46 protein-coding genes and 1 tRNA gene are annotated in these 50,581 nt (G+C 46.3%); 5 read left to right on the top strand and 42 right to left on the bottom strand.

The window, feature by feature from the left end:
- Window positions 1–285: 285 nt before the first annotated feature.
- The 11 genes from lysS to tilS all read right to left on the bottom strand — a co-directional run bounded on the left by lysS (window position 286) and on the right by tilS (window position 11,583).
- The gene (gene lysS / locus Q0785_RS19520; RefSeq protein WP_298834258.1) at window positions 286–1,770 is read right to left on the bottom strand and encodes a lysine--tRNA ligase; all 1,485 of its coding nucleotides are present in this window, start codon (window positions 1,768–1,770) and stop codon (window positions 286–288) included.
- A gap of 113 nt (window positions 1,771–1,883) precedes the next feature.
- On the bottom strand, window positions 1,884–2,378 hold the full coding sequence (gene folK, locus Q0785_RS19515) for a 2-amino-4-hydroxy-6-hydroxymethyldihydropteridine diphosphokinase (protein WP_298834255.1): 495 nt from the start codon (window positions 2,376–2,378) through the stop codon (window positions 1,884–1,886).
- Window positions 2,375–2,740, bottom strand: a complete 366-nt coding sequence (gene folB, locus Q0785_RS19510; RefSeq protein WP_298834252.1) for a dihydroneopterin aldolase — start codon at window positions 2,738–2,740, stop codon at window positions 2,375–2,377. The genes folK and folB overlap by 4 nt, the downstream gene beginning before the upstream one ends.
- Complete coding sequence (gene folP, locus Q0785_RS19505) at window positions 2,740–3,552, bottom strand: dihydropteroate synthase (RefSeq protein WP_298834250.1); 813 nt, start codon at window positions 3,550–3,552, stop codon at window positions 2,740–2,742. Before folP ends, folB begins: the two co-directional genes overlap by 1 nt.
- A gap of 138 nt (window positions 3,553–3,690) precedes the next feature.
- Window positions 3,691–4,632, bottom strand: a complete 942-nt coding sequence (gene cysK, locus Q0785_RS19500) for a cysteine synthase A (RefSeq protein ID WP_298834247.1) — start codon at window positions 4,630–4,632, stop codon at window positions 3,691–3,693.
- Between the two features lie 133 nt (window positions 4,633–4,765).
- The gene (locus tag Q0785_RS19495; RefSeq protein ID WP_298834245.1) at window positions 4,766–5,707 is read right to left on the bottom strand and encodes a peptidyl-prolyl cis-trans isomerase; all 942 of its coding nucleotides are present in this window, start codon (window positions 5,705–5,707) and stop codon (window positions 4,766–4,768) included.
- Window positions 5,691–6,572 (bottom strand): Hsp33 family molecular chaperone HslO, encoded by an 882-nt coding sequence (gene hslO / locus Q0785_RS19490; RefSeq protein ID WP_298834242.1) that lies wholly within the window; start codon window positions 6,570–6,572, stop codon window positions 5,691–5,693. Before hslO ends, Q0785_RS19495 begins: the two co-directional genes overlap by 17 nt.
- Window positions 6,573–6,589: 17 nt before the next feature.
- Window positions 6,590–7,357 carry a type III pantothenate kinase gene (locus tag Q0785_RS19485; RefSeq protein ID WP_298834239.1) on the bottom strand — a complete coding sequence of 256 codons (768 nt, stop codon included), beginning with the start codon at window positions 7,355–7,357 and terminating at the stop codon, window positions 6,590–6,592.
- 113 nt (window positions 7,358–7,470) lie between these two features.
- Window positions 7,471–9,486 carry an ATP-dependent zinc metalloprotease FtsH gene (ftsH, locus tag Q0785_RS19480; protein WP_298834236.1) on the bottom strand — a complete coding sequence of 672 codons (2,016 nt, stop codon included), beginning with the start codon at window positions 9,484–9,486 and terminating at the stop codon, window positions 7,471–7,473.
- A 121-nt stretch (window positions 9,487–9,607) separates the two neighbouring features.
- The gene (gene hpt / locus Q0785_RS19475; protein ID WP_223643240.1) at window positions 9,608–10,159 is read right to left on the bottom strand and encodes a hypoxanthine phosphoribosyltransferase; all 552 of its coding nucleotides are present in this window, start codon (window positions 10,157–10,159) and stop codon (window positions 9,608–9,610) included.
- A gap of 32 nt (window positions 10,160–10,191) precedes the next feature.
- On the bottom strand, window positions 10,192–11,583 hold the full coding sequence (gene tilS, locus Q0785_RS19470) for a tRNA lysidine(34) synthetase TilS (RefSeq protein ID WP_298834232.1): 1,392 nt from the start codon (window positions 11,581–11,583) through the stop codon (window positions 10,192–10,194).
- 127 nt (window positions 11,584–11,710) lie between these two features.
- Here tilS and Q0785_RS19465 point away from each other — a divergent pair.
- Window positions 11,711–11,784, top strand: a tRNA-Met gene (locus tag Q0785_RS19465).
- 193 nt (window positions 11,785–11,977) lie between these two features.
- Here the strand turns inward: Q0785_RS19465 and Q0785_RS19460 are convergent.
- Entirely contained in the window at window positions 11,978–12,400 is a 423-nt protein-coding gene (locus Q0785_RS19460) for a S1 domain-containing RNA-binding protein (RefSeq protein WP_223643244.1), read from the bottom strand.
- A gap of 116 nt (window positions 12,401–12,516) precedes the next feature.
- The gene (locus Q0785_RS19455) at window positions 12,517–12,939 is read right to left on the bottom strand and encodes a septum formation initiator family protein (protein WP_298834225.1); all 423 of its coding nucleotides are present in this window, start codon (window positions 12,937–12,939) and stop codon (window positions 12,517–12,519) included.
- 280 nt (window positions 12,940–13,219) lie between these two features.
- Here Q0785_RS19455 and Q0785_RS19450 point away from each other — a divergent pair, with 280 nt between their 5' ends.
- From Q0785_RS19450 to argF, 3 genes are read left to right on the top strand one after another with little or no spacing between them, the layout of a single operon-like run.
- Window positions 13,220–14,290 carry a carbamoyl phosphate synthase small subunit gene (locus tag Q0785_RS19450; protein ID WP_298834222.1) on the top strand — a complete coding sequence of 357 codons (1,071 nt, stop codon included), beginning with the start codon at window positions 13,220–13,222 and terminating at the stop codon, window positions 14,288–14,290.
- Entirely contained in the window at window positions 14,283–17,381 is a 3,099-nt protein-coding gene (locus tag Q0785_RS19445; RefSeq protein ID WP_298834220.1) for a carbamoyl phosphate synthase large subunit, read from the top strand. The genes Q0785_RS19450 and Q0785_RS19445 overlap by 8 nt, the downstream gene beginning before the upstream one ends.
- On the top strand, window positions 17,378–18,331 hold the full coding sequence (argF, locus tag Q0785_RS19440) for an ornithine carbamoyltransferase (RefSeq protein WP_298834217.1): 954 nt from the start codon (window positions 17,378–17,380) through the stop codon (window positions 18,329–18,331). The genes Q0785_RS19445 and argF overlap by 4 nt, the downstream gene beginning before the upstream one ends.
- A gap of 70 nt (window positions 18,332–18,401) precedes the next feature.
- On the opposite strand, the gene Q0785_RS19435 is transcribed toward argF, so the two are convergent.
- The 18 genes from Q0785_RS19435 to metG all read right to left on the bottom strand — a co-directional run bounded on the left by Q0785_RS19435 (window position 18,402) and on the right by metG (window position 38,577).
- Window positions 18,402–18,692: an RNA-binding S4 domain-containing protein gene (locus Q0785_RS19435; RefSeq protein WP_298834214.1), complete on the bottom strand. Its 291-nt coding sequence runs from the start codon at window positions 18,690–18,692 to the stop codon at window positions 18,402–18,404.
- Window positions 18,693–18,694: 2 nt separating this feature from the next.
- Window positions 18,695–20,158 (bottom strand): nucleoside triphosphate pyrophosphohydrolase, encoded by a 1,464-nt coding sequence (gene mazG / locus Q0785_RS19430; protein WP_298834212.1) that lies wholly within the window; start codon window positions 20,156–20,158, stop codon window positions 18,695–18,697.
- Entirely contained in the window at window positions 20,155–21,759 is a 1,605-nt protein-coding gene (locus Q0785_RS19425; RefSeq protein WP_298834209.1) for a polysaccharide biosynthesis protein, read from the bottom strand. Before Q0785_RS19425 ends, mazG begins: the two co-directional genes overlap by 4 nt.
- 39 nt (window positions 21,760–21,798) lie before the next feature.
- Window positions 21,799–25,332, bottom strand: a complete 3,534-nt coding sequence (gene mfd, locus Q0785_RS19420) for a transcription-repair coupling factor (RefSeq protein WP_298834206.1) — start codon at window positions 25,330–25,332, stop codon at window positions 21,799–21,801.
- A 69-nt stretch (window positions 25,333–25,401) separates the two neighbouring features.
- Window positions 25,402–25,965 carry an aminoacyl-tRNA hydrolase gene (gene pth / locus Q0785_RS19415; RefSeq protein WP_298834203.1) on the bottom strand — a complete coding sequence of 188 codons (564 nt, stop codon included), beginning with the start codon at window positions 25,963–25,965 and terminating at the stop codon, window positions 25,402–25,404.
- A 105-nt stretch (window positions 25,966–26,070) separates the two neighbouring features.
- Window positions 26,071–26,721: a 50S ribosomal protein L25/general stress protein Ctc gene (locus Q0785_RS19410; protein ID WP_223643264.1), complete on the bottom strand. Its 651-nt coding sequence runs from the start codon at window positions 26,719–26,721 to the stop codon at window positions 26,071–26,073.
- 115 nt (window positions 26,722–26,836) lie between these two features.
- Window positions 26,837–27,799 carry a ribose-phosphate diphosphokinase gene (locus tag Q0785_RS19405; protein WP_223643266.1) on the bottom strand — a complete coding sequence of 321 codons (963 nt, stop codon included), beginning with the start codon at window positions 27,797–27,799 and terminating at the stop codon, window positions 26,837–26,839.
- A 15-nt stretch (window positions 27,800–27,814) separates the two neighbouring features.
- Window positions 27,815–29,188: a bifunctional UDP-N-acetylglucosamine diphosphorylase/glucosamine-1-phosphate N-acetyltransferase GlmU gene (gene glmU, locus Q0785_RS19400; RefSeq protein ID WP_298834199.1), complete on the bottom strand. Its 1,374-nt coding sequence runs from the start codon at window positions 29,186–29,188 to the stop codon at window positions 27,815–27,817.
- A 248-nt stretch (window positions 29,189–29,436) separates the two neighbouring features.
- Window positions 29,437–29,721 (bottom strand): septation regulator SpoVG, encoded by a 285-nt coding sequence (gene spoVG / locus Q0785_RS19395; protein ID WP_298834196.1) that lies wholly within the window; start codon window positions 29,719–29,721, stop codon window positions 29,437–29,439.
- Between the two features lie 246 nt (window positions 29,722–29,967).
- On the bottom strand, window positions 29,968–30,345 hold the full coding sequence (locus tag Q0785_RS19390) for a RidA family protein (protein ID WP_298834193.1): 378 nt from the start codon (window positions 30,343–30,345) through the stop codon (window positions 29,968–29,970).
- Window position 30,346: 1 nt separating this feature from the next.
- Window positions 30,347–31,174, bottom strand: coding sequence for a pur operon repressor (gene purR / locus Q0785_RS19385; protein ID WP_298834190.1), 828 nt, complete (start codon window positions 31,172–31,174; stop codon window positions 30,347–30,349).
- Window positions 31,175–31,231: 57 nt separating this feature from the next.
- Window positions 31,232–32,095 carry a 4-(cytidine 5'-diphospho)-2-C-methyl-D-erythritol kinase gene (gene ispE, locus Q0785_RS19380; protein ID WP_298834187.1) on the bottom strand — a complete coding sequence of 288 codons (864 nt, stop codon included), beginning with the start codon at window positions 32,093–32,095 and terminating at the stop codon, window positions 31,232–31,234.
- 147 nt (window positions 32,096–32,242) lie between these two features.
- The gene (gene veg, locus Q0785_RS19375; protein WP_006830753.1) at window positions 32,243–32,506 is read right to left on the bottom strand and encodes a biofilm formation stimulator Veg; all 264 of its coding nucleotides are present in this window, start codon (window positions 32,504–32,506) and stop codon (window positions 32,243–32,245) included.
- Window positions 32,507–32,669: 163 nt separating this feature from the next.
- A complete protein-coding gene (gene rsmA, locus Q0785_RS19370) occupies window positions 32,670–33,548 on the bottom strand; it encodes a 16S rRNA (adenine(1518)-N(6)/adenine(1519)-N(6))-dimethyltransferase RsmA (protein WP_298834161.1) in 879 nt (292 codons plus the stop codon).
- Window positions 33,545–34,105, bottom strand: a complete 561-nt coding sequence (gene rnmV / locus Q0785_RS19365; RefSeq protein ID WP_298834159.1) for a ribonuclease M5 — start codon at window positions 34,103–34,105, stop codon at window positions 33,545–33,547. The genes rsmA and rnmV overlap by 4 nt, the downstream gene beginning before the upstream one ends.
- Window positions 34,106–34,219: 114 nt before the next feature.
- On the bottom strand, window positions 34,220–35,563 hold the full coding sequence (locus Q0785_RS19360; RefSeq protein WP_298834158.1) for a G5 and 3D domain-containing protein: 1,344 nt from the start codon (window positions 35,561–35,563) through the stop codon (window positions 34,220–34,222).
- 71 nt (window positions 35,564–35,634) lie between these two features.
- Window positions 35,635–36,417 (bottom strand): TatD family hydrolase, encoded by a 783-nt coding sequence (locus tag Q0785_RS19355; protein WP_298834156.1) that lies wholly within the window; start codon window positions 36,415–36,417, stop codon window positions 35,635–35,637.
- A 201-nt stretch (window positions 36,418–36,618) separates the two neighbouring features.
- Entirely contained in the window at window positions 36,619–38,577 is a 1,959-nt protein-coding gene (gene metG, locus Q0785_RS19350; protein WP_298834154.1) for a methionine--tRNA ligase, read from the bottom strand.
- 329 nt (window positions 38,578–38,906) lie between these two features.
- On the opposite strand from metG, the gene Q0785_RS19345 reads away from it, so the two are divergent.
- Window positions 38,907–39,191 carry an AbrB/MazE/SpoVT family DNA-binding domain-containing protein gene (locus Q0785_RS19345; RefSeq protein ID WP_280525841.1) on the top strand — a complete coding sequence of 95 codons (285 nt, stop codon included), beginning with the start codon at window positions 38,907–38,909 and terminating at the stop codon, window positions 39,189–39,191.
- 455 nt (window positions 39,192–39,646) lie between these two features.
- Here the strand turns inward: Q0785_RS19345 and rsmI are convergent, their stop codons facing one another.
- From rsmI to Q0785_RS19290, 11 genes are all read right to left on the bottom strand, one after another.
- Window positions 39,647–40,516 carry a 16S rRNA (cytidine(1402)-2'-O)-methyltransferase gene (gene rsmI / locus Q0785_RS19340; RefSeq protein ID WP_298834151.1) on the bottom strand — a complete coding sequence of 290 codons (870 nt, stop codon included), beginning with the start codon at window positions 40,514–40,516 and terminating at the stop codon, window positions 39,647–39,649.
- Window positions 40,513–40,782 carry a GIY-YIG nuclease family protein gene (locus tag Q0785_RS19335; RefSeq protein WP_223643292.1) on the bottom strand — a complete coding sequence of 90 codons (270 nt, stop codon included), beginning with the start codon at window positions 40,780–40,782 and terminating at the stop codon, window positions 40,513–40,515. Before Q0785_RS19335 ends, rsmI begins: the two co-directional genes overlap by 4 nt.
- Window positions 40,769–41,506: a tRNA1(Val) (adenine(37)-N6)-methyltransferase gene (locus Q0785_RS19330; RefSeq protein ID WP_298834148.1), complete on the bottom strand. Its 738-nt coding sequence runs from the start codon at window positions 41,504–41,506 to the stop codon at window positions 40,769–40,771. The genes Q0785_RS19335 and Q0785_RS19330 overlap by 14 nt, the downstream gene beginning before the upstream one ends.
- A gap of 104 nt (window positions 41,507–41,610) precedes the next feature.
- Window positions 41,611–41,970 carry a DNA replication initiation control protein YabA gene (gene yabA, locus Q0785_RS19325; RefSeq protein WP_223643296.1) on the bottom strand — a complete coding sequence of 120 codons (360 nt, stop codon included), beginning with the start codon at window positions 41,968–41,970 and terminating at the stop codon, window positions 41,611–41,613.
- Between the two features lie 10 nt (window positions 41,971–41,980).
- Complete coding sequence (locus Q0785_RS19320; RefSeq protein ID WP_223643298.1) at window positions 41,981–42,793, bottom strand: stage 0 sporulation family protein; 813 nt, start codon at window positions 42,791–42,793, stop codon at window positions 41,981–41,983.
- A 3-nt stretch (window positions 42,794–42,796) separates the two neighbouring features.
- Window positions 42,797–43,789 (bottom strand): DNA polymerase III subunit delta', encoded by a 993-nt coding sequence (gene holB / locus Q0785_RS19315; protein WP_298834145.1) that lies wholly within the window; start codon window positions 43,787–43,789, stop codon window positions 42,797–42,799.
- Between the two features lie 125 nt (window positions 43,790–43,914).
- Entirely contained in the window at window positions 43,915–44,244 is a 330-nt protein-coding gene (locus Q0785_RS19310) for a cyclic-di-AMP receptor (protein WP_146559492.1), read from the bottom strand.
- Between the two features lie 116 nt (window positions 44,245–44,360).
- Window positions 44,361–45,011, bottom strand: coding sequence for a dTMP kinase (gene tmk / locus Q0785_RS19305; RefSeq protein ID WP_223643302.1), 651 nt, complete (start codon window positions 45,009–45,011; stop codon window positions 44,361–44,363).
- 138 nt (window positions 45,012–45,149) lie between these two features.
- Window positions 45,150–47,261: an RNA degradosome polyphosphate kinase gene (locus tag Q0785_RS19300; RefSeq protein ID WP_298834135.1), complete on the bottom strand. Its 2,112-nt coding sequence runs from the start codon at window positions 47,259–47,261 to the stop codon at window positions 45,150–45,152.
- 91 nt (window positions 47,262–47,352) lie between these two features.
- A complete protein-coding gene (gene ppx / locus Q0785_RS19295) occupies window positions 47,353–48,879 on the bottom strand; it encodes an exopolyphosphatase (RefSeq protein ID WP_298834133.1) in 1,527 nt (508 codons plus the stop codon).
- A 66-nt stretch (window positions 48,880–48,945) separates the two neighbouring features.
- Window positions 48,946–50,373, bottom strand: coding sequence for an aminotransferase class I/II-fold pyridoxal phosphate-dependent enzyme (locus Q0785_RS19290; protein WP_298834129.1), 1,428 nt, complete (start codon window positions 50,371–50,373; stop codon window positions 48,946–48,948).
- Between the last annotated feature and the right edge of the window lie 208 nt (window positions 50,374–50,581).

The following is a 50,581-nucleotide window of genomic DNA, read 5'->3' as shown; positions in this document are numbered from 1 at the left end:
GTTTTGCGCGGGCCGTTTTGCGCGGCCGTTGCTGTTTGTTGACGTTTTGCTGTTCAGTTTTCAAGGTTCAAGTTGTTCGCCGCACTCATTGGCGACTTTTCAATATTACCAGCTTCTATTGTTGAAGTCAATAACTTTTTTCATCTTGTTATTCTCCGCATCTTTTATTATGAAAAACGCGACAAGAAATAGTATAGCACCATATCAAAATAGATACAAGTACTTTTTTTAAAAATGCCGGTTTAAAGATTAAGAGCCTTTAAACCGGCGTTTTCTGAAGACTCGTTATTCTTTTGGCCGCATTTGCGGGAACAATAAAACATCTCTAATAGAGGAAGAATTTGTTAACAACATAATTAAACGATCAATACCGATCCCTAATCCACCAGTTGGAGGCAATCCATATTCCAACGCCTCTATAAAATCTTCGTCCATTTCATGAGCTTCGTCATTTCCTTCAGCTTTTTCAACCAACTGAGCTTCAAAACGCTGACGCTGATCAATCGGGTCGTTTAACTCTGTAAACGCATTAGCATGCTCCCGGCGAACAATGAACAACTCAAATCGATCGGTGAACCGCTCGTCTTCAGGGTTTTTCTTCGCTAAGGGCGAAATTTCAACTGGGTGTCCATAAATGAACGTTGGTTGAACTAATTGCTCTTCCACTCTCTGCTCAAAGAACTCATTTAAAATATGCCCTGCTTCCATAGTAGGTTTTACCTCAATATTATGTTCTTTTGCCAAATCCTGCGCTTCTTCTTTTGTCATGCGCTTCCAGAAATCAACACCTGTATATTCTTTTACTGCATCAACCATATGTAGTCGTTTCCAACCTACAGCTAGATCAATTTCATCTTCTTCATATTGAACAGTCGTTGTTCCAAGGACTTCCTGGGCAACATGTGCCACCAGATTTTCAGTAAGTGCCATGATATCGTTGTAATCTGCATACGCTTCATACAATTCAAGCATAGTGAATTCAGGATTGTGACGTGTAGATATTCCTTCGTTCCGGAAAACTCGGCCAATTTCATAAACCTTCTCAAGTCCACCTACAATTAGACGCTTCAAGTGGAGTTCGATTGCAATGCGGATATACAATTCCATATCCAAAGCGTTATGGTGTGTAACAAATGGTTTTGCAGCCGCTCCTCCTGCAATTGAGTGAAGCATCGGTGTTTCTACTTCTAAGAATCCTTCATTATCCAAGTAGCGGCGCATCGATTGAATGATCCGGCTTCTCAGTATGAATGTCTCTTTGCTGTCATCACTTGTCAGCAGATCTAAGTACCGCTGGCGGTAACGCTGTTCTATATCTTTTAAACCGTGGAACTTTTCAGGCAGCGGACGCAGTGCTTTCGTAAGAAACTCCACTTCCTTCGCTTTAATCGATAGTTCACCTACGTTTGTTTTAAAGACAGTCCCTTTAATACCCAGAATATCTCCTAAGTCGACCGTATTGTAAAATTCATAAGCTTCTTCACCGATTGCATCTTTGCGGACGTAGATTTGAATCTGGCCTTTAAGATCTTGAATGTGGGCAAAGCCCGCTTTCCCTTTTCCACGTTTGGTCATCACCCGTCCAGCGATGATTACTTCGTGCGGGGTTTCTTCAAGCTCTTCTTTAGAAAGCTCTCCGTATTGCTCGATGATTTCCTGCGATAGATGAGTACGTTCAAAGCGCCCGCCAAACGGATCCATTCCATGATCACGGAAATTCTGCATTTTTTGGCGTCTCACCAATAGTTGATCGTTTAATTCTTCTGACATGTCCTACACTCCTTTATCTATATAAACCAATCTCATTCATGTATTTCTCTATTGTACACAATTTCTTACCATACCACATAAAAAAGCTGCCACAAATTTGCGGCAACCTGTACTTAACAATGTGTATCTTGTAGAAACTCTTCTATACTGTTATAGGATTTCCATAAACGAACGCCCTCAGCTTCAAAAGTATCTACAACTTCAAACCCCGGATTCACTTCCAGCAACGGAATAAGGACAAACGCTCGCTCATGCATTCTCGGATGCGGAACAGTAAGCCTTTCTGTTTCAAAATTATCTTGGTTATACAATAAAATATCGAGATCTATTGTCCTCGGGCCCCACCTGACAAGCCGCTTGCGCTGTAAATTCTGTTCGATTTCCTGGCAGACATCCAGTAATGGCAATGCTTCTAATTCCGTTTCAAGCTCAACGACCATATTGAGGAAAGGCTCCTGATCTGTATACCCCACTGGATCTGTTTCATAAAGCGAAGAGATGCGGGTGATCCTGATAGCCGCGTGGGTCGCTAACTGCGATACGGCCTGCCTCAACATTTCAAAGCGGTTTCCCATATTGGAACCAAGCGACAAATAACTTAGGTTCATGCGAAGTTACCTCGGGTCAGTTCGATCGCCACTGATTTATAATGGCCGGGAATCGGCGGATCCGGTTTGATCAGCTGAACACGGATGCCTTGGACCAATGAAAAATCGGAAAGAATACGGGCAGCCACGTTTTCCGCTACAGCCTCCACTAATTTTTTCGGTTCGCCTTCGACGATTGACCGGCAGGCTTCATAGACTTCTCCATAATGCACAGTATGCTCCAAAGCATCAGTCTCTCCCGCCATCTGTAAATCCACAGCCAATGAAACCGTCAGGCGAAATCGCTGTCCAAGTTTCGTCTCTTCAGGGAATACCCCGTGGTAGCCATAAAACTCCATATCATTCACGTGAATAAAATCCATTATTTCTCCTCCTTGTATGGATGCTTGCCAGTTAGTGCATCCATCATACGGACCGCACGCACTGTTTCCTTTACATCATGGACACGCACAACGTGACATCCCTGATTGACACCATAGCAAACGGTTGCCAATGAACCTTCCAGGCGTTCGTCGACAGAAGCATCTAAAATTTTTCCAATGAACGATTTTCTTGAGGTACCCAGAAGAACTGGATAACCCAGTTCCACCAACTGTCCGATCATTTGCATCGCTTCAAGGTTTTGCGATACGGATTTAACGAATCCCACACCTGGATCGAGCCAGATATTCTCTTCGCTTACACCGGCATCTAATGCAATTTGAATACTTTCTCCCAGATCCCGCATGACGTCTTCCTGGAAATCTGAATATGACGTATCGTTACGGTTATGCATGAGGATAATCGGCACATTCCACTTAGCGGCTACTTCCGCAATCACCGGATCGTATTTAGCTCCCCAAATATCATTGATGATGTGGGCACCAGCAGCTATAGCTGCATCAGCTACCCGCGACTTGTAAGTATCAACGGAAATTAAAACATCAAACTGTTGCTTCAGCGCTTTGATGACAGGAACGATTCGTTCTATTTCTTCATCGTCTGTAATCTGTACATAGCCCGGACGTGTGGACTCGCCTCCAACGTCGATAATATCCACACCATCTGCAATCATCTGCTGAGCATGGGTAAGTGCCTGCTCTAATCCACTGTATTTGCCTCCATCTGAAAAAGAATCCGGCGTGACATTCAATATGCCCATGACGAGCGTCTTCTCATTAAAATTGATTTTCATTCAGCGTCACCGTCCAAACTTTAAATAGCTATCTATTTCCTGGGAAATGAAAGCGCGCCTTCATCTTACCTTACTTGAGCTGTTTTTTTCCACAAGAAAAGAGCGGCCAGAGGGCACGCTCTCCTTTACTGTTGCTGTTTAGTTGGACTCATCAAATTGATAAAGCGGTGTACTTAGGTAGCGTTCCCCGTTGGACGGAATAATCGCCAAGACTTTTTTGCCTTTACCTAAACGTTTAGCAACCTGCAGAGCAGCGTAGATCGCGGCTCCTGAAGATACGCCGCCAAGAATCCCTTCTTCGCGTGCTGCCTGGCGTGCTGTTTCATACGATTGGTCATTGGTGACTTGAATAATCTCACTATAAATCTCCGTGTTCAATACAGCAGGCACAAATCCTGCTCCAATTCCCTGGATTTTATGGGGTCCTGGCTTACCGCCTGATAGAACCGCTGAATCAGTAGGCTCCACTGCAATGATTTGAATATCAGGATACTTCTCTTTCAATACTTGGCCAGCACCTGTAATCGTTCCGCCTGTGCCGATCCCCGAAATAAAGGCATCCAATTGGTCACCCATTGTTTCAACGATCTCTGGACCTGTCGTCAACCGATGCACTTCAGGGTTTGCTTCGTTATTGAACTGCTGCGGCATGAACCAGCCGTTTTCAGCCGCTTTTTTCTCTGCAGTCTTGATGGCACCGTTCGGGCCGTTCATCCCGTCTGCTCCTGGAGTCAAAATCAATTCCGCTCCGTAAGCACGCAATAAGTTGCGGCGTTCCATACTCATCGTTTCTGGCATAACCAAAACAGACTTATAGCCTTTAGCTGCTGCAATCATCGCCAGTCCGATTCCGGTATTCCCGCTTGTCGGTTCGATGATAGTATCGCCTTCTTTTAAATCTCCGGACTTTTCAGCCGCCTCGATCATCGCCAGTGCAATACGGTCTTTGACACTGCTGCCAGGGTTGAAGTATTCCAATTTCAAATAGACTTCTGCATCCTCCGGTCCTGTTAACCGGTTTAATTTCACAATTGGTGTTTGTCCAATCAATTCAGTAATCGAATTTCCTACACGCGCCATTCTTCAACACTCCTAATCCCTAGTAATTTTGTCGACTTTAATAAAGCTAATGGTATCAATAAAACAGACAGTTTGTCAAATTGTATGAATTCATAAAAAATAGACGTTTCATAATGAAACGTCCAGTAAGAATCTATTCCCCGTAAAACCATTCCGCATCGAATTCCTGCCAGAAAGCTTCCGGAGTGACCGATTGCGGCAATTGTTCAAGCGCCAGCTCGCGGTTGATGTGGCCCGCTACATCTTCAAAAGAAAATGTCTGGCCATCCACTTTTTCTGTGACAGAAATAATGGCGGTCCTGCCGTTTTCCAACGCCAATGGAGATGACCATTCACCGACTTCCACTTTTGCGACCGTTTTGGCGATGGCGGGGTCAACACCCGGTTCGCCATTGGAAATATAACCGATGTCTCCACCCAGGTTGCCTGTCGCACTGTCGATGGAACGTTCACGTGCAGTCGCTTCGAATGAAGAGCCTTTTTCCAGCTCCGAAATTGTTTCTTCCGCTTCTGCTGCCGAGTTTAAGACAATCATGCGTGTCCGGTACGAATCTTTCACATCATATAATGATTGATTGTCATCGTAGAACTCTTTAATTTCACTTTCTTCGATGACAATATCTTTTGTCAGCACTTTTTCCAGAATCAACTGGGCTTTTATCTTTTCACGTTGGCGTGCTTCATCTGCTGTGTATAATGCAGCTTCTGTACTGTCCTGCGAAGAACGCAGCATCGCCAATTCCAAATCAATCTCTTTATCGCTTACTTCGATGCCATAATCCTTCGCTGCTGTGGCCATGACTTTTTCATTGACCAATTCGAGCAGCGCTTCGCGGCCATGCTGTTCTTCCATGGCAGCCAACCACTCTTCCCGCGTGATGTCATCTCCACTGACAGAAGCGACTTTCTCCGCCTTGCCTACGTCATTCGGAATAAGCCAGGCAATAAACCAGAGGAAGTTCGCCAGCAGTAAAATGCCGATGACCAGCAGCACCGGTTTGGTCTTCAAATGTCTTTTCGGCTTGCCTGTACCTGCCGGTGGCACAGGGCGCCGATTATTATGACTGGAGCTCATTGATAAACGACTCGAGTTCCTCTTTAGAATACTGATACGTTTCCAGACAGAAATGACATTGTGCTTCTGCCATGCCATCTTCATCGATCATGTCCTGAATTTCTTTTTCTCCAAGCCCTAAAATAGCTGTCGCAAAACGGTCTTTGGAACAATTGCAATCGAAATGTACCGGCATTTTATCAAGAATCTGGACGTTCCCTTCTCCAAGTACCACTTCAAGGATTTCTTCAGGCGACAGTCCGCGCTGAATCATTTTAGAGACAGGTTCGATAGTAGAAAGATGCTCTTCAATTTCCGTGATCGTCTCATCATCTGTATTCGGCATCAATTGAACAATAAAGCCGCCCGCCGCCAAAATTGAATTGTCGGTATCTACCAACACACCCAATCCGACTGAAGAAGGCACCTGTTCGGATACCGCAAAATAATAAGTGAAATCTTCAGCGATTTCACCTGAAACAATCGGCGTCTGCCCCGTAAAGTTGTCGCGCATGCCAAGGTCTTTGACAACCGACATCATACCGCCTGTGCCGACTGCGCGGCTGACATCCAATTTTCCTTTGTCATTAAGATCAAAATGGGTCTGCGGATTGGAAACATAGCCACGGACGCCGCCTTTTGCGTTGCTGTCCACCAGTAAAGCACCGATAGGTCCGCCGCCTTCAAATTTAATCGTTACTTTATCGTCGCCTTTCAACATAGCCCCAAGCATAACCCCACCTGTCATGGCACGCCCCAATGCTGCCGAAGCGGTCGGCCACATCATATGGCGGCGCTGCGCTTCTCCTACTGTTTTCGTACTGTCTACTGCAAATGCACGGACACTTCCATTAAATCCAAGGCCGCGAACTAAATAATCTGACACATGTATCGTTCCTTTCTTTACGCTTGGTTGCGTTTGTAAATTAAGTGCAATCCTTTTAATGTCAAAAAAGGATCTACATAATCGATGACTGTGGATTCACCGGCAATCAAAGAAGCCATGCCACCGGTTGCAATGACCGTCGGTTTTTCCTTGCTCTGCTTTTTCATGCGGGCTACGATGCCTTCCGCCTGGCCGACGTACCCATAGACAATTCCAGCCTGCATGGCGGAAATGGTATTTCTCCCGACGACTTGATCGGGTGTAGTGATTTCAATCCGCGGCAATTTGGAGGCACGGGAATAAAGTGCTTCTGTTGAAATATTGATGCCTGGAGCAATAGCTCCTCCCATGTATTGCTGCTTTTCATTAATATAACAGAAAGTATTGGCAGTGCCAAAGTCCACAATGATCAAAGGAGCACCGTATTCATGAATCGCCGCGACCGCGTTGACGATCCGATCGGCGCCCACTTCCCGGGGATTGTCGTACTTGATATTGAGCCCGGTTTTAACACCAGGGCCGACAATCATCGGTGTTACTTGAAAATACTTTTGGCACATGCGCTCAAGTGCAGACATGATCGGCGGTACCACCGAAGACATGATGATGCCGTCAATCGACGAAAAGCTTAAGTCCGCATCGTTCAGAAATGCCTTCATCTGCATCCCGTACTCATCTTCTGTTTTATGGCGCAAAGTTTCCATGCGCCAATGATGTATTAATTGATCCTGGCTGTAGACGCCCAGGACGATATTCGTATTTCCAGCGTCCAATACTAAAATCATGATTTGCCCTCACTTATTGACGAATTTCCAAAACATCATACCACAATTCGGAGAAAGCAAAAAGCTGGTTGCCTCTTCCCTTCAAAGGGAATGGGCAACCAGCTCATTTTTACTTATTTGCGTTTTTCTTCAATCGGTTCTCCGACTGGAGCCGCTTCGCCTTCTTCTGACGGCAAGTCTCCAGCTGAAGGATCAGTTGCTGCTCCTACTGCATCCGGAACATCACTGTCTTTTTTCAAATCAACTGCGTCTTCATCTCCGAAATCACCGTTCAATGATTCATATGAACGTTCAGGCAGCGTTCCATGTTCTTTCAAGTGAAGAATCTGGGCAGCATCCAACGTTTCAACTTCAAGCAACGTATTCGCAATCAATTTTAGAAGGTTCTGGTTTTCAGTCAGAATCTCTTTCGTGCGGATATACTGCTCTTTGATGATGCGTTGAACTTCCTGATCGATTTCAAAGGCAATTGCATCGGAATAGTTTTGTTCTGAGTTAAAGTCGCGGCCTAGGAAAACATTTCCACCTTGTGCCGTACCGAATTGGACAGGTCCAATCTTGTCACTCATCCCGTATTCCGTTACCATGCTGCGGGCAATAGCCGTTGCACGTTGGAAATCGTTATGGGCGCCGGTCGATACTTCACCGAATGAAAGATCTTCAGCTACACGACCACCGAGTAATCCAGCAATCTTATCAAGCAATTCCGGTTTCGTCATAAAGTAGCGATCTTCTCTCGGAAGCATGACAGCATATCCGCCAGCTTGGCCGCGAGGAACGATGGTTACTTTATGGACAATATCTGCATCGTCCAATATCAAGCCGATGACCGTATGTCCTGATTCGTGGAATGCCACGATATTTCGTTCTTTTTTCGAAATGACGCGGTTTTTCTTAGCAGGACCGGCGATAACGCGGTCTGATGCTTCGTCCAGATCGGACATGTCGATTTTGAGTTTACTGCGACGGGCTGCAACAAGTGCCGCTTCGTTCAATAAGTTCTCTAAATCGGCGCCTGAGAATCCAGGTGTACGCTGAGCGATCGCTTTCAAGTCGACATTTTCATCAAGCGGTTTATTGCGGGCGTGAACTTTAAGGACTTCTTCACGGCCTTTAACATCCGGACGACCTACAGTAATCTGACGGTCAAAACGTCCTGGACGAAGCAAAGCCGGATCCAGAATATCCGGACGGTTCGTTGCCGCAATAATGATGACGCCTTCGTTTGCTCCGAAACCATCCATCTCTACCAATAGTTGGTTCAATGTCTGTTCACGCTCATCGTGTCCACCGCCGAGGCCGGCGCCACGCTGGCGGCCGACTGCGTCAATTTCATCGATGAAAATGATACAAGGTGCATTTTTCTTAGCGTTTTCGAACAAATCACGAACTCGGGAAGCCCCGACACCGACGAACATCTCAACAAAATCAGAACCACTGATCGAGAAGAAAGGAACGCCTGCTTCTCCGGCAACAGCACGAGCCAAGAGGGTTTTACCAGTACCCGGAGGTCCGACAAGCAAAATCCCTTTTGGAATGCGGGCGCCGATATCTGCGAATCTGCGCGGATCTTTCAGGAAATCAACAACTTCTACAAGTTCCTGCTTCTCTTCATCTGCTCCAGCTACATCGCCAAAGCGGACTTTTTGTTTCTGATCATCATACAGCTTCGCTTTACTTTTACCGAAGTTCATCACACGGCCGCCTCCGCCGCCTTGTGATTGGTTAAGTAAGAAGAAGAAAAGGATGAAGATGATGATGAACGGAATGATGCCAGTGAAAAATGAAACCCAGCCACTTGTTTGTGGAGCTTTCAAGAATTCAACCTGTACATCCTGTGAGCTGGCGACTTCATCGATTTGAGTCGTCAATGCTTCATTTTCAAGCGGAATGTTCGTTACAAAAGACTGGCCTTCTTCATAGCCTTCCATGATGCCTGTAACTTCATAAACCATTGCCTCTGGCTGGATGGTGACTTCTTCAATCTGTCCATTTTCCAACGCTGCCAAAAACTCGTTATATCCTATATTTTCAGTCGGCTGGTTGCTATTGTTGAAGGTTCCCAGAATCCCGATAATAACTAGGAAAATCAGTAAATAAAATATGGTGTATCGAAATATCCGATTCATCCCGCGCCTCCTCATAAAGTTTCCCTAAAACTATACTAAATACTACCATAGGAACATTTAAGCATACAACGAAAAGACCTTATTCCCGCTGTTAAATCCAAAGACTGTGAACGAACATTGACTATTCTTCTTCTCCACTGTAAACCGAAGGCTTCAGAATGCCGATATACGGCAAATTCCGGTATTTTTCTGCGTAATCCAAACCGTAGCCTACTACAAATGCATCCGGCACGATAAAACCAACATAATCAGCTTTCAAGTCGACTTTCCGTCCCGTGGGCTTGTCCAGCAACGTAACAATCTTGATCGATTTTGCTTTCCGGTATTTGAAAAGGTCCACTAGATAGCTAAGCGTCATTCCACTGTCAATGATGTCTTCGATAATCAGGAGATCGCGCCCTTCAACACTGGCGTTCAAATCTTTGACGATCTTCACTTCGCCAGAAGAAACGGTGGCATTGCCATAACTTGAGACATCCATGAAATCCATTTCGACAAATCCGTCAATGCGTTTCATCAAATCTCCCATAAAAGGCATCGCGCCTTTTAATACACCGATAGCCAGAGGGTATTTGCCTTTATAATCCTCTGTCAATACCGCTCCTAATTCGCGGGCTTTTTCTTGCAGTTGTTCTTCACTGATCAACACTTCTTTAATATCGTTCTGTAACATGGTGGACCTCCTAGTAATCCTTCTTTTACACGCTATACATATTGTTCAATTAGTACCCAATTGTCTCCGTCGCGTTTTTGTCTGCTGACCTTGGCGGATGGGCGTAAGCCTGGCACTAATAAAAGTTCGTTTTTGTCAGTAGTGATGACAGGCCAACTTTCTCTCATAGGCACAGGGATCTTTTCATCAATCATCAAACGCGCCAATTTCTTCGGGCGATCCATTCCAGCAAGCTGAATCCGGTCACCCGGTTTTCTGCTCCTTAAAAAAAGTTGGGAATCTTCCGGAGCATGAAAATGCCAAACTGCAGAATTGTCATTTTCCCTCATTTTTTCAAAAGGCATCACCCTGTAACGGCAACCCCGATAAACCGGCGTCCAGTCGGCAGTAAGTATGATAGCCTCTGGCGCAGTCTGTTGTTCCAGTGATTGGCGATTGAGAAAAACCGTGTCATATTGGCGGGTCGCTACATAATTTTGCGGCAAATGTAAAAAAACAGTACCCGATGAACTTTGCATCATTTCCTGCATTTGTTCGACCAGCTGCCTTGTTACGGGAATTTGCTTGGGATTATATAGATAGTTTAATAGTAGTAGAACCATTCTTTTTTGTAAAGCATGCGCCTCAAGTCTGAAACTTTTGGCAGACAAAACAATTCCCTCTTCTGTCGTTTGGATCATCTGCTGTATTTTTTTCTCGGCAAGCTCCTGCAGAAACTGTTGATCCTGTTGCATATCTTCCGCCAGTTCAACGAAGTTTTGGGAGACGTTGCTGTTCTCTTGTTTAAGAAGCGGCAGAACGCCTTGCCGGATCCGATTTCGTGTATAGGCGGGCTCTGCATTACTGGAATCTTCCCGGTGAGGAATCTCGTGCACCTCTGCATATGCCTTAATCTGCTCCTTATCCACTGCCAATTGGGGCCGTATCAGTAAGCCGGTACCGAATGGCCGGCGAGCGGATATGCCGAATGAACCATCTTGAAGACTGCCTCTCAACCCTGACATAAGGATAGTCTCAAGTTGATCATCCGCGTGATGGGCTGTGGCAAATTTAGCTGCGCCTGTCTTTTCCATTATTTCGAGAAAATAAGCATACCGTTCCGTGCGGCAAAGCTGCTGCTTATTGCCTCCCTTTTCCTGCCAGATTTCAGGAATCGGAATCGCCCGGCTAAAACATTCCACTCCCCACTCACCAGCTGTCATTTCCATAAAAAGTCGATCCTGCCGCGACTCTTCGCCACGCAGCATGTGATCTACATGGACTGCCGCAACTGAAATGCCCAGTTCATCTCTCAGCGAATTCAAGAAATGGAGCAATACCATGGAATCGATGCCTCCCGAACAGCCAACCAATACCCGGTCTCCTGCCTGGAGCAATTCCTGCTTACGGATATGCCTCATCATCAGCTCCTGAAAGCTCTTCATTTTTCCACCCCACTTGCCTATGCCTTCTTTCTTAATACACTTAGAAGGACAGGATAAAAATTATTTTCAATTGGCAATTGACAGACGTACCTTTCAATAGTATGCTATTAAATGTTCGTTTAAACAAGGCGGCGTAGCTCAGCTGGCTAGAGCGTACGGTTCATACCCGTGAGGTCGGGGGTTCGATCCCCTCTGCCGCCATTATTCTTCACCTGAAAAGCTCGATTTAAAAGCAGCGTCCTTCATTGGGCGCTGCTTTTTTTGTCTGAATGGACATGCTTGGCCAAACCGGCCGAATGTGATAAAAAAAAACGCTTCCCATGTGAGAAGCGTTTCAATATAGATTTCCAGCTGTGTTGAAGCATTTCCCTATACTATTAAAACAGCTAGCAAGTTAGCCTCTTTTTGCTCCTCTGCCGCCGCGCTTCGATTCAGTAGCGCGTTTTAAGGTCGTCATGTTTTCTTCGCTGTCTTTTAAGAACTTCGCCATTTTCGTTTCAAAGTTCTCTTTTGGAGCGCGATCAAACGAACGATTGCTGCTTGGGCGTGGTCGTTGTGGTCGTTCTGTGCCGCCGGGTGGTTGTGGTTTCGCTTTACGAATGGAAAGGCCGATTTTACCATCTGCTTCTACATTCATAACTTTAACTTCTACCATTTCGCCAACTTTAAGATGATCATTGATATCTTTAACGTAGTTGTCGGCGACTTCACTTATATGCACGAGGCCTGTTGCACCAGTTGGAAGCTGAACAAATGCTCCAAAGTTTGTAATACCTGTGACTTTACCTTCTAACTTGCTGCCTACTTCAATCGACATAAAAAAAATGCTCCTCCTTAAAAATTAAGATGACTCCAAAATTCAGGGCCATGCTGTCATTTTGCGGGACTTGTCCCACTTTTTATTATAACCATCAAAAAAAGAGTGTCAACCGACTACTCTTCTTCTGATGGTTTTTCTTCATCTTTTTTTTCATCATGTGGTGTCGTAAAAATAATTTCTCCTTCGTCTGAAAGAAAGTAATCTTTGCGCGCTAATTTAGCTAAGTATTCTTCATCGTTCAATAACAGGATCTGCTCTTCCAGCTGGCTTTGCTGCTTTTCAACTTCTTCAAGCTTCAGCAACGCCTCTTCACGGAGCTCTTCTTTTTCAGACATTGTCTGCGTTTGTGCATAAATGGTCGAACCTACCCAAATGGTGGCCATCAGAACCAGCACCCCGAACACTGTCAGCCTTCTGAATAACCGGATGCGATGCGCTTTTTTGCGCGCCCCTTCAATTTCAACCGAACGGACATAGTCATTGCGAATCGAGGTGACTTCTCGCGTTTCCGCCTTTGGATCTCTCTTCAAACTCATGACCCGCTCCCCTTCCATACTAACTTTGTCATTATTATACATGAAAACCCTTGATATTATAAGCTTTTTGAATAATTTTCCCTATTTTCACTCCATTCCTTTAAACAGGGAGTAGAACATTTCCCTTTTTGCTAATAAAAATACCGTTGACTTAATTTTTATACAGTCTTATAATACTAATCATTATCTTTTGTTGAACGTTACCGTTGTTTTTTAGAATGAACTGTAAAGACTCACTTATAAATATACAAAATTAATGAATAAAATTGGAGTGAAGAAAATGACAGGTTTATTGACTTTATCAAATGGAAAAGCATTTAAAGGCCAATGGCACGGTAAAGCTTCCGCCATTCAAGGAGAAATCGTCTTTTTCACGGGCATGACCGGCTATGAAGAAGTTTTGACGGACCCCTCTTATAAAGGGCAGATTATCGTATTCTCTTATCCGCTTATCGGCCAATATGGAATCCAGTCCCTGTATGCACAATCCGACCAGATCCAGACTGCCGGCATCATCGTGGCAGGATTGTATGAAGGGCCGCTCGGCAAAGATGCCATTTCACTTGCGGAGTTTGCAGACAAACACAGCATCCCCATCTTAAGTGGCGCAGATACACGTTCAATCATTCAGAACGTCCGCGAATCCGGAACAATGCAATCGCAGCTGGTCCACACCTCTCTCCCGGAATTAGCCTGGGAACCCGTACAGACCTATTTCTTCCCAGCCACAACCAGTGCTGAAGAAATTCAGACCCTTGGATCTGGCTCTACCCATATCGGCTTGATCGATTTCCATCATAAATCCTCCATTTTAAAAGAATTGCTCGAATTGGATTGCAAAGTCAGCATCATCCCTTATGCAACACCGACAGAAAAACTGGATTCACTGGGATTAGATGGCCTTCTTTTTTCAAACGGCCCCGGAGATCCCGCAGCTCTACAACATTTGTTTCCTACATACCGGGATTGGGCTGAACGCTATCCGAGCTTCGGCATCTGTCTCGGCCACCAGGTATTGGCTTCGGCATTTGGCGCAAAAACGACCAAGCTTGCATATGGCCACCGCGGAGCTAACCATCCTGTGATGAACCTGCGGACAAAACGGGTCAGCATGAGCTCACAAAACCATAGTTATGTGGTCGAGAGCGCCAGCCTGAAGGATACACCGTTTTCCGTGCTCTACGAAAACGTCAATGATGGCAGTATTGAAGGCTTGGTCCACGATACCCTGCCACTGACCACAGTCCAGTTCCATCCGGAAGCAGCACCAGGTCCGGCTGACCACCTTGAACTGTTCCAACAGTTTCTGGCAATGACACAGCAAAAAGAGAGAGTGAAAATACATGCCTAAGCAAGAGCAAATAAAAAAAGTACTGGTCATCGGGTCAGGAGCCATTGTCATCGGCCAGGCAGCAGAATTCGATTATTCGGGAACACAGGCATGCCTGGCTTTGAAAGAAGAAGGCATCCATGTCATTCTGATCAACAATAATCCAGCGACCATCATGACCGATAAATCCGTTTCCGATCAAGTATATTTTGAACCTCTAACCTTGGAAAGCGCTACGGCCATCATTGAAAAAGAACGCCCAGATGGCTTGTTGGCGACAGTCGGCGGACAAACCGGCCTGAACCTGGCAATGGCTTTATCCGATGCCGGCATTTTGACGAAATACGGTGTCACATTGCTCGGCACGGATATGAAAGCCATTAAACAAGCGGAAGACCGCGAGCAGTTCCGCGCCCTGATGAATAAGTTGAGCGAACCGGTCCCGGACAGCGACATCATTTACTCAATCGAAGGAGCTTTGGAGTTTGCCGCTTCAGCGGGCTATCCCCTCATCGTGCGCCCTGCCTATACGCTTGGCGGCTTTGGCGGCGGGATTGCCGAAGATGAAAAAACCTACATCAAGCTGGTGAAGCAAGGGTTAAGCGCCAGCCCCATCAAGCAATGCCTGGTTGAAATCAGCATTGCCGGCTACAAGGAAATTGAGTACGAAGTCATGCGCGACGCAGATGGAACCTGCATCACCATCTGCAATATGGAAAACCTGGACCCTGTCGGCGTACATACCGGCGACTCGATCGTCGTTGCGCCAAGCCAAACTTTAAATGACAAAGATTTCCACATGCTGCGTAGCTCTTCGATCCATATCATCGAAGCACTTGGCATTATCGGCGCCTGCAACGTGCAGTTCGCCTTGCATCCTGAAACTTCCGCTTATTATTTGATTGAAGTCAATCCGCGCGTCAGCCGTTCTTCGGCGCTTGCTTCAAAAGCGACAGGTTACCCAATTGCCAAGATTGCGGCTAAACTCGCGATCGGCTATAAATTGGCAGAATTGAAGAATCCGGTCACCGGCACTACGTTTGCCAGCTTTGAACCGGCGCTGGACTATGTGGCTGTTAAAATTCCGCGCTGGCCATTCGATCAATTCCCGCAGGCAGACCGCAAACTCGGCACACAGATGAAAGCGACCGGCGAAGTCATGGCGATCGAACGCCGCATGGAAGCCGCGCTGCAAAAAGCGATCCGCTCACTTGAACTGCCGATTGACGGTTTCCGTCTCAAGGCACTTGCTGGTTTTTCTACAGAAGATTTATGCCAATTGGCGATTGAAGCCGATGACCGCCGGTTGTTTGTTCTGTTTGAACTGCTGGTACGCGGCAAGTCAATTGAATTTCTTCATAATATTACGGGCATCACCCCTTATTTCTTATCAGCAATGGCCAACATCGTTGCCGAATGGAAAGAGCTGCAGCACCTGGACTGGAACAATATGACCCGATCCCGCCTGCTGCAGGCCAAGACGCTTGGCTTCAGCGATCAGCAATTGGCTGATCTTTGGAATGTCACCTGCCCTGAAATTTGGGGACAGCGCCGCATCTGGCAAGTGACGCCTGCCTATCGCATGATCGACACATGCGCTGCTGAATTCCGCTCGGATACCAATTATTTTTATTCCACGTGGCAAGGTTCTTCCGATGTCAGCCGTTCTCACCATAAGAAAAAAGTGGCAGTTGTGGGATCCGGGCCAATCCGGATCGGCCAGGGCATCGAGTTCGATTATTGCTGTGTACACAGTGTCATGGCCGCACAGAAACTCGGTTATGAAGCCATCATGATCAACAACAACCCGGAGACTGTCAGCACTGATTACGAAGTGGCAGATGCGCTGTATTTCGAGCCGATGACGCCGGAAGACATTCTCAATGTTCTGGATTTCGAAGGCATCAACCAAGTCATTCTCCAGTTCGGCGGACAAACTTCGCTGAATGTTGCAGCTGCGCTTCAAGAAGCGGGCATTACAGTTCTTGGGTCGACAGTGGATCTGTTGGATCAAATGGAAGATCGCGACCGTTTTTATGCTTTCCTGGAATCAATCGGCTTGCCGACCATTCCAGGCAAAACAGCGAATGAACCCTCCGCTGTCATTCCGGCAGCCCGTTCACTCGGCTTCCCGGTGCTCTTGCGGCCGTCTTATGTTATCGGCGGACGCGGCATGATTGTGCTGCATAACGAAGCGGAGCTCAGCGACTGGCTGCAGCAGACGACAATGGCATTCCCTGTACTGGTCGACCATTTTGTCACCGGCAAAGAAGTGGAGGCCGATATTCTGACCGATGGCGAAAATGTCTGGGTCTCCGCCATTTTCGAGCATGTTGAAGGAACCGGCGTCCACTCGGGCGACAGCATCTCCATTACACCGCCGGTTTCATTATCGGAACAGGCCTTGCAGGAACTTTCAAAAACTGCGAAACACATCGCCAGAAACATGGATTATACCGGCTTGTTCAATATCCAGTTCGTGTATGAAGGCGATCAATTATTCGTTATGGAAATCAATCCGCGGGCATCACGGACAGCGCCAATCAGCTCGAAAGTGACCGACGTGCCGCTTGTACAGCACGCCACGGCTTTATTGCTGGGAGTGCCTTTTGAAGAACTTAACATTGAAGAAACTTATAATGGACAGCCGGAATATACAGTTAAAGCACCGGTTTTCTCCCATATTAAATTGCCTGGACTGTCCCCTGTCCTGTCTCCTGAAATGATGTCGACAGGCGAAGTGATCGGCTCTAGTCCGGATCTTGCTGCCGCATTGGCGAAAGCTCTCAGCGGCGCTTCTGTCCAATTGGCTGACCTGGCTACCGGCGGCACCTTGTTTGTCGCGGAAAGTTCAATCGGCCAAGTGGACAGCGCTTCATGGGACGCATGCGGTTTCAACATTGTCACCGAGTCCATTATTCCATTCGAGGAATGGCTGAAAACAGATGATAAAAAAGCCTATATCGACTTTGCTCCTGACCCGGAAAGCACCAACGCGAAGCATGCTGCCATTCACCGTCTCCATGTCTGGACACGCCCTGAAACAGCAGCTGCTTTCAACGGAACCTATTCATCCATTACCGCATTATCGAAAGGAGTGCTTGCAAAATGACAATGGCGATCCCGTTTGCCCCATCGATTATCCAAGAGGACTTTCTGTCCCTGAAAGATTACAGCACAGATGAAATTATGGATTTGCTGAATTTGGCAATAGAACTGAAAAAGCCTGAAAATAAATACCTGCCGCTTTTAAAAGGTAAAGTATTGGGCATGATTTTCGAAAAATCATCTACCCGCACACGTGTTTCATTCGAAGCGGGAATGCTTCAGCTTGGCGGCAACGCCATGTTCTTGAGCTCCCAGGATACACAAATCGGTCGAGGAGAAACCATTCCCGATACCGCGCGCGTGTTGTCAGGTTACTTGGACGGCCTGATGATCCGCACATTCCATCAATCCGTCGTTCAGGAACTGGCAGACTTCAGTTCCATTCCGGTCATCAACGGATTGACCGACGATTATCATCCGTGCCAGGTGCTGGCAGATCTGATGACCATCCTCGAGCATTTCGGGACATTGAAAGGCAAGAAAATGGCGTATATCGGAGACGGCAACAATATGGCCAACTCCTTGATGATCGGTGCCGCTAAAGTCGGCATGGACATCAGTGTCGCCTCTCCTGCTGCTTATGCACCCACTGCAGAAATGGTGGCCCTGGCAAAAGACATCGCACAATACACCGGATCGAACATCGAGATCACCGAAAGCCCGGAACAAGCAGTTGCCGGAAGTGACGTCATCTATACGGACGTCTGGGCAAGCATGGGGCAAGAACAGGAAACCATTGAACGCCTGCAGCATTTCCAAGGCTTCCAAGTGAACGAAGAGCTCGTCAAGCATGCCAATGAAGATTATATCTTCATGCACTGCCTGCCTGCCCATCGTGAAGAGGAAGTGACGACTGCTATTTTGGAAGGTCCGAATTCGGTGATTTTCCAGGAAGCTGAAAATCGTCTGCACGCACAAAAAGCAGTACTCGTCGCATTGATGGGCGACAAGTAGACAACAATGAAAAACGCCTTCGGAATCCATGGATTCCGAAGGCGTTTTTGCTTTTTACTTGTTTGGTCAATCAGGCTTCGTCATCAATAAATTCAGGTTCGACCTTGTCCAATTTTTCTTCTTTCAAGATGGTGTACATATTGGCCGCTTCTTCTTTTTTCGCGACTTCTTTCAATCTATCGATGCGCACGGTGACGACTTTTTGGCCGAAGCGGATCTGCAGTTCATCATTTTCTTTGATGACTGAGCTGGCTTTCGCTTTATTGCCATTTACGGTGATGCGGCCTTGGTCGGCCACTTGCTTGGCCAATGTGCGGCGCTTGATCAAGCGGGATACTTTCAGAAATTTATCGAGTCGCATATTCAGTCTTCCTTTCTTGCCAATCGTTTGGCTTGGTTCCAGAAGTCATCCAGCTGCTCCAGCGTATAGTCGCTGAAGTTTCCTGTTCCTTCTTTCACCTGCTGTTCCACGTAGCTGAAACGTGTTTGGAATTTGCGGTTCGCCTGCATCATCGCTTCTTCCGGAGACAAGTCGAAGAACCGCGCAAGATTCACCAGGGTGAATAAAAGATCGCCGAGTTCATCCAACTGGCGGGCTTTAGAACCTTTCGCCACTTCCTGCTGGAACTCCTGCAATTCTTCATGGAATTTATCCCAAGCGCCTGCAGCGTCCGGCCAGCTGAATCCGACTTTCGCCGCTTTCTTCTGGTAATTGAACGATGTGGTAAGCGAAGAACTGAAACGGTCCTGGCCTTCCAATAAAGACGCAGCAGCAGGCTTCTCCTGCGCTTTTATTTCCTGCCAGTTGGCGACGACCTGATCGGAATCCTCCGCTGGTACATCTCCGAATACATGCGGATGGCGGCGGATCATTTTGGCGCTGATGGATTCCAGCACATCCTCTAACTGGAAGTAGCCATTATCCTGTCCGATTTGGGCATGCAGGAACACCTGCAGCAATACATCTCCCAATTCGTCCGCAATCGCCTCGTCGTCACCTTCCTGAATCGCCTGAAGCAGCTCATGCGCTTCCTCGATCAGATAGGGGCTCAGCGACTCATGTGTCTGCTCGCGGTCCCACGGGCAGCCTTCAGGGCCTCTCAGCTGAGCGATGATGCTGCGGAATGTCTGCCATTCTTTTAGTCGCTGCGTTTGTTCCGCTGCCGGCGGCACATAGACGGTCGTCAGGTTATTGACTTCTGCCGAACGGTCCAACTCATGGAGCGGTACTGTGCGCAGCACTTCGTCTGCAGAACCGGCAGCCGTCACGATGGTCACCGGGTAATCGTCCGGGTATTTTTCCATCAGCGTCAATTTGACTTCAGAGGCGCTGAAGCTGTCATAAACTTGTGCAATCAGCAGATGCTGCGTCATATTCACTTGGTCGCTGGTCATTTCCGTGCCGTCCATCAATTGAAAACCTTCAATCGGGTCGATGCGAAGCGCACCGAACAGCGAATCAAGGAAGCTGTGCCCGCCTTCAATGGCTAATCGGCACAACCCCTGCTTTTCAGCAGTGATCAAGTTTTGCACGGTCTGCTCTGCCACCAAAGGATGCCCCGGAACGGCATAAATCACGGAGGCCTGCTTCGATAAATCGATCAGGGTTTCCGCAATTTCTTCATAGACCGGGCTGAAGGCATCGTGCTTTTCATAAACCGAGTCAAAGCTTTTGAACGTTACGCCTTCCTGCGCCAGCTCCGTCAATACCGGGTGATCTTCAGTCCGTACATACAAATTATCTGCAGCCTTGAGCTTTTTATAGACGCCCAGCGGCAATTGATCTAAATCTCCGGCACCAAGGCCGATTATGTGAATGGTGTTCATCGCTTTTCACCTTTTTTCTTTGAATTTATTGCCAATTGCAGTCCTGCCAGCTTGCGGCCGAACGGAATGATGTACCATTCTTTTTCCGTGATGATGCGGCTCCTCCCAATCAGCGCCATAAATACCGCAGCGCCGAGTGGTATCGCTGTTACTGTGGTCAATGCAGCACCCAAACGGCTGGATAGGCCATCGAACAGGTAGCCATCAGCCAAAATCGACCAGCCCAGTACAACTGCCGACATGGCCAAAGCTGCGCCAACCAGCCAGACGTAATAGGAAAACGGCGCAAACTGCAGCGGCCAGACTTTTTTGAAGTAGAACAATAACCCAGCCACAATCACCGCGAGGCCGATATTTCCGGCCAGCGCCGCTCCTGTCACTCCACAAACGGGCAGCAACAGCCAATTGCTGACAACTTTTGCCACCAAGCCCGATGCCAGCAATAAAGCTGGAACCCTCACTTTACCGAGTCCATGCAGCATCGCGGTCATGATCAACAGCAGCGACATCCAAATGATCTGCCAGCTGAAAATGATCAACGCGCCGGATTGTTCCCGCGTTTGGAACAAGGTTTCATTGACATAGGGCATGACGAAAGTCAGACCAACTGCAGCAGCGAATGCAAACAGGAACGATACGCGAAAAGCCAAGCTGGCATACATCTCAGGTGGCCTGCCGCTGTGTTTTTTCGAAGTCCGCGCCACCAACGGAACGATTGCCAAAGTCAGTGAAGTGGCGATCAAAATCCCGAATTGCACCAACGGTTGGCCGCGGTCGTAGATCCCTTTCTGTTCCATGGCCGCAATACGCGAAAGCCCGCTTTCTTCCAGCAGACGGAATACCGTAAACGAATCCACCAGCTGGAACAGCAGCAGGATCAACGAACTCATGCTGACACTCAAACTGACAGCAGTCATTTCTTTGATGATAGGCCAGGTCCGCAGTGGTGACGGCTGTTTTTGGAAGTCCGAATGTCTGCGGAAATGGATCAGCAGCAGAAACACTGCACCCAATCCACCGGCAACTGCGCCAAACATCGCCATCTGTCCAGCGGCGTACAATGAAAAACCGCTCGAGACGACGATCCAGGTCCCGATCAAAATGACCGATACGCGCAGCCCCTGCTCCATCACTTGGGCATAGGCAACCGGCGCCATGTCATTCCGTGACTGGAAATAGCCTTTCAGCACAGCGAGCGGTGCCATCAATAGGACTGAAAATGCACCGACTTTCAGCAATCGATCCAATTGCCGATCGCCCATCCAGCCTGCCAGCAGCTCTGCACCAAAAAATAACAGGACAAATACCGCAATGGAGATAGTCGCCACGTAGATGAACGCGATGCGAAGAATCGCTCCATGCGCCTGTCTGCTAGTATCCGCCAGCAATTTGGAGACCGCTACCGCAAACCCATAGGAAGTCCAAATGCCGAAAATCGCGACAAAAGGATAAACCTGTTGATATATATAGAAGCCCTGGTCTCCGACAAGGTTCTGGAAAGGCACCCGGTAGACTGCACTCAATAGCTTAACGATGAATCCAGCGATCGTCAGCAGGACTGCGCCTTTCATAAATGATTTCATTGTGCCTTCATTGTTCACCGGACCCACTCATCTCTTACTTATAGTAACTAAACCAACCTAACTCACCGGTTTTGCTTCACGAAGCGATTCCGGCAATAGTTTCATCATGCCTTCCAACACATCGAACGGATGCAGTTTCTTTGTTTTATTTTCGTCGATGGACATGACCAGCTGCTGGCCGGACATGCTGAATCCGACTGCGCGGCCGTATGCGGCAGATTCCTCCACAACTTTTCCGCCATTGATGCCGGCTGTGCCTTTTTCGCTCAATTTGACGGTTACGACTTTGCTGTGCTGCTTGATCGATTCCACACCTACTTGGCGTGCCCATACTTTCATTCGCGCAATGCGCAGCAATCGGTCGGTTTCATTTGGCATATCACCAAAGCGGTCGATCAGTTCATCCTGCAGCTCGATCATTTCCTCTTCCGTGTCTATGCCTTTGACTCGCTTGTACATTTGGATTTTCTGATAGCCGTCGCCGATATAGGAATCCGGAATATAGGCGTCGAGATCGAGTGAAATCTCGATTTCCGGCACCACTTCTTTTTTGACTCCTGATTGGCGTTCGTCGATTGCTTCCTGCAGCATCTGTGAATACAGATCAAAACCGACAGAATCAATGAAGCCGTGCTGCTGCGAACCAAGCAGGTTGCCTGCGCCGCGGATCGTCAAATCGCGCATGGCGATTTTGAAGCCGGATCCGAGCTCGGTGAATTCTTTGATGGCCATCAGGCGTTTTTCTGCAACGTCAGTCAGCACTTTGTCGCGCTGGTACATGAAATACGCATAAGCCACTCGGCTCGAACGTCCGACGCGCCCGCGCAATTGATAGAGCTGCGACAAGCCCATGCGATCGGCATTGTAAACGATTAAGGTGTTGACGTTTGGAATATCAATACCGGTTTCGATGATGGTCGTTGTCACCAGGACATCATAATCGCCGTCAAGGAAACCTAAAATGACCGATTCCAGTTCAGTTTCACTCATTTGTCCATGGGCATAGCCAACACGTGCTTCCGGTACTAATTGTTGGATTTCCTCTACTTTCCGCGTCATATCATCTACGCGGTTATACAAATAAAACACTTGTCCGCCGCGCGCCATTTCGCGTTCGATGGCTTCACGCACGAGCGCGCCGTTATGTTCCATCACATAACTTTGCACCGGGAAACGGTTAGCCGGCGGCGTTTCGATGACGGACAGGTCACGCACACCGATCATCGACATATGAAGCGTCCGCGGAATCGGCGTCGCCGTCAGCGTCAACACATCCACGTTGGTCTTCATTTGTTTGATTTTTTCCTTATGGGTCACACCAAAACGCTGTTCTTCATCAATGATCAATAACCCAAGATCTTTATACTGCATATCTTTCGATAAAATCCGATGCGTGCCGACAACCACGTCAACCGATCCATTCTTCAGGCCTTTGACGGTTTCGGTCTGCTGCTTTTTGGAGCGGAAACGGCTCATCAAGCCGACCGTAATCGGGTAATCCTTGAAGCGTTCGCTCATCGTTTCAAAATGCTGCTGAGCCAATATCGTCGTCGGTACGAGGAACGCCACTTGCTTGCCGTCCAATACCGCTTTGAACGCAGCACGGATCGCCACTTCTGTTTTTCCGTATCCGACATCGCCGCAGATCAGGCGGTCCATCGGCCGTTCATTTTCCATGTCCCGCTTCACTTCATTGATCGAGCGCAGCTGGTCCACGGTTTCTTCATACGGGAACTCCGCCTCGAATTGGCGCTGCATGTCCTGCTCTTCAGAGAAAGCAAAGCCTCTCAACGCTTCCCGTTCTGCATAGAGCTTGATCAGGTCATCTGCAATATCCTGTACGGCTGCGGAGACTTTCGTGCGGGTTTTCTTCCATTCCGCGCCGCCCATCTTATGCAGTTTCGGTTCTTTTTCTTCAGATGCGATGTATTTTTGGATCAAGTCGATTTTATCGACCGGCACGAATAATTTATCATCTGCTTTATAGACAATATGGAGATAGTCTTTATGGACACCTCCGCTTTCCAGAGTTTCGACCCCTACAAAACGGCCGATGCCGTGATGGATGTGCACGATATAATCGCCCGGTTTGATTTCGGAGTAGCTTTTGATGCGCTCTGCATTCGTCAGTTTTTGGGCACGCGTCTTCTTCTTCGGCTGCTGCTTGAACAATTCCGAATCCGTAATGACGGTCAAACGCTGAAGCGGCATTTCAAATCCTGTCGACAGTTCCCCATCAACCAAATAGATTTTGCCGCCTTGGATTTCTGTCGAAGGCGAAGCGATTTCCGCTTCCATATCATAGTCCGCAAGAACAGCCCGCACTTTTTCCATACGGTCATCGCCTTGTGCCACGATGAAGATCTGGAACTTCCCTAGGGTCCAGCGTTCCATCTCCGCTTTCAACAGATGCATTTGCCCGTGGAAGGATTGCATCGGCTTACATGAGAAGGCGATGGACTTTTTGACCGAAACCATCGGGAATGTCCGGACGAATAAAGACAGGAAAGTCACTTTTTGCTGAAGTTTCGTCATCATTTCACGGAAAGTATACGTTAACGGAACATCATGAAGAAACTTCCCTTCTTCCAGAAGCGAGACGATCCAGTCGCCTTCTTCGCGCTCCAGCGTATCCGTCATTTCCTGGATCCGCCCCAGTTCATCAAAAAAGACCAATCCATTTCCCGGGAAATAATCACCTAAAGATGATGATTGAGTCTCGACCAGCGATGCATACTTCGATAGCTGTTCCGGTGTTTCGCCTTGCTTCAATAAATCGATGTCATGCTGGATATGTTGGAGCATCAAAGCTTTCGTATCGTCAGTTTTTATCTTCTTCAAACTGGCTGCGAGTTTGGCCTCCAACTTCCCTGCAAGTTTGATGCGCTGGTCTTTCGACAGCACCAACTCACTCGCCGGAAGGATGCACAGCGATTTGACTTTCTCGAGTGAACGCTGGTCTTCCGCTGAAAACAGCCGCAAGGAGTCCACTTCCGTATCGAACAATTCGATGCGTACCGGATGTTCCAGATTCAGTGGGTAAATATCCAAAATCCCTCCACGAAGCGCAAACTCGCCTGGCGTGGTCACCATCGGGGTCCGGGAATAGCCCATCGCCACCAATTTCAACATCCATTCCGCCGTATCAAGTTCTTCGCCTTCGGCAATACGCAATGTGGCGTAATCCCATTGCTCTTTTGTCGGCAATAGCTTCCGCATCCCCGCTACCGGCGTAATGTAAATCCCTTTTCCGACACTCTTCATATGATCGAGCGTATCGATGCGGTGAGCGCGGAGTTCAGGACCAGAAAAAGAGACCTCGGCAGCGATCAACTCTTCCGCTGGGTAAAGGTGAACATGTTCTTCGCCGACCAGACGCACCAAATCATCGTAGACACGCTGGGCATGCAGCAGATTTGGCGTGACAATCAATAGAGGAGCATCCGTTTCAGACCAGATGGCCTGGTAGAAAATTGGCCGTGCACTCCCTGACAAGCCGGAAATCAACTGATGGTCTTGGCCTTTCTTTAAATCGGCGATAAAGTTTTGTGTATGGGTGTCCTCCGAGAAGGTCTTTAAAATATGGTTCATCCAACTTCCTCCTTTCAAAAACGTATAGGAAACAGAAAAAAGCTCTGAACGCCGTATGCGTCAAAGCGGTTATGCTCCATTAAATTGATTCATTACTTCGAGATAAGGTTTGGACAGCCAGCTTTCACAGGCTGCTGCGCTTTTTTTGATGGCATCTTCCACTTCCGGACGCTCTTCTTTCGAGAATCGCTGCAGCACATAGTCCGGCACCTTCATGCCTGCCGGTGGACGGCTGATGCCAATGCGCAACCGGTTGAATTCCTGCGTTCCCAGATGTTGAATCAGCGACTTGATGCCATTGTGGCCGCCTGCACTGCCTTTTTGGCGCAACCGCAGTTGGCCGGCCGGCAAATCAAGGTCATCGTAAATTACAATGATATCTTTCAGGTCGATGCTATAATAGTCCATCAGCGCACTGACACTCTCGCCCGACAAATTCATATAAGTCAACGGCTTCAACAGCATCACTTTGCCTTCGGGACGATGGCTGATGGAATACATGCCTTTGAATTTGGACTGTGTCAACGGTGCGTTCCATTGGCCCGCCAAATAATCCACCACTTTAAAGCCGATATTGTGGCGCGTGTCTTCATATGCTTTGCCTGGATTCCCCAAGCCGATAATCAGTTTCATACCCATCTTCCTTTGCTTTTTCACTGCCTTCTATTTTACCATAAGTGATCTTGAAACAAAAAAATAGGGACTGTCTCTCGACAGCCCCTTATTTCCTGTTCGTATTTATGCTTCTTTGTTTTCCTCTTCAGAATCGTCGCTGCCAACCACTTCTGGTTCTGCATCTTCGTCAGATACAGTTTCAAGCTCGTCCAATTCTTCCTGTGTACGAGGAGCTGTTGCCGAAACAAGGATAAAGTCGTCTTCATCCAAGATTTCGTAAGATACAGTTCCGCGGATATCGCCAACTGTGATTGTCTCGCCGATTGCAAGTTCAGTAGTATCTACTTCCAAAGCATCCGGAATATCAGAAGGTTTTACGCGAACATTCACTTCACGGTTAGGCTGTGTGATAAAGCCGCCTTCTTTTTCGCCTACTGATTCGCCAGTCAAGTGAACAGTTACTGCCACTTCTAGCTCATCTGACATATTGATCGCTAAAAAGTCAACATGCTTGAAGCTGCCTTTTAAAGCGTCCATTTGATAATCGCTCAATACAACATTTGTAGTTGTGCCATCGATTTCAAGGCTGATTACGCCGTTACGTCCAGATTCACGCAAAGTTTTAATCAAATCAATTTCAGATACAGTTACCGGTGTCGTTTCAGTTTTAAAACCGTAAACTACGCCTGGTACATTGCCTTTCGAACGAATTTCAGTCAACGCAGAATTCTTGTTGCTGCTTTCTCTTTTTTGTGCGGTCATTTTTACAGTCATTACTTTCAGCCTCCAGTTATATTAAAAAGTACATAATTCACGATAGGTACATGACTAGTATATACCCATTTCTTGTATTAATGAAACCTAGAGCATGGAAAGTTATTATTGCCGATCAGTCAAAGAGCGTGCTGACGGACTTTTGCTCATGAACACGCACAATTGTTTCGGCCAATAAACGTGCTACGGACAGCTGTTTGATCTTAGGAGATTTCTTTTCTTCAGGCAATGCAATCGAATTGGTGATGATCAATTCCTTGATGACCGAATCATTGATGCGTTGTACAGCAGGGCCGGATAGCACCGGGTGTGTACAGCAGGCATAAACTTCTTTCGCGCCGCTTTCGATTAAAGCACTCGCAGCGATTGAAATCGTTCCAGCTGTGTCAATGATATCATCGATGATGATGGCTGTTTTGCCTTCTACATTTCCGACGATGTTCATGACTTCCGAGACATTCGGACGCGGGCGGCGTTTATCGATGATTGCAATAGGTGCTTTTAAGCGGTCTGCCATTTTACGTGCACGTGTCACTCCACCGTGATCCGGTGAAACAATAATGACATTTTCAAGGTCGACGCCGCTTTCATTCAGGAAGTAATCGGAAAGCAATGGTACAGCCACCAAATGGTCAATCAAAATATCAAAGAATCCTTGGATTTGAGGAGCATGCAGATCAAGAACGATTACGCGTGTAGCTCCTGCAGTTTCCAATAAGTTCGCTACTAATTTCGCTGTAATCGGCTCACGCGAACGGGCTTTACGGTCTTGCCGAGCATAACCATAATATGGAATTACGACATTGACGGTCCGGGCAGAAGCACGTTTAACGGCATCGATCATGATCAATAGCTCCATCAAGTTCTCGTTGACTGGCTGAGAAGTTGATTGCACGATGAATACATCATAACCGCGAATACTTTCTTCTATATTAATCTGGATTTCCCCATCGCTGAAATGTGTAACTGAACTTTTTCCAAGTGGAATGCCTGCGTGTTTCGAAATTTCTTCAGCCAGCTCCTGGTTCGAATTCAATGAAAAGATTTTCAATTTCGAGTTTGCATTTTGATAGCCCATTAGGTGTGAACCCTCCTATTTTTTACCGTTCAATTTGTTTGCATAGCCTTCTTTATTTTCCTGGCGCGCGCGAGCAATCGCCAATGAATCCACGGGTACATCTTTTGAAATGGTAGAACCAGCAGCCACATAAGAACCTTTTCCTACAGTGACCGGCGCAATCAGATTTGAGTTGCAGCCGATGAACGTATCGTCTTCAATGATGGTCTGAAATTTATTTTTGCCATCGTAATTTACTGTAATGGTGCCACAGCCGATATTGACGCCTGTCCCGACATGGGCATCGCCAATATAGCTTAAGTGAGAAACTTTGCTGTCGTTTCCGACTTCTGATTTTTTCACTTCGACAAAGTTGCCGATTTTCACATCATTGCCCAAAACGGTTTGTGGACGGATGTGTGCAAATGGCCCAACAGCAGTATCTGTCCCAATGCTGCTGTCATGGATTTCTGAGCTGCGGATTGCCGTACGGTCGCCGATTACGCTGTTGACGATTTGACTGTTTGAAGAAATGACGCAGTCTTCCCCGATTTTTGTATGGCCTTCAATCGTGACATTCGGATGGATAATCGTATCCGCTCCTATTTCAGCTTGTGCACTGATATAGGCAGTAGCCGGATCGATGATCGAAACACCGGCTCTCATGTGCTTTTCAGCAATCCGTTTGCGCATGATGCCTTCAGCCTGACTCAATGCAACACGGTCATTTACGCCCAATGTCTCATCAAAGCTGTCTGTAGCATAAGCAGCAACGATTTCACCTTGTTTTTGAAGGATCTCGATGACGTCAGGCAAATAATATTCGCCTTGGACATTATCGTTGGAAACCAGTTTTAACGCTTCAAACAAGGCTTCATTATCAAAGCAATAAGTGCCTGTATTGATTTCTTTCACTTGCTGCTCTTCCGGAGAAGCGTCTTTTTGCTCGACAATCTTCTCGACGATGCCAGCGCTGTTGCGAAGAATCCGTCCGTACCCTGTCGGATTATCAGCTATCGCTGTCAGGATGGTCGCCTTTGCCTGTGTTTCAGCATGCTGATCCAGTAATGCCTGCATCGTTTCCGGTCGGATCAATGGAGTGTCTCCACAAACGACTAAAGTTGTTCCTTCCAGACCTTCAATCAATGAGGCTGTCTGTTGGACTGCATGAGCGGTCCCAAGTTGTTCCGCCTGCAGTGCATATTCACTTTTGTCACCCAGTTGCTGCTGAACTTTTTCAGCACCATGGCCGACGACAGTTACGATTTTTTCAACGCCGAGCTGCTCGACATTGCCTGTTACATGCTCAACCATCGGCATGCCGCAGACTGGATGAAGCACTTTATACAATTTCGACTTCATACGAGTGCCCTGACCGGCTGCTAAAATTACTGCATATGTATTCGCCATTCCTTACCCCTCCGCTCCTGATCTGATAAGATTCCTTTTACCGGTCCTATCTATTCATTTATTTATTGTATCAGTTGATAAATCCAGTTTTATCCTGGCTATATCAACTGAAAATTTAGCTTTTCCTTATTGACTATAGCGGAAAAACCCTGATTTTTCAAGGTTTCAAGGCATGACAATAACATGACAAAAAGAGTCAAATAAAAAAAGAGCCCATTTACTATACAAGGCCCCTCGATTCAGCTCCATTAAACGCCGGCATTTTCCAAGACCGATTCGCTTTCACTTTGCTCATATGCAGTTAAGACAGCTTGTTGAAGCTTTGTTCGCGCACTTGAATTGATTGGGTGTGCAATGTCCCGAAACTCTCCATCAGGTGTTCTTTTACTTGGCATTGCAACAAACAACCCTTCGTTCCCATCAATTACTCGAATGTCATGGATGACGAATTCGTTATCCAGCGTGATGGAAGCGATCGCTCTCATTCGGCCATCGGTTTGTACACGTCGTAGTCTCACATCTGTTACTTCCATTCTCTCATCCCCCCTTCTCTCAGCTGCTATTTTTAAACCCTAATTATGGGTATTCGCTATAAAGGACTAATCTCCTTCATAAATTACAAAACTAATTTGAAAATTTGCTTAATAAACTAAAAAAACCATCTACTTTGAAAAAAATGTCCTTCTTTGCTCTCTACCCGGGATTCTTCTCTTCCATAAAAAGAAGCAGTCAGACTCAATAAATTGAGTCTGACTGCTTCTCTTCACCTTATATAGGTTTTACTTGTTCACTTTTGCAATGACTTCGATTTCCACTTTTACGTCTTTTGGCAAACGTGCCACTTCAACGGTCGAACGCGCCGGTTTATGGTCTCCGAAATAAGCCGCGTAAATCTCGTTTAATTCTGCGAAATCGTTCATATCTTTAATGAAGACTGTTGTCTTGATGACTTCCCCAAGAGAAGAACCGGCCTCTGCCAGCACCGCTTTCAGATTCGAAAATACTTGATGTGTCTGATCGGAAATGGTGCCTTCAACCAATTCTCCTGAAGCAGTCAATGGAATTTGACCTGAACTGTAGAGGATTCCTCCTGACACCACGCCTTGTGAATAAGGGCCGATCGCTGCTGCCGCTTTGTCTGTCGCTACGTAATTCATATTAAACTCCTCCATTTTCAAAGTAATTTCCTTCTTCTAATGCAATCGTGCGTTCTTTCTCGCTGACTTCATGCAATTTGACAAGGGACAGGTATTTTTCGACAAGCCGCTCATCTGAATGTTCAGCTTCTACCAGTACCGCGACCCCCGCCAATGTACACTCGAATTCTTCCAGCAGGTTCTTCATGCCATTCATCGTCCCGCCGACTTTCATGAAGTCGTCTGTGATGAGTACGCGTTGTCCGCTCTTCATGCTGCGTTTCGACAATACCATCGTCTGGATGCGGCGTGAAGATCCAGATACATAATTGATGCTGACTGTAGAACCTTCTGTAACTTTACTGTCTCTTCGAACGATGACCACCGGAACATTCAAATGACGGGCGATGGCATGGGCAATCGGGATGCCTTTTGTTGCTACCGTCATGATCACATCAATTTTTTCCTTGGCGAATGCCGTAGCAAATACTTTACCGACACGATTCATCATTTCCGGATTGCCAAGCACATCGGTCATGTACAAATAACCTCCCGGCAACAGCCGGTCAGAATGGCTTAACTCTTCCATCAAGTCTGCCATGATGGCTTTTATTTCATGAGCTTGAAGCTTGGGTATGTATTTAACGCCACCCGCAGCTCCTGGAACTGTCATCAGCAAACCAATTCCTTTTTCTTCGAACGTTTCTTTGACAATCCCTAAGTCTTCACTGATGGATGACTTAGCGGATTGGTACAGATCCGAAAAATAAGTCAGCGGAATCAATTTATGCGGATGTTCCAATAAAAAATGCGTCATATCGACAAGCCGTTCACTGCGCTTCCACTTCAAAACTACCCTCTCCTAAACACGAATGATTTATAGAAAACTTACCATAAATGTCCGTATTTAAGCAAGTAGCTCCCGTTCACCGATCAACCTCACAGCGTAAACTTCTGAACAAAAACCACGCAGGCCGTTATAGATGCGCGGAATGCGCGCTTCCTGATGCACCAACCCGAAAACTGTCGGTCCACTGCCGCTCATCAATACCGCATCTGCTCCAAATTTCTTCATCTGTTCTTTAATCTGTTCCACTTCCGGATACAATTTCAGCGTCACGCTTTCGAGAGCGTTGCCCAGATTGGCACACATGGCTTCATAGTCGCCATCGTTGAGCGCTTGGATCATTTCTTCCGTATTCGGATGTTGAGCTGTCTGAACATCGAATGCCCCGTAGACATCAGCTGTAGAAACTCCTAAAGTCGGCTTCGCTAGAATGACCCAGCAATTTGGCGGAGTGGGCAATTCCTGGATGATTTCTCCACGCCCTTTCGCTAATGCTGTTCCGCCATAAACGCAAAAGGAAACATCGGAACCGATTTTGGCGCCCAGCTCAGCCAGTTCATCAAGTGAAAGGTTCAATTGCCAAAGTTTGTTCAAGCCTTTCAAAGTAGCTGCAGCATCGCTGCTGCCCCCGGCCAGACCTGCAGCAACCGGAATTTTTTTGTCGAGCGAGATGATGACACCGGTCTTGATATTGAAGGTGTCTTTGATCAATTGCGCCGCCTGATAGGCAAGGTTGCGGGAATCACTCGGCACGAAGCGGTCAGCAGACTGGATATGTATGCCTTTAGCTGTCCCCATCAGCCCAATACGGTCCGATAAATCCACCGTTGTCATAATCATTTCTATTTCATGGTAGTTATCTGGACGTTTATGTAAAACATCTAATGTTAAGTTGATCTTGGCAGGCGCTTTTACGTAGAGCATCCCACTGCCTCCTTTTATATTCTGATGAAGACTATTTTAACATACCGCGGGACAATGGAAAGGAATGTGCCGGCAGAAACAAAAAAACTCGCCTTCCGCTTGAATAAGCAGGAGCAAGTTTTGAAGTAACATATAAATATAATTCAATTATTTCACAACAAGTGCATCTTCAGTTCCTTCGTACACAGTAATTTCTACTGCTTCAGTTAAGATGTCTGCGTAGCTGTAAGACACGCGTTCAAATGCATGCTCTTCTTGATCTAGCTCAATCACGAACACGGAGTGATACGTTTCGCGCAGGATTCCGGCACGTTCAACCGTTTTCTTGCGACCTCCGTTTGCCTTCAAAAGCAATCGTTTTCCTAAATGTAGGTCTAACGACTTTTTAATATCCGCCAAAGTTTTGGGCATTTTGTCTACACCTCACTATAGACAAAATTCTACCATAATATGATGGAATAGTCAAGCAAATTTATAATTTTATCAGCGACTATTAGCTGCTGTCAATATTTATTTATCCGAAATATCTTTAGGTCGAAATAAGTTGTGCCGAAATTGTAACAGAATGCCGATTTTACTGGAAATAAGCGTATAATTTATCAGCCAACAGACCAAATTCTTTAATCGTCAAAGTCTCTCCACGCCGCGTTGGATCAATTTCAGCTTCTGCCAGAGCTTTCAAAATCAGCTCTTTTTTCTCTTTTCCTAAAGGCATCGCAACTTGAAGGTTGTTCAAAATAGTTTTTCTCCGCTGAACAAATGACCCTCTCGTAACGCTAAAGAAGAAGTCTTCATCAATCACTTCCACTTCAGGAACTTCCCGTTTGGTCATGAGAATAACAGCAGAATCGACATTCGGCTGTGGCAGGAAGACCGATTTAGGAACAGTCAATGCCATTTCAGCCTGTGTATAGTACTGTATGGCAATAGATAGTGATCCATAAGCCTTTGTACCAGGTTTAGCTGTAATGCGTTCAGCCACCTCTTTTTGCAGCATAACGACCATGCCGCGAATCGGCAGTTTTTCCAGCAAAAGCTTTAAGATGATGGGCGTTGTGACGTAATAGGGCAGATTCGCTACAACCACGATATCGTCGTAATCGGCCAATTCATTGTCGATGGCTGCCTGGACATCGGTTTTCAGGATATCAGCATGGACAATGGAAATATTATCGTATGGAGAAAGCGTATCATCAAGCACCGGCAATAGGCGCTGGTCGATTTCAAAAGCCAGTACTTTTCCAGCTTCTCTTGCTAGATGTTCTGTCAACGCACCGATTCCTGGTCCGATTTCAATGGCGGCAGATTTTTTAGTCAATTTTGCTTGGCCGACAATTTTACGTAAAATATTGGGATCTATCAAAAAGTTCTGTCCGAGGCTCTTTTTCACTTTTAAATTGTATTTCGCCATAATCTGTTGCGTCCGAATAGGCGTGGCAATATCTTTGGTCATTGTTTTTCCTCCTGAGTTAACGCTTGCACCGCTTTGATGAACTGGTCTTTGGATATACCGAACATATGAAGCCGCTTTTGAAGCTGCTTGCCATTGGTATAGCCGATCTGCAGATCGTTGCCGATTTGTATTCGACGCTGTTTGGCTTTTGGATGGGCAACGAGCCCTGCGTCGATCAAATCTTCTATTGTGATCTCTATCGGGCGCTCTTCCTGCAGCGGCGTGTAGACCGCCTGCAAGGCTTCACGGATATCTTGGTCACGGGCATGTTCAATGCCTAACCCTTTGCCGTTTTTTGCAATGGTTTTTTCTTTGGGCAAAAATGCATGTTTAGCCTGAGGCACATGTTCTTCAATAATAGCACGGATACGCCGCCCAGGATAATCGGGATCTGTAAAAACAATGATGCCCCGTTTCTGTTGCGCATGAGCGATCCGCTGAAGCGTCTCTGCTGTAATTGCTGAACCGTTCGTTTCTATAGTATCCGCGTTGACTGCACGTTTAATCGCTACTGTATCGTCTTTTCCTTCAACCACGATAATTTCATTTATCTTCATATATCCGTTCCTCTTTTCAAGCTTCTTGTTTATTCTACACGCTTATGGGTAGACATGTAAAAAGCTTTCCCAGGAAATATCCCGGGAAAGCCTTCAATAGAACTTACTCTAGAACTAGTTAAGGATTCTAACTTTTACTTGTTTGCGCCCAAACGACAAAGCATCGGATTTATTGGCCATGAACAAATCAATTTTGTTTCCTTTGATTGCTCCGCCAGTATCTCCAGCAATCGCATTACCGTATCCTTCAACCCATACTTTAGAACCTAACGGAATAACACTAGGGTCTACCGCAATTACTTTAAGACCTGGATTGGTATGCAAATTGATGCCTGTAGCAGTAATTCCTGAACAGCCTGTGCAACTTGCTGTATAAGCTGTTGCTGACACATAGAACTCTTTGCCGCCAGTCGGTTCTGCTTCTGCTGGCGCTGCTTTTGCAGGTGCAACTTTCGCTGGTGTTGCCGCTTTTTCAGATGAAGCTGTTTTGACTATCGCTTGTTCCTTTTGGGGTGCTGCCTTCTTTTCTTCCTGGGCAGCTACGGGTGCAGCTTTCGCTTGAGCTCCACGTGAAACACTTGCTACAACTGTTTTCGTACCGACTGCCGTTACTTGTTTTGTTGGTTCTTTTACGACTTTTTCATTTTTAAGATCTCGTTTTACTTCTTTGCCATTTTCTTTGATGACTTCGTAGGTTTTCTTGACTACGCCATTTGAACCTTTTTGAACGACTTTTTCATTGCCTTTAAGTAAGGAATCGTCTTTTTTTGTCTCTACTGCATATTTCACAGAATCCTCAACTACATCGGTGACCTTTTCAACGCGGACCACTTTAACTTTTGAATTTGGAAGGACCAATTCATCCATTTCGCTTTCCACTCTATCAAGTTTGCCCACAGAAACTTTGTGCTGTTTTAAAAAGTCAGCGACCGTAGTTGAAGTAGACCATACTTTCTTTTCTTTAAGACCATCCTGGATCGTAACTTCGTAGGCTTTCTCAACTGAAATCGTTGTCTCTTCGTCCACTTGTTCCTCTAGCGCAGGTGATACTTTATCATATTTTGTAAGCTCGATATCCGCTTTAGCTAAAATCTCTGCTACTGTATTTTCAGTTGTCCAGGCAGAAGTTGCTTCTCCGTCAACTGTTACGTTATATTGCTCTGCTGCATCCCATTCAAGAGCCAGATCTTTATCGATCACTGTTTCTTTGGAATGGCTCAGAAAATCATGCTCCCCTGCTTCGATTTCCTGCTCCTCCAAAAACGCCCCAACCGTTTCTGCATGCGTTCTTACTTCTTCCTGCTCACCATTAGCTGTTACAGATACTGTATTTTTTGTACCTTCATATATAGCAAAAGTTAAAACCGCCGCGAACAACAATACGGTTGCGATTGTGACCGCCAATGATTTACCTTTGAATAATTTTGATGATTTGGTATTATTTGCTTCATTTGACAAAAATATCTCCTCCTTCTTCACCTGGGTGATTATATGGTCTCATGTTTGAACTGTCAATCAATACGAATTTCTTAATTTCCCTTTATTTGAGAAAGCTTGTAAAACTTTTCAGCGTTCCGTGTGGTCGCTTCTGCTACTTCTTCCACCGAAATTCCTTTCAGCCGCGCAATCTCTTCCGCAACCAATGGAACATAGGATGGTTCATTTCGCTTCCCACGATGAGGATGTGGGGCTAAGTATGGGGCATCCGTTTCGATCATCAGGTGATCAAGTGAAATCAACTCAGCAACTTCTTTCGGTTTTTTGGCATTTTTGAATGTTACCGGTCCTCCAAGAGAAATCATGAAGTTCATTTCTATACTTTCACGGGCTGTCTCTACACTGCCACTGAAGCAATGCATGACACCGCCTATTTCTTTCGCGTTTTCTTCCTTGAGGATTTTCAGTACGTCTTCTGTAGCTTCACGGTTATGGATGATGATTGGCAGCTTTACTTTTTTAGCCAATCGGATCTGCTTGCGGAAAACTTCCTGCTGTACCTCTTTCGATGATTTGTCCCAATAGTAATCCAATCCGGTTTCCCCGATTCCCACTACCTTCGGGTGAGCTGCCAGCTCTTCAATCCACTTCAAGTCTTCTTCAGTACAATCGATTGCATCAACTGGATGCCAACCAACTACTGCGAAGATGAATTCATAGGTTTCGGCCAATTCGATGGCCCGTTCGATCGTTTTTCGGTCGAAGCCGATGACTACCATTTTCTCCACATGGTTTTCTCGTGCGCGCTCAATGACTTGTGTCAGGTCCTCATCATATTGGTCTGCATTTAAATGTACATGGGTATCGATAAACATCAATCATTCTCCTCACATTAAGCTTTATTCTAATGGTTCTACCTGTATCATTCTTCACAGCAACATTACAATTGGGTAACAAAACATGTTAATTCGGCGTCAAAACCATTCTTTTTTCTGTAATATTGGGCCATAAAACCCACTGAAACAAAAAAAGACCCACTAATGAAAGTGGGTCAAAACAGGTCTTTTCCAGTAGTCTTATTTTATTTTTGAGCCGTTTGGAAGCTTTTCGGCGACTGATGCCAATGTTAGGTAACCGTCTTTTTCGCCGGCCAGAATCATTCCCTGAGAAAGCTCGCCCCGCAATTTCACGGGTTTCAGGTTTGCTACTACGACCACTTTTTTGCCGACCAGTTCCGCCGGTTTGTAATGTTCCGCAATTCCAGATACCACCTGGCGCTTTTCGTAGCCCATATCCAACTGCAGTTTCAACAGTTTTGAGGTTTTCGGTACTGCTTCACATTCTGTCACTGTCGCTACCCGCAAATCCACTTTCGAAAAGTCTTCAATCGCAATTTCCGGCACATCCGGAACTTCCACGACTGCGGGCTCTTCTACAGCCGGAGCTGCAGTGCCGCGCATTTGATCGCGGATATATGCTACTTCCGGCTCTACTTCGAGGCGTGGAAAGATCGGCGTCCCTTTTGACACTACTTGGATGCCTGCCGGAATTTTACCGAAGCCCTGCAATGTATCCCAAGCAAGAAAGTCTTCTGAGAGACCTAGCTGTTCAACAATCTGTTTTGGAGCGTTCGGCAGAAATGGTTGCAGCATAACCGCAGCCATACGAAGACTTTCCGCCAAATGGGCCATGACAGAAGCCAATTGCTCTTTCTCAGCTTCATCTTTCGCCAGTACCCATGGCTGTGTTTCGTCGATATATTTATTGGTTCTTGAAATCAATGCCCATACTTCGCTTAAGACAATGCTGAATTGCATTCTCTCCATATGCTGCTCATAGACTTCCACTGTCTGGGCAGCTACCCGCTGAAGCGGACCGTCGAATGCAGTCTGCAATCCATTGATTTGCGGAACTGCGCCGTCGAAGTATTTATTGATCATTGAGACTGTACGATTCAATAAGTTTCCGAGATCATTGGCCAAATCAAAATTGGTGCGTTCGACAAATGATTCCGGTGAAAAGACGCCATCAGATCCAAATGGCAATTCACGTAACAGGAAATAACGGGTTGCGTCCAATCCGTATCGCTCAACCAGCATTTCCGGATAAACAACATTGCCTTTTGATTTCGACATTTTGCCATCTTTCATCATGATGAAGCCGTGGGCAAAAACTTTCTTCGGCAATGGCAGATCCAAAGCCATCAGGAAAATCGGCCAGTAGATGGTGTGGAAACGGACGATGTCTTTGCCGACTACATGGACATCCGCTGGCCAGTATTTATTGAACAAGCTGTCATCATTTGAACCGTACCCAAGTGAAGTAATGTAATTCGACAAGGCATCGACCCATACATAGATGACATGCTTCGGATCTCCAGGAACCGGAATTCCCCAGTCAAAAGAAGTCCGTGAAACCGACAGGTCCTCTAATCCGGGTTTGATGAAATTATTGATCATTTCATTTTTACGCGACTCAGGCTCAATAAACTCTACATTATTTTCGTAATACTCCAACAGGCGGCTTGCATATTTTTTCATATTGAAGAAATACGATTCTTCTTTTACTTTATGAACTGGACGTCCGCAATCCGGGCAATTGCCGTCATCCAATTGGTTTTCCGTAAAGAATGATTCACAAGGCGTGCAATACCAGCCTTCATATTCACCTTTATAGATATCGCCATTGTCGAGGAACGTTTTGAAAATCCGTTCAACACCTTCTTTATGGCGCTTCTCCGTGGTACGGATGAAGTCGTCGTAAGTAATATCCATTGTTGACCATACTTGTTTAGCTGCCGCAGCCATATCATCCACAAATTCCTGTGGTGCTTTCCCGGCTTCTTTCGCTTTTTCTTCAATTTTTTGGCCATGTTCATCCATTCCAGTCAAAAACCGGACATCAAATCCACGCAAACGCTTATAGCGGACCATCGCATCAGAAGCAACTGTTGTATAAGCCGTTCCAATATGGAATTTTCCGCTTGGATAGTAAATCGGTGTGGTTAAATAAAACGTTTCTTTTTTAGCAGTCACGAAAAATTCCTCCAGTTTTTTTGTATAGTTCTTATTTTAACGAAGTCCCCTATTTTGTACAATCTTTCAATTCGACAAAGAGATTTTAAATAGCGATTCGACATTATTTAAGCATATTTAAAATGGATTTTTTTTACTTTTATTTAAAATTTGTCAATCCAATGACATTCTTTATTCAAAATCAAAGAAAATTACCACTAGTTATAAAATTTCATTATGATTTCGATAGTTTTTTATTGACCAAATTGCCAGTAGTTGGTATGATTTATGACAGGAAGTGGTAAATGTCGAATTTTGGCGAATACACCCGATAAAATAAAAGGAGGACTATCATTATGAAATCGACAGGTATTGTTCGGAAAGTGGATGAATTAGGACGTGTGGTAATTCCAATTGAATTGCGACGGACTTTGGGAATCGCAGAAAAAGACGCATTGGAAATTTACGTGGATGACGACAAAATTATTTTGAAAAAATATTTACCGAATATGACATGTGCAGTTACAGGCGAAGTATCAGACGACAACATGCAATTGGTTGGCGGCAAATTAATCTTGAGCTCTGAAGGCGCAGAAATGCTGGTAAAAGAAATCCAAAACAACTTAAAGAAGTAAGTTAAAAAACCAGGATGCCGAGGCTTCCTGGTTTTTTAATGTCTACTGATATAGTTTTTCGTTTAGGGCGTTTCCGCTTTTCTTTGTTGTCTAGCTCCAGCGCCTAGAACCTCGGGGTCTTAAGTCCGCTTGCCTGTGCGGCTGAAGGAACGCCGCTTCGGCAATCTGCCTTAAGCCTGTCGGTTCTAAACAGGCGCTTACGCTTTTCTTTGTTGTCTAGCTCCAGCGCCCAGCTCTTTGGGTCATAAGCCAACTCAGCTGTGCGGCTGAAAACATGCCGCTTCGCCGATCTGTCTTATGCCCGGCAGAGCTGCATGGGCGCTTCCGCTTTTCTTTTTGTCCAGCTCCAGCAGCCAGCCTCTCGAGTCGCTTCAGCCTTACCCGCAATGGCAAAGAACGCCATTACCGGCAAGGCTTCCAGCGCTTGTCGAAGCTTAGCGGCTGCTTACGCTTTTCTAGGTATGATAAGCCTGATAGACTTCTCTCTTGGACAACTGGCGTTCGATTGCAGCTTCTTTGATGGCTTCTTTGGATGTCAGGTTTTTGGTTTCCATCAGCTGGTCCACGTGTTCTTCGATGGACAACTGCTCCCACCACTTTACATTTTCGACGGGTTCCGGATCGGCATTGCCTTCCAGCACCAGACAAAATTCTCCGCGGATTTCATTTTCTTCAGCCCAGAGCACAGCTTCTTCAACCGTCCCTCTCAGAAACTCTTCGAATTTCTTCGTCACTTCCCGTGCCAAGGTGATTTTCCGCTCGTTTCCGACTGTTTTTTGAATGCTCTTCAAGCTTTCTTTTAGTCGGTGAGGTGCTTCGTAAAAGATTAGCGTTTCTTCTTTCTGCCCCAAAAGTTCGAGCTCTGCCTGCCGATCTTTTTTATTGCGGGACAGGAATCCGTAAAATAGGAACGGCTGCGGTGAGATTCCAGAGGCGATCAGCGCACTGAGTGCCGCGTTGGCTCCAGGAATCGGGACAACCGGAAAGTCTTCCGCCACTGCTCGTTTGACGATGTCTTCACCGGGATCGGAAATACACGGCATGCCGGCGTCGCTGACTAGAGCGACAGACTTGCCTTCCTCCAGGTAGGACAGAATCTTAAAGCCCCCACTTTCCTGATTGTGTTCATGGTAACTGACCAATTTAGTCTGGATATCAAAATAATTGCAGAGGTTTTTCGTGTTGCGCGTGTCTTCTGCAGCAATAATATCCACTTCTTTTAAAATGCGCAACGCGCGGATCGTCATATCTTCCAGATTGCCGATGGGCGTTGCCACCAGGTACAAGGTGGCTTGCTTATGCTGGAAACTTTTTTGGGATTTCATTTGCCGTTCTCCTTTCCTTCAGCAATATAACGGATTTTTTGAGCCTTCGTTAATTGCTTGAAGGCATATTCCGCTTTCATCGCTGCCGGTTTCGTGTCATAACATTCATGATGAATGAGCTTAGACGGCCCTTTGGCGCGTGTGTATTTTGCGCCTTTTCCGGCGTTATGTGCAGCCAGCCGCTTTTCAAGATCATTGGTATACCCCGCATAATACGACTCGTCGGCGCATTCCAGGACATAAAAATAATGGTCACTGGCTGCCATATAATAACTCCCGCACTTCTTCGGTATATTCCCCATCGTCACCATAGACAATCAATGGCGGCAGGATCTTCAAGTCCGGTTTCCCGTCTTTGATCCCCTCAATCAATAAGGTATTCGCTTCTTTTCCAGCTTTCGGATAAACCAGACGAATCCGTTTCGGTTCCAGACGGTTCGCGCGCATCGCTGCAATCAAATCGATCAAGCGGCCGGAACGATGGACAAATGCTGCCTTTCCGCCTTGCTTCAACAGCTGGCTAGCCGATAGGACCGCCTCATCAAGTGTCAGATGCAGCTCGTGCCGCGCGATAGCCATGTGTTCACTGATGTTTTTGTCGCTCATTTCATGCGCCGGAAAGTAAGGTGGGTTGCAGGTCACCACATCGTATTTTTCAAACCCCAGCTGTGCCGGCATGTTTTTGACATCACCTTCGATGATGTCGATCTGCTGCTCAAGGCCGTTGTATTCCACGCTGCGCCGAGCCATATGTGCAAGACGTTCCTGCAGCTCTACCCCAATGATCCGCGACTCCGTACGGGCACTCAAAAACAGTGGAATCGCTCCGTTGCCTGTGCACAGGTCTACAATTGTCCCCCGCTTCAGCGGGACATAGGCAAAGCGGGCCAACAGCACCGCATCCAATGAAAAGGAAAACACCGATGGACTTTGAATGATCCGCAGGTCTTCCGCCAATAAATAATCAAGTCTTTCGTCATCCACTAACATCTGTTCAACTCCTAGCATAACAAAAGGCTGCCGCCACACGGAGTGTCGGAAGCCTTTCTCTTTATCATTTTGCCAGCGGGCAGCACTACGGCCGCTTCCGCTTTTCAATTCTGTTTATTCAGGAATGACAAACAGAACAGGCAATCGTCGCCTTTTCGGGAACTGCCGAAATGTACATTGCAGACATGGTAGCCTTCATGATACAGACGGGCTAAATTATCGTAGCCTTCGCCGATATCCATCACGGCTTTTTTCAATTTAACCGGATCCACAGCTGCCACTTCCGGCACTGCTTGATGGAATTCATCCAAGCGCGAACGCAAATGATGATTCTCCAATTGCAGCGCATGATGTTCTTCCATTGTCCGGGCCACTACAGCTTTTAGTTCGCTGAATTGTTCCTGCATGGATTGGAGTTGCTGTTCAAACTCCATGACCGTGTCCAAAAAATTCTTTTCCTTCACCTAAACCACCTCACGCTCTCGTTCCTTGGCCCATTATCTCATCTAATGTATATTCAAGTGTCTGTTCCTGCTCAGATAAGCGAACTTTCAACACCCGCTCTAAAATGTTCATGCCTACTACGCGGCCATCACCGTCCGGCGTCGTTACGCGTGTTCCAATATCCGGCATTTCCTTTTTCGCTGTTTCATATTCGTCATTCTCATATTTTAAGCAGCACATCAACCGGCCGCATAAACCTGAAATTTTCGAAGGATTCAACGACAGGTTTTGATCTTTTGCCATTTTGATCGAAACCGGCTCAAAATCACCCAAAAATGTCGAACAGCAGAGCATCCGGCCACAAGGACCGATGCCGCCGAGCATTTTGGCTTCATCACGAACACCTATTTGGCGAAGTTCAATGCGTGTACGGAAAATGGAAGCCAAGTCTTTGACCAAGTTCCGGAAATCCACACGACCTTCCGCTGTAAAGTAAAAAATGACTTTATTGCGGTCGAAAGTGTATTCGACATCAACCAGTTTCATGTCCAATCGATGCTCTTCAATTTTGCCGGTACCCAGTTCAAAAGCCCGGCTTGCTTCCAGACGGTTTTCTTCCACCTGGTGGCGATCGCGGTCAGAAGCTACTCTTACCACCTGTTTTAGAGGCAGGACCACGTCGTTTTCTCCAACGGTTTTCGTCGGTACGACCACTTTTCCGTATTCTATGCCTCGTGCCGTTTCCACAATGACATAATCATCTTTTTCAATCCCTAATTCACCAGGATCAAAATAATATATTTTACCCGCTTTCTTAAAGCGGACACCTATCACATTATACAATTGCTACCCCTCCTGCAGATTCAGCATTAACTGCTCCATCAACAGCGTTCGGTTCATATTGCGCGGCAATTGTTGTTTGGCCTGTAAAACAGCCTGCAACTGCTTGGACAATACCGTAAAGGAACGCCGGAGAGCCATCTGCTTCCAAGTTTCTTCCATGTCTGGATATGTTCGTGCAGTTTCAAGACCTGCTTTTACCGAAGCAATGTCCCGATATGCAAATAATAACATGTCCAGGCCTCTTTCGGCATCTTCTTTTTCTTTAAATAATGGCAGCCACTCAGCCTGGAGCATCAAAAGCGCCTCGTGAACATTGCTGTCAGCCACTTCCACCAGTTTCAGCACTGTTTTTCTGGCTTGGGCAAATTGTTCATCCTGACTCAAAGCAATCGCTTCTTCTTCGCTTTGCGTCAGCATACTGACGGTGGCCGCCATCGACTCTGTCATGCCATCGGCCATCAACTTCTCCATCAGCTTCGATCGTGACAAGGGTCGGAACGACACCAATTGGCAGCGGGAACGGATTGTACTCATCAGCGCATTAAGCCGCTCAGTCAACAGGATGGCCGTCACATTAAACTCCGGCTCCTCCAAAAACTTCAGCAAAGCATTGGCAGAAGAATTATTCATGCGGTCCGCCTGCTCAATCACGTATATTTTACGGCCTGTATTCAGCCCGGTTTTATTCAACTTGAAAATCAATTCACGGATCTGATCAATTTTAATGTTTTGGCCATCCGGTTCGATGAACAAAACATTTGTATGATTGCCGGAATTATAAAGCTGACAGCTCCGACATGTTTCACATGGAACATTTTCCAGGGGTGATTCACATAGCAGCAGCTTGACGAAGAAATGAGTGATTTCCTTTTTCCCCGAGCCTGCAGGGCCTTCAAACAGGTAAGCATGTGCCAACCGGTCTTTCGCATAGGCACCCTGCAGCCGCTTCATCACTACTGGCTGCATTTCCAAAAATTCATCCGTCGTTTTTTGCATAAGTTTCACCTTCAGACTTTGTAAAAAATCCCGTGTTCCGATTGGAGCACGGGTATTATTTATGGTACTGGCCGACAAGCGGCCGTATAATTTATCGCGGAAAATCCACAGGGTTCCCCAATTTTCTAGAAATGATGGAACTGTTCAATCGGCAGGACAAAAATGGTCGCTCCACCCACTTCAACTTCAACAGGATAGGGAATATACGAGTCAGCATTGCCCCCCATCGGTGATACAGGTGCCACCATCTGTTCACGAGATCGGCAATTTTCACGAATCAGGTCCAATAACTTCGGTACAAGTTCATCTTCTACACCGATTAAAAAGGTCGTGTTCCCTGAGCGCAAAAACCCTCCTGTACTGGCAAGCTTTGTAGCCCGGAAATCATTTTTCGTTAACGCGTTGGATAATCGGTTACTGTCTTGGTCCTGTACAACTGCTACTACGAGTTTCATCAGCACTCACTCCTTTTTATCTTTCTTCTATATAAGTATAACATGAAGAAAGATATACGCTGCATATCTTTCCAGCTCAATGCCAAAAAAGCAACCGCTAAAAAAAACAGCTGACCTTAGGAAGGATCAACTGCTGCTTGCCGTTCTTCTATGAATCGTGCAGCTGTTTCCAACGCGTCTGCGAAAACGGTATCCAGCTCATTCTCTGCATTGATCAAACGAATTCGCTCTGGGTTTTGGCTCAACAGCAAGAGATAGCCTTCTCTTACTTTATAGTGGAACTTCATTGATTCCACATCCAACCGGTTGATTTCCCGATCTGCATCCTTTTCAATCCGTGCCAATCCCACTTTCGGGTTAACATCAAAATAAAGGGTCAGGTCCGGCATATAATCATCGATGGCGAATTTATTGATGGCGAAAATCTCTTCCATCCCAAGCCCTCGAGCGTATCCTTGATAAGCCAAGCTGGAGTCGATGTACCGATCGCATAAAACGATGCTTCCAGCTTCGAGTGCCGGTATGATCTTTTCAACCAAATGCTGTCTCCTTGCTGCAGCATACAACAACGCTTCTGTTCGTGCATCCATCGCTGTATTTTCCCGGTTCAGGATCACGCCGCGGATTTGTTCAGCGATATCAATGCCGCCTGGCTCTCTCGTGCAGACAACAGAAAATCCTTTTTCCTCTAACGCATCTGCCAGCATCTTCAGAACCGTCGACTTGCCCGATCCTTCTCCGCCTTCCAGATTGATCAAATAACTCATTTTACCGCTCACCTTATTCCATGAAATTAATCATATTCTACTGTTTCAAACTCTTTATACTATACACGAAATGGCTCATATTTTACAGTGACCCGTAAAAAAACCGTTCCTCCCCTTGTGGAAACGAACGGCTCCTGCTTATTCCTCATCTTCTGCTACTTGATAAGCCCGCCGAAACAATTCCATTTGGCTGTCTATTGCCAGCTCATCATTTTTCCGTGGCACGTAATGGTAAACTCCATCTGCATCCTGCTCTCTGGCCTTCACATTGTCGGCAAGACCCAGCTCCAGTATGCTCTTAACCTGTTCTTTGATAGCTTCATCAACAACCGGAAACAGGATTTCAATGCGGTTATTCAAATTCCGTGTCATCATATCCGCTGACGACAGGAAAGTCTTGCCTTTGCCGTTATGGTTGAAGAAATAGACCCGGCTATGCTCCAGCAGACTGCCGACGATGCTCCGTACCCGGATGTTTTCACTCACCTCTGAAATTCCTGGCCGCAGGCAACAGATTCCTCTAACAATCAAATCCACCTTCACTCCTGCATTCGATGCCTCATATAATTTCATGATAATGATTTTATCCGTCAATGAGTTCATCTTTGCAACGATTCGGCCATTGCCATGCTTCTTCTGAAAACGGATTTCGGTATCGATCAGGTCAATGATATCGGTACGGATGGTAAAAGGCGCCACCGACAGGTAATGGAACTTCGGCTTTTCGGTATAGCCGCTCAAGTAATTGAAAAAGTTGGTCGCATCAATGCCAAACTGCCTTTTCGAAGTGAATAAGCTCATATCCGTATAGATTTTAGCTGTCTGGTCATTGTAATTGCCCGTTCCCAAATGCACAAAACGTTCGATCTTATCCTCTTTTTTCCGCACCACCAAAGTGATTTTGCTATGCGTCTTCAGATGGGTCATCCCATAAATAACATGGCATCCAGCCTTCTCCAGCTCTTTCGCCCATTGGACATTGTTTTCTTCATCGAACCGTGCCTTCAGTTCAACCAGCACCGTTACTTGCTTGCCATTCTCCGCCGCTCTTTTCAATGCTTTAATCACGGGAGAATCGCCACTGACCCGGTAGAGCGTCTGCTTGATGGCAAGCACATCAGGATCATCCGCTGCTTCTGAAATAAACTGGACAACCGGCTCAAATGATTCGTACGGATGATGGAGGAAGACGTCCTGTTCACTGACTTTCTGGAAAATCTGCTTGCCCGTCTCCATACCGGTCGGCAATTGCGATACCTTTCCTTCAAAGACCAAATGTTCCCAAATCGGCGCCATCTTTTTATAAAAGTTGAAAAAGACCGTCAGATCCAAAAACCCTTCGATCGCATAGACATCTTTCTTGTGAACCTCCAGCTCTTCGGTCAAGTAATCTAAAATAGCCGGGTCAAACCCGGGCTGTTGGATTTCCAGGCGCACAGCCGCTCCCCACTTCCGCTTACGGAGCTCTTCTTCGATTTCCTTCAGCAAATCACGCGCGCCTTCTTCATGGATCGTCATGTCGGCATTGCGGGTAATCCGAAAGACCGATGTTGAAATCACATTGAAGCCATGGAAAAGCTTGCGAATGAAGAAGCTGATGACGTCTTCCAATAAAATCAGCTTCTGGCTGCCTTTTTTCGATTCCAGACGGACAAAGCGTTCAAGCACAGACGGAACTTGGACAATCGCAATTTTCTGCCCTTCTTCCACCTCTTCCTCCTGGTCTTCCAGCACCACCGCTAAATTGATGCTTTTATTCAGCAGCATCGGAAAAGGCCGATACGCATCGATGGCCATCGGCGTCAGTACCGGAAAAATATGGTCTTCAAAATGCTGTTCCATAACATCCAATTGATCCGCACTCAAGTCTGCCATCTTTACAAATTCCACATTTTCCTTTTGGAGCTTCGGCAATAGATTCTTCTGAAGCGTCTCATGTTGCAGATCCACCAGCCGATGCGTCTTCATGGCAATTTCATTCAACTGCTGCTTCGGTGTCATCCCAGCTTTGTTTTCGGGTTTTGTAAACCCGACTTTCACTTGATCTTGCAACCCTGCTACACGGACCATAAAAAATTCGTCCAAATTGGAGCTGAAAATCGCCAAAAACTTAAACCGCTCCAACAGAGGATTTCGTTTATCAAGTGCTTCCTGAAGAACACGTTCATTAAAAGCAAGCCAACTCAATTCTCGGTTATTGTAATATGCAGGATCCCTGAGTTCTATGTTCTTCTTTTTCACTGTCTCCAATTTCGACTCCACCTTTTACTTATAATCCATTCTCTTTATCGTACCATTCTCCATCTTTTTAAAAAGTGGGATATAGCCTTCGCAATGTAAATTATTTGTAAAAATTAAAATCAATCGTTTTCTTCAGCTGTTTCTCCAAGTGCTTTTTCTGCTTTTCCACCTGGTATTGTTCCGGCTCCCAGTCTTCACGGCATTGAACAGAAAACACAAGTTTATCATCCTTCTCTTCCAATTCGATATTCTCGACAATGTCCCGCTTCGTAGCATTTAAACTATACGACAATTTAATAACGGCTCCAAGCAGGCTGAATTTCGACAGCTCATCTTTATTGAACCAATCTTCATAAAGATTGACGTTCCGTTTGAACACTTCCTTGTTTTTAAATGAAGCCATCAACGCGACAATAATCCGCTCTTTATGCAATAGGCCATCAATCGTCCGATTGCCTAATAGATAGAAGGTATGCTGGTGGCTCGATTCCGAATCGATATAGCTCCCTAAGTTATATAGGGCGCTGCTCAGTTTCAGGCGTTTAGTATCCAGCTCTTCCAAGGACAGTAATCCGATCTCTTCTAGTTTTTTTGAAATCAGCATTGCGCTGTTAGTGACATGAAACGCGTGGGTCAAATTGATGTCATAGTCGATGGCCAGTTCATGGAAACTCTCTTCCACGACATTAGGAAATACCGCTAAATCAAAATCCTTGGTCGTCTCTTCATAAAAAAAGCCATCTCTCAAGCCTTTTCTGCTGAGTGCAAATTCCTTCGTATCAATTAATTCCATCAAATAGTGAAACACTTCCACAGCGGGAATGATGATATCCGCGCGGTCCTTCGACAAGCCTTCAAGCCGCTGAAGCTCCGAAAAATCCAGGGATTTCAACAAATCATTGATTTCTTCTACATCATTTCTGCTCATCATGTATTGATGGACTCCCGACAACGGATATTCGACATGCTCCTGATGAACCTGGGCCATGTTCCGCGCACTTCCCCCAATGCCGATCAACGGCAGGCGTTTATTGGCCAGCCATTCCAGCTGATTGAATTGCTCTTTCAAAAATGACCGCAGCTCACGCAATTCTCCTTTGGTCGGTATATCTCCCTCGATAAACTGCTGTTTTAAAGATAAAGCACCGAATGGGAAACTATAGAAGAAAATCAGCTGACGATCGTTGAAATACGTAAGCTCTGTACTGCCCCCACCGATATCGACTGTGATGCCGCTGGCGAATGGAGTCGAATTGACGACTGCCAGGTATCCATAATTCGCTTCTTCAAATTCTGAAAGGATCCGGATAGTAAAATCCGTCTCTTTTTCTACCGCTGCCATAATATCATCCTGATTTTCTGCTTGGCGTACAGCAGCTGTGGCGACGCATTGAATCTCCTTCAGTTGATGGTGCCGAGTGACTTCCTGGAAACTCTTCAACGTCTTGACGAGTATATCGATGCCGTCTTGTTCCATCACATTATCCTGATTCAAGTAATTCCGGAGACGGGCTACGGCCTTAACGTTTTCACTTTCAGTAAAACGCCCACTTTTATCTCGTGTATAGATGACCAGCCGGATGGTATTCGAACCGATATCAATGATTGCGTATTTTTCCTGATCCATGAAAATCCCCCACATTCTGTTCCATTTAATGATGTTACAGTATACCCTCTTTATGCATTACTTATTCTACGTTGTCACCTGTTGAAGTACCGGCAACTGTTTGGACTCCAGCTGATGGTCCCCTTGTATTTGCGTATCTGAGGCAATGTAATTCATCAACTCTTCCACTTTAGCCAATGTCCATTTTTCACCAGCCACCACAAGCGGAATGCCGGGCGGATACGGAATCACCATCCCAGCCGCGATCCGTCCAATAACCTGGGTATGAGAAATCCATTCGTGATCTGAAAGATCGATTTCTTCAAAAGACAATTCGGGTACCGTCACCTCTGATGTTTTTTTTATTTGAAGCTTCATGTCTTTTCTTGTTTCCCCTTCAAGCATCGCTACCGCTTCTTTCAAGCGGCTGCGGATTTCGGCAAACGGATACGCATGCCATTGCTTCAATAGAGGCAAGATCAGCAGCACTTGAAAAAGATCAGCCAATTCGACTTCAATCCCTACTTGCTCAAGCTTCTCCTTAAGCTGATACCCACTATGATGGTCGACCCTCAACATGATTTTCAGCGGATCATCGGATTCCACCACAGCCAAACGAGGAATCATCCGCAGGCTGCTGAGAAAACGTTCCCGCTTTTCCATGAACATCCGGACATCAGGCTGGGAGTAGTTTTGAAGATACGAACGTGCATCATCCAAAGAAGCCAATATCAGATAAGACGGACTGCTCGATTGGAACATCTGCAAGTATTTCCGGATTTTTTTCACGTTCACGCGACTACTGCCGATATGGAGAAACGACCCCATCGTCATCGCCGGCAAAGTTTTATGCGCTGACTGCACCACGACATCCGCACCCAGAGCCAAAGACGACACTGGAAACGGAGATCCTACCTGGAAATGGGCTCCATGCGCTTCATCCACTAAAACCGCCATCTCATTGTCATGACACAAAGAAATGATGTCAGCAAGTTCCCGGGAAGCCATGCCATAATAATTTGGATAAGTCAGTATCACTGCCTTAGCTTCCGGGTATGCCTCTATTGCTTCTTCTATTGCCTTGAGAGATACGCCCGCGGCCGTCATGGATTCCGCATCCCATTGCGGTGAAACGTAAACAGGGCGCACATGTGCAAGTTCCAGCGCATGGAAAATCGACTTATGGGAATTTCGCTGCACAATGACCGTCTCCCCTTCTTTGCAAGCGGCATGAACCATCGCCAGATTCCCTACAGTCGAACCATTGACCAATAGAAAACTTTCTTTCGCGCCGTAAGCCTCCGCCAATAAAAGCTGTGCATCTTTAATCGCTTCTTCCGGATAATGAAGATCGTCCAGACCTGTCAGTTCCGTCAAATCATAATGGAGTGCCGATTGGATTTCTTTCGGCAATCCTGACAAAATACCATGCTTATGCCCAGGTACATGAAAAGAAATGGGCTGTCTATTCTGAAATTGTATTAATGCATCCACAATCGGACGTCGTTGCGTCATAAATTTCCATCCTCACATTGATTGATTAACTTCATTATAACAAGTTCGGCACAACGAAGCGGAAAGGAACCTGAAAGCGGAAAAAATCCTTTCCTGCCATGCTGCAGATTTTTTCCAAACAAAAAAGCCGCTACCGGAATCGGTAACGACTTCTTTCAACTGCCCAGCGACGTCTTACTCTCACAGGGGGAGACCCCCAACTACCATC

The organism is uncultured Planococcus sp. (genome assembly GCF_947501725.1).
GTDB lineage: Bacteria > Bacillota > Bacilli > Bacillales_A > Planococcaceae > Planococcus > Planococcus donghaensis_C.
Note: the sequence above shows the minus strand (reverse complement) of the source record. Positions and strands in the feature narration are given on the sequence as shown.

Coding starts and splice junctions, on each gene's coding strand:
- Q0785_RS19405 (WP_223643266.1), bottom strand. CDS start 27,799: ATGGGCTATCAAAATGCAAACTCGAAATTGAAAATCTTTTCATTGAAT.
- folB (WP_298834252.1), bottom strand. CDS start 2,740: ATGGATTTTATTCACGTGAATGATATGGAGTTTTATGGCTACCACGGG.
- Q0785_RS19495 (WP_298834245.1), bottom strand. CDS start 5,707: ATGAGCTCCAGTCATAATAATCGGCGCCCTGTGCCACCGGCAGGTACA.
- Q0785_RS19355 (WP_298834156.1), bottom strand. CDS start 36,417: ATGTTTATCGATACCCATGTACATTTAAATGCAGACCAATATGATGAG.
- argF (WP_298834217.1), top strand. CDS start 17,378: ATGACAATGGCGATCCCGTTTGCCCCATCGATTATCCAAGAGGACTTT.
- Q0785_RS19390 (WP_298834193.1), bottom strand. CDS start 30,345: ATGAATTACGTAGCGACAGACAAAGCGGCAGCAGCGATCGGCCCTTAT.
- Q0785_RS19460 (WP_223643244.1), bottom strand. CDS start 12,400: ATGTCGATTGAAGTAGGCAGCAAGTTAGAAGGTAAAGTCACAGGTATT.
- mazG (WP_298834212.1), bottom strand. CDS start 20,158: ATGAACACCATTCACATAATCGGCCTTGGTGCCGGAGATTTAGATCAA.
- ftsH (WP_298834236.1), bottom strand. CDS start 9,486: ATGAATCGGATATTTCGATACACCATATTTTATTTACTGATTTTCCTA.
- spoVG (WP_298834196.1), bottom strand. CDS start 29,721: ATGGAAGTAACAGATGTGAGACTACGACGTGTACAAACCGATGGCCGA.
- folP (WP_298834250.1), bottom strand. CDS start 3,552: ATGAAAATCAATTTTAATGAGAAGACGCTCGTCATGGGCATATTGAAT.
- holB (WP_298834145.1), bottom strand. CDS start 43,789: ATGCAAAAAACGACGGATGAATTTTTGGAAATGCAGCCAGTAGTGATG.
- Q0785_RS19290 (WP_298834129.1), bottom strand. CDS start 50,373: ATGACGCAACGACGTCCGATTGTGGATGCATTAATACAATTTCAGAAT.
- ppx (WP_298834133.1), bottom strand. CDS start 48,879: ATGGATCAGGAAAAATACGCAATCATTGATATCGGTTCGAATACCATC.
- ispE (WP_298834187.1), bottom strand. CDS start 32,095: ATGCTCTACGTAAAAGCGCCTGCCAAGATCAACTTAACATTAGATGTT.
- Q0785_RS19445 (WP_298834220.1), top strand. CDS start 14,283: ATGCCTAAGCAAGAGCAAATAAAAAAAGTACTGGTCATCGGGTCAGGA.
- Q0785_RS19435 (WP_298834214.1), bottom strand. CDS start 18,692: ATGCGACTCGATAAATTTCTGAAAGTATCCCGCTTGATCAAGCGCCGC.
- rnmV (WP_298834159.1), bottom strand. CDS start 34,105: ATGAAGATAAATGAAATTATCGTGGTTGAAGGAAAAGACGATACAGTA.
- Q0785_RS19485 (WP_298834239.1), bottom strand. CDS start 7,357: ATGATTTTAGTATTGGACGCTGGAAATACGAATATCGTCCTGGGCGTC.
- glmU (WP_298834199.1), bottom strand. CDS start 29,188: ATGGCGAATACATATGCAGTAATTTTAGCAGCCGGTCAGGGCACTCGT.
- pth (WP_298834203.1), bottom strand. CDS start 25,965: ATGAAACTGATTATCGGCTTGGGGAATCCAGGCAAAGCATATGAAGAC.
- lysS (WP_298834258.1), bottom strand. CDS start 1,770: ATGTCAGAAGAATTAAACGATCAACTATTGGTGAGACGCCAAAAAATG.
- mfd (WP_298834206.1), bottom strand. CDS start 25,332: ATGAACCATATTTTAAAGACCTTCTCGGAGGACACCCATACACAAAAC.
- Q0785_RS19335 (WP_223643292.1), bottom strand. CDS start 40,782: ATGGCAGCCAGTGACCATTATTTTTATGTCCTGGAATGCGCCGACGAG.
- Q0785_RS19450 (WP_298834222.1), top strand. CDS start 13,220: ATGACAGGTTTATTGACTTTATCAAATGGAAAAGCATTTAAAGGCCAA.
- Q0785_RS19310 (WP_146559492.1), bottom strand. CDS start 44,244: ATGAAACTCGTAGTAGCAGTTGTACAGGACCAAGACAGTAACCGATTA.
- Q0785_RS19330 (WP_298834148.1), bottom strand. CDS start 41,506: ATGTTAGTGGATGACGAAAGACTTGATTATTTATTGGCGGAAGACCTG.
- rsmI (WP_298834151.1), bottom strand. CDS start 40,516: ATGAAATCCCAAAAAAGTTTCCAGCATAAGCAAGCCACCTTGTACCTG.
- rsmA (WP_298834161.1), bottom strand. CDS start 33,548: ATGACCAAAGATATTGCCACGCCTATTCGGACGCAACAGATTATGGCG.
- hpt (WP_223643240.1), bottom strand. CDS start 10,159: ATGTTACAGAACGATATTAAAGAAGTGTTGATCAGTGAAGAACAACTG.
- tilS (WP_298834232.1), bottom strand. CDS start 11,583: ATGAAGAGCTTTCAGGAGCTGATGATGAGGCATATCCGTAAGCAGGAA.
- veg (WP_006830753.1), bottom strand. CDS start 32,506: ATGCCCAAAACTTTGGCGGATATTAAAAAGTCGTTAGACCTACATTTA.
- tmk (WP_223643302.1), bottom strand. CDS start 45,011: ATGAGTTATTTGATCAATCTGGAAGGCGGAGAAGGATCGGGCAAGTCG.
- cysK (WP_298834247.1), bottom strand. CDS start 4,632: ATGGCGCGTGTAGGAAATTCGATTACTGAATTGATTGGACAAACACCA.
- Q0785_RS19455 (WP_298834225.1), bottom strand. CDS start 12,939: ATGAGTTTGAAGAGAGATCCAAAGGCGGAAACGCGAGAAGTCACCTCG.
- folK (WP_298834255.1), bottom strand. CDS start 2,378: ATGAACCTAAGTTATTTGTCGCTTGGTTCCAATATGGGAAACCGCTTT.
- Q0785_RS19410 (WP_223643264.1), bottom strand. CDS start 26,721: ATGACTGTAAAAATGACCGCACAAAAAAGAGAAAGCAGCAACAAGAAT.